Annotated in this window: 53 protein-coding genes and 2 tRNA genes (2 of these 55 only partly in view); 22 read left to right on the top strand and 33 right to left on the bottom strand. The window is 63.7% G+C overall.

Annotated features, from left to right (window positions below; translation table 11 throughout):
• The 5 genes from AC56LY_RS22930 to paoA form a co-directional block, all read right to left on the bottom strand.
• On the bottom strand, positions 1–374 hold the 5' end (the start) of the coding sequence (locus tag AC56LY_RS22930) for a sensor domain-containing protein (protein ID WP_499583393.1). The gene continues 985 nt to the left of window position 1, outside the view; the window shows 374 of its 1,359 coding nt (coding positions 1–374); the start codon lies at positions 372–374; the stop codon falls past the left edge of the window.
• A 139-nt stretch (positions 375–513) separates the two neighbouring features.
• On the bottom strand, positions 514–993 hold the full coding sequence (locus AC56LY_RS22935) for a (R)-mandelonitrile lyase (protein ID WP_499583394.1): 480 nt from the start codon (positions 991–993) through the stop codon (positions 514–516).
• A gap of 89 nt (positions 994–1,082) precedes the next feature.
• Positions 1,083–3,293: an aldehyde oxidoreductase molybdenum-binding subunit PaoC gene (gene paoC, locus AC56LY_RS22940; RefSeq protein ID WP_499583395.1), complete on the bottom strand. Its 2,211-nt coding sequence runs from the start codon at positions 3,291–3,293 to the stop codon at positions 1,083–1,085.
• Positions 3,290–4,249, bottom strand: coding sequence for an FAD binding domain-containing protein (locus AC56LY_RS22945; RefSeq protein WP_499583396.1), 960 nt, complete (start codon positions 4,247–4,249; stop codon positions 3,290–3,292). Before AC56LY_RS22945 ends, paoC begins: the two co-directional genes overlap by 4 nt.
• A complete protein-coding gene (gene paoA, locus AC56LY_RS22950) occupies positions 4,246–4,899 on the bottom strand; it encodes an aldehyde dehydrogenase iron-sulfur subunit PaoA (RefSeq protein ID WP_499583398.1) in 654 nt (217 codons plus the stop codon). The genes AC56LY_RS22945 and paoA overlap by 4 nt, the downstream gene beginning before the upstream one ends.
• A gap of 206 nt (positions 4,900–5,105) precedes the next feature.
• Here paoA and AC56LY_RS22955 point away from each other — a divergent pair, with 206 nt between their 5' ends.
• Positions 5,106–6,077 (top strand): AraC family transcriptional regulator, encoded by a 972-nt coding sequence (locus AC56LY_RS22955; RefSeq protein WP_499583399.1) that lies wholly within the window; start codon positions 5,106–5,108, stop codon positions 6,075–6,077.
• 338 nt (positions 6,078–6,415) lie between these two features.
• On the top strand, positions 6,416–7,246 hold the full coding sequence (locus tag AC56LY_RS22960; protein WP_499583400.1) for a lectin OAA family protein: 831 nt from the start codon (positions 6,416–6,418) through the stop codon (positions 7,244–7,246).
• A gap of 297 nt (positions 7,247–7,543) precedes the next feature.
• On the opposite strand, the gene AC56LY_RS22965 is transcribed toward AC56LY_RS22960, so the two are convergent.
• Genes AC56LY_RS22965 through AC56LY_RS22975 form a run of 3 tightly spaced genes read right to left on the bottom strand, consistent with a single transcriptional unit; the run spans position 7,544 to position 14,414 of the window.
• Entirely contained in the window at positions 7,544–8,473 is a 930-nt protein-coding gene (locus tag AC56LY_RS22965; protein WP_499583401.1) for a transglutaminase family protein, read from the bottom strand.
• The gene (locus AC56LY_RS22970; protein WP_499583402.1) at positions 8,470–11,043 is read right to left on the bottom strand and encodes a circularly permuted type 2 ATP-grasp protein; all 2,574 of its coding nucleotides are present in this window, start codon (positions 11,041–11,043) and stop codon (positions 8,470–8,472) included. The genes AC56LY_RS22965 and AC56LY_RS22970 overlap by 4 nt, the downstream gene beginning before the upstream one ends.
• Positions 11,044–11,078: 35 nt before the next feature.
• Positions 11,079–14,414 (bottom strand): transglutaminase family protein, encoded by a 3,336-nt coding sequence (locus AC56LY_RS22975; RefSeq protein ID WP_499583403.1) that lies wholly within the window; start codon positions 14,412–14,414, stop codon positions 11,079–11,081.
• 190 nt (positions 14,415–14,604) lie between these two features.
• Here AC56LY_RS22975 and AC56LY_RS22980 point away from each other — a divergent pair, with 190 nt between their 5' ends.
• From AC56LY_RS22980 to AC56LY_RS22990, 3 genes are all read left to right on the top strand, one after another.
• Positions 14,605–16,017, top strand: a complete 1,413-nt coding sequence (locus tag AC56LY_RS22980; RefSeq protein WP_499456628.1) for a circularly permuted type 2 ATP-grasp protein — start codon at positions 14,605–14,607, stop codon at positions 16,015–16,017.
• 1 nt (position 16,018) lies between these two features.
• Positions 16,019–17,071, top strand: a complete 1,053-nt coding sequence (locus tag AC56LY_RS22985; RefSeq protein WP_499583404.1) for an alpha-E domain-containing protein — start codon at positions 16,019–16,021, stop codon at positions 17,069–17,071.
• Between the two features lie 94 nt (positions 17,072–17,165).
• A complete protein-coding gene (locus AC56LY_RS22990) occupies positions 17,166–17,963 on the top strand; it encodes a transglutaminase domain-containing protein (RefSeq protein ID WP_499583405.1) in 798 nt (265 codons plus the stop codon).
• A 185-nt stretch (positions 17,964–18,148) separates the two neighbouring features.
• On the opposite strand, the gene AC56LY_RS22995 is transcribed toward AC56LY_RS22990, so the two are convergent.
• Positions 18,149–19,333: a zinc-binding metallopeptidase family protein gene (locus AC56LY_RS22995; protein ID WP_499583406.1), complete on the bottom strand. Its 1,185-nt coding sequence runs from the start codon at positions 19,331–19,333 to the stop codon at positions 18,149–18,151.
• Positions 19,334–19,573: 240 nt separating this feature from the next.
• Entirely contained in the window at positions 19,574–20,380 is an 807-nt protein-coding gene (gene aqpZ / locus AC56LY_RS23000; protein WP_499583407.1) for an aquaporin Z, read from the bottom strand.
• A 333-nt stretch (positions 20,381–20,713) separates the two neighbouring features.
• Here aqpZ and AC56LY_RS23005 point away from each other — a divergent pair, with 333 nt between their 5' ends.
• On the top strand, positions 20,714–22,282 hold the full coding sequence (locus AC56LY_RS23005; protein ID WP_499583408.1) for a hypothetical protein: 1,569 nt from the start codon (positions 20,714–20,716) through the stop codon (positions 22,280–22,282).
• Here the strand turns inward: AC56LY_RS23005 and AC56LY_RS23010 are convergent.
• Positions 22,215–22,382, bottom strand: a complete 168-nt coding sequence (locus AC56LY_RS23010) for a DUF2256 domain-containing protein (RefSeq protein ID WP_499583409.1) — start codon at positions 22,380–22,382, stop codon at positions 22,215–22,217. The genes AC56LY_RS23005 and AC56LY_RS23010 overlap by 68 nt on opposite strands.
• A gap of 150 nt (positions 22,383–22,532) precedes the next feature.
• On the opposite strand from AC56LY_RS23010, the gene AC56LY_RS23015 reads away from it, so the two are divergent.
• Genes AC56LY_RS23015 through AC56LY_RS23025 form a run of 3 tightly spaced genes read left to right on the top strand, consistent with a single transcriptional unit; the run spans position 22,533 to position 25,203 of the window.
• Positions 22,533–23,666, top strand: a complete 1,134-nt coding sequence (locus AC56LY_RS23015; RefSeq protein ID WP_499583410.1) for a toxic anion resistance protein — start codon at positions 22,533–22,535, stop codon at positions 23,664–23,666.
• A 37-nt stretch (positions 23,667–23,703) separates the two neighbouring features.
• Positions 23,704–24,291, top strand: a complete 588-nt coding sequence (locus tag AC56LY_RS23020; protein ID WP_183553850.1) for a TerD family protein — start codon at positions 23,704–23,706, stop codon at positions 24,289–24,291.
• 36 nt (positions 24,292–24,327) lie between these two features.
• Positions 24,328–25,203: a hypothetical protein gene (locus AC56LY_RS23025; RefSeq protein ID WP_499583411.1), complete on the top strand. Its 876-nt coding sequence runs from the start codon at positions 24,328–24,330 to the stop codon at positions 25,201–25,203.
• Between the two features lie 21 nt (positions 25,204–25,224).
• Here the strand turns inward: AC56LY_RS23025 and AC56LY_RS23030 are convergent, their stop codons facing one another.
• Complete coding sequence (locus tag AC56LY_RS23030; protein WP_499583412.1) at positions 25,225–27,006, bottom strand: DUF885 domain-containing protein; 1,782 nt, start codon at positions 27,004–27,006, stop codon at positions 25,225–25,227.
• Between the two features lie 175 nt (positions 27,007–27,181).
• Here AC56LY_RS23030 and AC56LY_RS23035 point away from each other — a divergent pair, with 175 nt between their 5' ends.
• The gene (locus AC56LY_RS23035) at positions 27,182–27,877 is read left to right on the top strand and encodes an SDR family NAD(P)-dependent oxidoreductase (RefSeq protein WP_499583476.1); all 696 of its coding nucleotides are present in this window, start codon (positions 27,182–27,184) and stop codon (positions 27,875–27,877) included.
• A 41-nt stretch (positions 27,878–27,918) separates the two neighbouring features.
• Here the strand turns inward: AC56LY_RS23035 and AC56LY_RS23040 are convergent, their stop codons facing one another.
• From AC56LY_RS23040 to AC56LY_RS23080, 9 genes are all read right to left on the bottom strand, one after another.
• The gene (locus AC56LY_RS23040; protein ID WP_499583413.1) at positions 27,919–28,491 is read right to left on the bottom strand and encodes a histidine phosphatase family protein; all 573 of its coding nucleotides are present in this window, start codon (positions 28,489–28,491) and stop codon (positions 27,919–27,921) included.
• Between the two features lie 46 nt (positions 28,492–28,537).
• Entirely contained in the window at positions 28,538–29,080 is a 543-nt protein-coding gene (locus AC56LY_RS23045) for a hypothetical protein (RefSeq protein WP_499583414.1), read from the bottom strand.
• A 121-nt stretch (positions 29,081–29,201) separates the two neighbouring features.
• The gene (locus tag AC56LY_RS23050; protein WP_499583416.1) at positions 29,202–29,645 is read right to left on the bottom strand and encodes an FxsA family protein; all 444 of its coding nucleotides are present in this window, start codon (positions 29,643–29,645) and stop codon (positions 29,202–29,204) included.
• A gap of 142 nt (positions 29,646–29,787) precedes the next feature.
• Positions 29,788–31,038 (bottom strand): DUF819 family protein, encoded by a 1,251-nt coding sequence (locus tag AC56LY_RS23055; protein WP_499583417.1) that lies wholly within the window; start codon positions 31,036–31,038, stop codon positions 29,788–29,790.
• A 289-nt stretch (positions 31,039–31,327) separates the two neighbouring features.
• Positions 31,328–32,284 (bottom strand): fasciclin domain-containing protein, encoded by a 957-nt coding sequence (locus tag AC56LY_RS23060; RefSeq protein WP_499583418.1) that lies wholly within the window; start codon positions 32,282–32,284, stop codon positions 31,328–31,330.
• A gap of 194 nt (positions 32,285–32,478) precedes the next feature.
• Positions 32,479–32,994 carry a peptide-methionine (S)-S-oxide reductase MsrA gene (gene msrA / locus AC56LY_RS23065; RefSeq protein WP_499456643.1) on the bottom strand — a complete coding sequence of 172 codons (516 nt, stop codon included), beginning with the start codon at positions 32,992–32,994 and terminating at the stop codon, positions 32,479–32,481.
• 153 nt (positions 32,995–33,147) lie between these two features.
• Positions 33,148–34,017, bottom strand: a complete 870-nt coding sequence (locus AC56LY_RS23070) for an alpha/beta fold hydrolase (protein WP_499583419.1) — start codon at positions 34,015–34,017, stop codon at positions 33,148–33,150.
• Positions 34,018–34,272: 255 nt separating this feature from the next.
• A complete protein-coding gene (locus AC56LY_RS23075) occupies positions 34,273–34,893 on the bottom strand; it encodes an SOUL family heme-binding protein (RefSeq protein ID WP_499583420.1) in 621 nt (206 codons plus the stop codon).
• Between the two features lie 254 nt (positions 34,894–35,147).
• Positions 35,148–35,912 carry an HDOD domain-containing protein gene (locus AC56LY_RS23080; protein WP_499583421.1) on the bottom strand — a complete coding sequence of 255 codons (765 nt, stop codon included), beginning with the start codon at positions 35,910–35,912 and terminating at the stop codon, positions 35,148–35,150.
• 677 nt (positions 35,913–36,589) lie between these two features.
• Between AC56LY_RS23080 and AC56LY_RS23085 the strand changes: the two genes are divergently transcribed.
• Genes AC56LY_RS23085 through AC56LY_RS23095 form a run of 3 tightly spaced genes read left to right on the top strand, consistent with a single transcriptional unit; the run spans position 36,590 to position 38,506 of the window.
• On the top strand, positions 36,590–37,045 hold the full coding sequence (locus AC56LY_RS23085; RefSeq protein WP_499583422.1) for a hypothetical protein: 456 nt from the start codon (positions 36,590–36,592) through the stop codon (positions 37,043–37,045).
• A 52-nt stretch (positions 37,046–37,097) separates the two neighbouring features.
• Positions 37,098–37,739: a hypothetical protein gene (locus AC56LY_RS23090; RefSeq protein WP_499583423.1), complete on the top strand. Its 642-nt coding sequence runs from the start codon at positions 37,098–37,100 to the stop codon at positions 37,737–37,739.
• Positions 37,736–38,506 (top strand): 8-oxoguanine DNA glycosylase OGG fold protein, encoded by a 771-nt coding sequence (locus AC56LY_RS23095; protein WP_499583424.1) that lies wholly within the window; start codon positions 37,736–37,738, stop codon positions 38,504–38,506. Before AC56LY_RS23090 ends, AC56LY_RS23095 begins: the two co-directional genes overlap by 4 nt.
• 196 nt (positions 38,507–38,702) lie before the next feature.
• Here AC56LY_RS23095 and AC56LY_RS23100 read toward each other — a convergent pair.
• Positions 38,703–38,778 (bottom strand) — tRNA-Phe (locus AC56LY_RS23100).
• A gap of 58 nt (positions 38,779–38,836) precedes the next feature.
• Positions 38,837–39,322, bottom strand: coding sequence for an acyl-CoA thioesterase (locus AC56LY_RS23105; RefSeq protein ID WP_499560560.1), 486 nt, complete (start codon positions 39,320–39,322; stop codon positions 38,837–38,839).
• A gap of 183 nt (positions 39,323–39,505) precedes the next feature.
• On the opposite strand from AC56LY_RS23105, the gene epsC reads away from it, so the two are divergent.
• Both epsC and AC56LY_RS23115 read left to right on the top strand, forming a co-directional pair.
• Positions 39,506–40,447 (top strand): serine O-acetyltransferase EpsC, encoded by a 942-nt coding sequence (gene epsC, locus AC56LY_RS23110; protein ID WP_499456663.1) that lies wholly within the window; start codon positions 39,506–39,508, stop codon positions 40,445–40,447.
• Between the two features lie 10 nt (positions 40,448–40,457).
• On the top strand, positions 40,458–41,162 hold the full coding sequence (locus AC56LY_RS23115; RefSeq protein WP_499583425.1) for an alpha/beta fold hydrolase: 705 nt from the start codon (positions 40,458–40,460) through the stop codon (positions 41,160–41,162).
• A 4-nt stretch (positions 41,163–41,166) separates the two neighbouring features.
• Here the strand turns inward: AC56LY_RS23115 and uvsE are convergent, their stop codons facing one another.
• The 5 genes from uvsE to AC56LY_RS23140 form a co-directional block, all read right to left on the bottom strand.
• A complete protein-coding gene (gene uvsE / locus AC56LY_RS23120; RefSeq protein ID WP_499583426.1) occupies positions 41,167–42,081 on the bottom strand; it encodes a UV DNA damage repair endonuclease UvsE in 915 nt (304 codons plus the stop codon).
• A gap of 83 nt (positions 42,082–42,164) precedes the next feature.
• Entirely contained in the window at positions 42,165–43,022 is an 858-nt protein-coding gene (locus AC56LY_RS23125) for a CAP domain-containing protein (protein WP_499583427.1), read from the bottom strand.
• A gap of 22 nt (positions 43,023–43,044) precedes the next feature.
• Entirely contained in the window at positions 43,045–43,629 is a 585-nt protein-coding gene (locus AC56LY_RS23130; RefSeq protein WP_499583428.1) for a lipocalin family protein, read from the bottom strand.
• Positions 43,630–43,709: 80 nt separating this feature from the next.
• Positions 43,710–44,051: a zinc ribbon domain-containing protein YjdM gene (locus tag AC56LY_RS23135; RefSeq protein WP_499574384.1), complete on the bottom strand. Its 342-nt coding sequence runs from the start codon at positions 44,049–44,051 to the stop codon at positions 43,710–43,712.
• A gap of 63 nt (positions 44,052–44,114) precedes the next feature.
• A tRNA-Phe gene (locus AC56LY_RS23140) sits at positions 44,115–44,190 on the bottom strand.
• A gap of 174 nt (positions 44,191–44,364) precedes the next feature.
• Here AC56LY_RS23140 and AC56LY_RS23145 point away from each other — a divergent pair.
• The 5 genes from AC56LY_RS23145 to AC56LY_RS23165 all read left to right on the top strand — a co-directional run bounded on the left by AC56LY_RS23145 (position 44,365) and on the right by AC56LY_RS23165 (position 50,239).
• On the top strand, positions 44,365–45,594 hold the full coding sequence (locus tag AC56LY_RS23145) for an FAD-dependent monooxygenase (RefSeq protein WP_499583429.1): 1,230 nt from the start codon (positions 44,365–44,367) through the stop codon (positions 45,592–45,594).
• Between the two features lie 11 nt (positions 45,595–45,605).
• On the top strand, positions 45,606–46,340 hold the full coding sequence (locus tag AC56LY_RS23150) for a DsbC family protein (RefSeq protein ID WP_258837381.1): 735 nt from the start codon (positions 45,606–45,608) through the stop codon (positions 46,338–46,340).
• A gap of 5 nt (positions 46,341–46,345) precedes the next feature.
• Positions 46,346–46,948 (top strand): nucleotidyltransferase family protein, encoded by a 603-nt coding sequence (locus AC56LY_RS23155; protein ID WP_499583430.1) that lies wholly within the window; start codon positions 46,346–46,348, stop codon positions 46,946–46,948.
• A 51-nt stretch (positions 46,949–46,999) separates the two neighbouring features.
• Positions 47,000–48,820 (top strand): M61 family metallopeptidase, encoded by a 1,821-nt coding sequence (locus AC56LY_RS23160; protein ID WP_499583432.1) that lies wholly within the window; start codon positions 47,000–47,002, stop codon positions 48,818–48,820.
• Positions 48,821–48,913: 93 nt separating this feature from the next.
• The gene (locus AC56LY_RS23165) at positions 48,914–50,239 is read left to right on the top strand and encodes an amidohydrolase (RefSeq protein ID WP_499583433.1); all 1,326 of its coding nucleotides are present in this window, start codon (positions 48,914–48,916) and stop codon (positions 50,237–50,239) included.
• A 36-nt stretch (positions 50,240–50,275) separates the two neighbouring features.
• On the opposite strand, the gene AC56LY_RS23170 is transcribed toward AC56LY_RS23165, so the two are convergent.
• Positions 50,276–50,662, bottom strand: coding sequence for a Fur family transcriptional regulator (locus AC56LY_RS23170; RefSeq protein WP_258837384.1), 387 nt, complete (start codon positions 50,660–50,662; stop codon positions 50,276–50,278).
• Between the two features lie 163 nt (positions 50,663–50,825).
• On the opposite strand from AC56LY_RS23170, the gene AC56LY_RS23175 reads away from it, so the two are divergent.
• Together AC56LY_RS23175 and AC56LY_RS23180 are read left to right on the top strand one after the other, a co-directional pair.
• Complete coding sequence (locus tag AC56LY_RS23175; RefSeq protein ID WP_499583434.1) at positions 50,826–52,925, top strand: TonB-dependent receptor domain-containing protein; 2,100 nt, start codon at positions 50,826–50,828, stop codon at positions 52,923–52,925.
• Between the two features lie 154 nt (positions 52,926–53,079).
• Positions 53,080–53,544 (top strand): MerC domain-containing protein, encoded by a 465-nt coding sequence (locus tag AC56LY_RS23180; RefSeq protein WP_499583435.1) that lies wholly within the window; start codon positions 53,080–53,082, stop codon positions 53,542–53,544.
• Positions 53,545–53,556: 12 nt separating this feature from the next.
• Here the strand turns inward: AC56LY_RS23180 and trpC are convergent, their stop codons facing one another.
• The 4 genes from trpC to trpE all read right to left on the bottom strand — a co-directional run.
• Positions 53,557–54,357 (bottom strand): indole-3-glycerol phosphate synthase TrpC, encoded by an 801-nt coding sequence (gene trpC / locus AC56LY_RS23185; protein ID WP_499583436.1) that lies wholly within the window; start codon positions 54,355–54,357, stop codon positions 53,557–53,559.
• Positions 54,358–54,373: 16 nt separating this feature from the next.
• The gene (gene trpD, locus AC56LY_RS23190; RefSeq protein ID WP_499500760.1) at positions 54,374–55,411 is read right to left on the bottom strand and encodes an anthranilate phosphoribosyltransferase; all 1,038 of its coding nucleotides are present in this window, start codon (positions 55,409–55,411) and stop codon (positions 54,374–54,376) included.
• A 68-nt stretch (positions 55,412–55,479) separates the two neighbouring features.
• Positions 55,480–56,043, bottom strand: coding sequence for an anthranilate synthase component II (locus tag AC56LY_RS23195; RefSeq protein WP_183553782.1), 564 nt, complete (start codon positions 56,041–56,043; stop codon positions 55,480–55,482).
• Position 56,044: 1 nt separating this feature from the next.
• On the bottom strand, positions 56,045–56,264 hold the 3' end of the coding sequence (trpE, locus tag AC56LY_RS23200; RefSeq protein ID WP_499583437.1) for an anthranilate synthase component I. The gene runs 1,277 nt beyond the window's last position; the window shows 220 of its 1,497 coding nt (coding positions 1,278–1,497); its start codon lies off the right edge, out of view; the stop codon is at positions 56,045–56,047.

Consider the following 56,264-nt stretch of genomic DNA (forward strand, 5'->3'; position numbering starts at 1 on the left):
GACTGCATCGCCTGGGCCTGTTTCAGGGCGGTGACGTCGCGCGCAACGGCCACGCGCAGCTGATCGGCCTCGGACCAGCGCGCCGACCACATGATATGGACGATGCTGCCGTCCTTGCGCAGGTAGCGGTTTTCAAAGTTGGTATGGGCCTGGCCATTCATGATGTCCTGCGCCGCGGCGAGCGTGCGTTCACGGTCGGCGGGGGCGACCAGGTCGATCACGCGCAGGCCAATCATTTCCTGCTGCGTATAGCCGAAGATGTTGACACCGGCCGCGCTGACGTACACGAACCGCCCGCCGGCGTCGACCATGCAGACGGCGTCGAGCAGCAGGTCGGTGAAGTTGGCAATCGGGGCGCGGACGGTGTATTCCATGTACATATTCTAAATGACATTTGATCTGAAATCCGGTCAGATCGTGGCGTCATGCGCATGGGGGTTCAACACAATTGCTGAGGCTCTTGTTGCGCACAACACGCCGCTGCCGCTCAATGCCGAAGATGAACGGCGCCGTTCATTGGCTGTACTGTTCGTCGCTGACTTTTTCCATCCATTCGACATTCTTGCCATCGCCGCTCTGCTGAATCGCCATGTGCGTGAGCGCCGTCGTTGGCGCGGCGCCGTGCCAGTGCTTGACACCAGGCGGGGTCCAGACCACGTCGCCGGGACGGATCTGCTCGACGTTGCCGCCCCACTGCTGGATGCGCCCCGTACCGGCAGTGACGATCAGTATTTGTCCCATCGGGTGCGTATGCCAGGCCGAACGCGCACCCGGTTCAAAGGTCACGACCCCGCCCGACACGGTGGATGGCGCGCGCGCATCGAACAGCGGATCTACGCGCACGCGGCCTGTGAAATTCTGCGCAGGACCGCTGATCGAGGCCTGGCTGCCCGCGCGCGCGATGACCATGGTGGCTGGCGTACCGTTCGTACTGCTGGCAAGGGCCGATGCGCCCAGGGTGAGCGACATGACTGTCGCAGTAATGATCTTCATCGTCATCCTTCCGGTTCTGTGGTCCGGTTATGTGCGCCAGACCGGTATGTCAATCAATGTTGGATTGCTGACTGTCGATTGCCCCTATATCAGGCGACGTCCGGCAGGCGGTCGAGGAACTTGTCCAAAGTGATGGGGTAGTCGCGCACGCGTACTCCCGTCGCGTGATAGACCGCGTTCGCGACGGCGGCTGCGACGCCGCTGATACCGAGTTCGCCCACGCCCTTGGCCTTGAGCGGTGACGCGGCCGGATCGACTTCGTCGAGGAAGATGACGTCCTGGTGTGGAATATCGGCGTGGACCGGCACTTCGTAGCCTGCCAGGTCGTGATTGACGAAGTAGCCAGCGCGCTTGTCGACGACGAGTTCTTCCATCAGTGCTGCGCCGACGCCCATCGTCATTCCGCCAATGACCTGGCTGCGTGCTGTCTTGGGATTGAGGATCCGGCCAGCTGCACACACGGCAAGCATGCGCCGCACACGGATCTCGCCAGTGGCGGCGTCGACCCCGACCTCGACAAAATGCGCGCCGAAGGTCTGGATCGCATACTGCTTGGCGAGTTCGCCGAATTCCATGACATCCTCGGCCTCGATGTCGCGCCACCTCGACGCATGCGTCAGCGGGACGGCGCGGCTGCCGGCGCGTACCATGCCGCCGACGAATTCGGCGCTTGCCGGGTCCATGTCGAGTTGGCGCGCCACGGCCTCGCGCAGTTTGACGCAGGCGGCATACACGCCTGCCGTCGAGGATGCCGCGCCCCATTGCCCGCCCGAACCGGCGGACTCGGGAAAGCGCGAGTCGCCGAGTCGTACGTTCACCCTGTCCACACCGATACCCATCATCTCTGCGGCGGTCTGGGCAAGGATGGTGTAGGTGCCGGTGCCGATATCGGTCATGTCGGTCTCGACAGTCACGATGCCGAGATGGTCGAGACGCACACGGGCCGCCGACTTCGCCACCGGCGCGCCGCGGATCGCCGCTGCCATTCCCATGCCGACCAGCCAGCGGCCATCCCGCCGGCTGCGCGGGCGCGCGGTGCGTTCGCTCCAGCCAAAGCGTGCCGCCCCTGTCTGCAGGCACTCGACCAGCTGGCGCTGCGAAAACGCGCGCGTCGGTTCTTCAGGATCGACCTGGGTGTCATTGAGCACACGGAATGCCACCGGATCCATGCCGAGCTTCTCGGCCATCTCGTCCATCGCAATTTCAAGCGCCATCATGCCTGGCGCCTCGCCCGGCGCACGCATTGCGCTGCCCTCCGGGAGATCGAGGTGCGCCAGCCGCAGGCGCGTCATGCGGTTCGGGCCGGCATACAGCAGGCGGGTTGCCGTGGTGGCTGCTTCGGGCCTGCCGCCGGCGATATTGCCTGACCAGCTTTCGTGCCCGATGGCCGTGATCCTGCCATCGCGGCTGGCGCCGATGCGAATCCGCTGGATCGTCGCGGGGCGGTGGGTGACGTTGTTGAACATGAGTGCGCGCTGCAGCGTCACCTTGACTGGCTGGCCCACCTTGCGGGCTGCGACTGCCGCCAGTACCGCATCGGACAGAATTGTGCCCTTGCCGCCGAAGCCCCCGCCGATGTACGGCGAGACAATGCGCACGTCATCCTCGGCAATGCCCAGTGTCTTCGCGATGTCGCGCACGCCCCAGTTGACCTGCTGGATGGAAGTCCATAGTGTGAGCTTGCCACCGTTCCACGCCGCGATGGTCGCGTGCGGCTCCATCATCGCATGCGACTGGTCAGGCGTCGTGACGCGCACGTCGAGTTTCACGGCTGCGCTGGCATAACCGCCTTCGAAGTCGCCGGCAGCCGTTTCGGGCGGCGGTGCGTACGGCGCCACCTTCGAGAGGGGCGCAGCGTCCTTTGCTGCCGCCAGGTCGAATGCGCCTTTGGCTTTGGCATACCGCACCCGCACCAGTTGCGCGGCAGCTCGGGCCTGCTCGAAGGTTTTCGCCACGACAATGGCGACCGCCTGGTGGTAGTGATCCACGTCCGGCCCGGCCAGCGCACGCGCCGCGTAGAACGCGCCCTTGTCGAGCTTGCCTGCATTCGCGGCGCTGATGACGGCGAGCACCCCCGGCGCCTGGCTGGCCGGCCGTGCATCGACCGCCTCGATGCGCCCTTTGGCAATGGCCGCGCCGACGATGTAGCCATACACTGCGCCCGGCGCTGCAGCATGCTGCTCATAGGCGTAGGTTGCGGTGCCGGTGGTCTTTAACGGCCCATCGATGCGGTCGGTCGGCTGGCCGACGACCTTGAGCTGGTCGATCGGGTTGGTGGTGGCTGGGGTATCGAATCTCATGATGCCGTGCTCCTTGCTTGTGCGATGACCGAACCGAGCGTGCGCTCGACCAGCGTCAGCTTGAATGCGTTCTCGTGCGTCGGCCTGGCGCCTGCGAGCAGGCGCGCGGTCACGGCTTTGGCGCCGCGCGGCAGCTCGCGTTCGGCTTCCTCGACCCGCCAGGGCATGGGCGCGACGCCACCGAGGGCGACGCGGCCACTGCCGTCCGCTTGCACAATGGCGCCGACGGACACCAGTGCGAAGGCATACGACGCACGGTCGCGCACCTTGTGATAAATGTGCACGCCGCCGACTGGTGCAGGCAAAGTGACTGCAGTGATCAGTTCGCCATGCTGCAGCGTGTTGTCGCGCTGAGGCGTAGCGCCCGGCAGCCGGTAAAATTCGGCGATCGGGATCCCACGCCGGGTGCCGTCGGCCTTGACCGTCTCGACGGTGGCGTCGAGTGCCCGCATGGCCACGGCCATGTCGCCAGGATACGTCGCAATGCACGTGTCACTGACGCCAATGACCGCATGCTGGCGGCTGAAACCGCCGATTGCGCTACAGCCGCTGCCGGCTTTGCGCTTGTTGCAGGACTGGTTCGTGTCGTAGAAGTAAGGGCAGCGTGTCCGCTGCAGCAGGTTGCCCGCCGTGGTTGCCTTGTTGCGCAGTTGTCCGGACGCGCCGGCAAGCAGGGCGCGCGACAGCAGGCTGTAATCGCGGCGCACCCGCATGTCCGTCGCCAGATCGGTGTTGCGCACCAGGGCGCCGATACGCAAACCGCCCTCGGGTGTTTGCTCGATCCTGTCCAGGCCCAGGGGATTCACGTCGACGAGATGGGTGGGCGTCTCGATTGCGAGTTTCATCAGGTCGAGCAGGTTGGTGCCGCCAGCAATGAATTTCGCGTGGGGATTGCGCCCGACCGCAGCCGCCGCCTGCGCCAGCGACTGCGCGCGTTCATAGGTAAATGCTTTCATGGCGTGCCTTTCGTGCCGTTCATGCCGGCGACTTCGGTGATGGCGTCGATGATGTTCGAATAGGCGCCGCAGCGGCAGATATTCCCGCTCATACGTTCGCGCAGTTCGCTGGCGCTGAACACCGGTTGGGCCGTGAGTTGTTCGCTGACGTGGCTCGGTATCCCCGCCTCGATCTCGCCGAGCGCGGCCACTGCCGAACAGATCTGGCCAGGCGTGCAATAACCGCACTGGTAGGCATCGTGCTTGACGAAGGCCGCCTGCATGGCGTGCATGTGCTCCGGCGTACCCAGGCCTTCGATCGTGGTGATGCTATCACCCTCGTGCATGACGGCCAGCGACAGGCAGGCGTTGATGCGGCGGCCGTTGACCAGGACCGTGCACGCACCGCACTGGCCCTGGTCGCAGCCCTTCTTGGTGCCGGTGACGTGCAGGTGCTCGCGCAAGGCGTCCAGCAGTGTGGTGCGCGTATCGATACGGAGTTCACGGGACTGGCCATTCAGACTGATCGTCAGCGTTGCTACTGCACCTTGCGCGGCAACCGGGGGCGGTGCGGCAACGGCGGTAAATGGCATGACGCCGACGGCCGTTGCGGCCGATCCGGTAAGCAGGAATTCCCGGCGCGACAATTCAAGACTATCTGGACTATTCATGCATGCATCTCCCATCAGTGACTGTGGTCGTACCGAACGGCAGTCGATACGCGTTTTCTTGCAGAGCCAACAAGCTTGCGGCCAGCACGATTGAAACGGTATCCTCATCCTGTCGATTCATTGCCCGATTCTCTGGAAGCGCGACAATTCCATAGTCATCCGTCATATCTCGACATATCCTTGCGGCGACAATGGAGACCCAGACCGTGCATCAGACTTCCCATGCTGCCTTGCCCTATCCGCTCGCGCCGCAGCGCCGCGACGCATTGCGAACCCACCTGGTCAAGCGCGTCAGCGCGCTGATGGGATCGGCAGCAAGCCTGGAGACGGCCATACCCGGGGTGACGCTGTATCGCTATTGCGCGCCGACCTTTCCGGATTCGGTGACCTATGAGCCAAGCATGGCGATCGTATTGCAAGGGAAGAAACGCGTCAGGTTGCGCGACACAAGTTTCGACTACGACTGCGCCAACTTCCTGCTGACGTCGCTAGACCTGCCGGTGACGAGCCAGGTCATCGAGGCCAGCAGGGATGCGCCTTACCTGTGCATGCGGCTCAAGCTCGACATCGCGATGGTCCGCGAACTGCTGGGGCAAGAGCCGGTCCGCGCAGCATCGGTGGACATCGACCGGCCGGCAATGACCACCGCAGAAACCACGGTCGAGTTCCTCGATGCGTTCTGCCGCCTGCTCGATCTTCAGTCTGCGCCGCAGGACATCGCATTCATGGGCGAGCTGATCAAACGCGAAATCATTTATCGCCTGCTTCAAAGCACCGAAGGAAAACGCCTGCACGCGATCGCGACGATCGGCGAAAACAGTCAGCGCACTGCCAAGGCGGTTGAGTGGATTCGGGATAACTACACGAAACGGTTGCGCATGGACGTGCTGGCCGAGATCGCCTGCATGGGTGTCTCGACATTGCATCATCAGTTCCGCGCCTTGACGTCCATGAGCCCGCTGCAGTACCAAAAGCAGTTGCGCCTGCACGAGGCGCGGCGCCGCATGCTCACGGACGGCCTGGACGCTGCGCACGCAGCGTTCGAAGTCGGCTACGAAAGCGCCAGCCAGTTCAACCGCGAATACAGCCGGTTCTTTGGCCAGTCGCCAATGCGCGACGTGCGTGCATTGCGCACCGTTGGCGATGAGCAGGACGGCCAGGCCACCCACATCGCCTGACCTGTGCAGGACAACCTGCCTGCGCCCTCCCACCCGCACCAACGCACGCGCCGCTCAGGCGCTGCCTGCGTTTTGCGCCCGTGCGTTAGTCCGGGCGGGGCGTCATGCGCATAGAGTGCGCTTTTGGGAAACAAGGAAGGACATCCGTAGGAGTATTCCGGTTTAAGAAAAATTGCTCGTTTGATAGCAATTCGGACAGCTGACTAGCGCAAAATAAAGTCCGCTCAGGATGTTTATCCACTTCAAAACTACACCATCGACGGGGTCGTCAGGCGCAGCCAGCCTGCGCATCATCGGGGCAGCGCCGTTCTGCTGCGCAAGTCAAGAAGGAGTCAGGCATGTCCAAAACAAGCAAGGCCACGAACAATCTGCATCATGTGCAGAACCAATGGGGCGGGAATTCCGCGCAGTGGCATGAAGGCGGCATGTGGATCATCGGCGCACGGCCCGGCCAGCACGTGGTGGCGCTCGACCTCACTTCCAGCGACAACGGGAAGACGCTCACCGGGCAAATGAAATACGCAGGCGAAGGCGCCATCGGCTTTCGCGCCACTCTGACCCAGAGCAACACGTACACCGTCGAGAATCAGTGGGGCGGCGCGTCGGCGCCGTGGCATCCGGGCGGGACCTGGGTCATCGGCTGCCGCCCTGGCCAGAGCGTAGTCGCCATCCATGTCGAATCGGGCGACAACGGTGCCACGCTGAAGGGGACGATGACCTACAGTGGCGAAGGCCCGATCGGTTTTCAAAGCCAGACGAGCGATGGCGCCGTGTACGCTGTCGAAAATCAGTGGGGCGGCGCGTTCGCGCCCTGGCACCAGGGCGGCATCTCCGTGCTCGGCTGCCGTGATCAGGCGGTGCTCGCGGTCGACCTGAGCTCGACCGATGGCGGCAAGACCCTGACCGGCACCATGACGTATGCGGGCGAAGGCCCCATCCGCGTGCGCGCCACGGCGGTCGCCGGCAACAACTACCAGGTCGAAAACCAGTGGGGCGACACGTCGTCGGCATGGCATCCGGGCGGTGTCTGGCTGATCGGCTGCCGTGTCGGCCAGCACAGCGTGGCACTCAATGTCACGTCCGGCAACCAGGGTAACAACCTGCATGGCGGCATGACCTACAACGGCGAAGGCGCGATCGGCTATCGCAGCACGGAATTGCCGATGTAATTGGTGTTGTACCGGCCGTGCTGCTGCAAGCGGCATGGCCCACAATCACAATCGGGGTCACACAATCAATCACAATCGGGGTCAGGTCTGACATTCGGACACGAGCTCGACAAAAACCTATCTATGAAATCCTTGGTGGAGAGGCCAAGGAAGAGTCTGTGTCCAAATGTCAGACCTGACCCCTGCTGTGAGGAAGAGTCCGTGTCCGAATGTCAGACCTGACCCCGGCTGTGATCTTGGCTGCCTCTCGGTCATTGCAATTCTCCGGCCTTTTTATTGATTGCCAGCGCTTGCGGCTCAACCCGTCAACGGCAGCGGCGTTACCGTCACCTGCACGTCGAGCTCCTGCTTGCCGCCACCCAGCACGATGCCGCGCATCGGCGTCACGTCGCTGAAGTCGCGGCCCCAGCCCAGCGTGATGTGCTCATGCTGCACGAGACAGCGGTTGGTCGGATCGAAATCCACCCAGCCCAGCGCCGGACAGAACACCGACACCCACGCGTGCGACGCATCGGCCCCGATCAGGCGCGGCTTGCCTTCCGGCGGGTGCGTCAGGATGTAGCCGCTGACATAGCGTGCCGGCAGGCCGACGCTGCGCAGGCAGCCGATCATCAACTGCGCGAAATCCTGGCATACGCCGCGCCGGCCGCGCAGCACCTGGTCGAGCGGCGTCGAGATGTCGGTGGCCTTGCTGTCAAATTCGAAGTCGTCGAAGATCCGGTGCGTCAGGTCGAGCGCCGCGTCGAGCTGCGCCCGGCCCGGGACGTAGCTCTCGCGCGCATACGCTTCCAGTTCGGGGAACAGCGCGACCTGGGGCGACGCGTACAGGTAGCGGCAAGCCTCCAGCGTGGCCGCGCTTTTTTCCTTGCCCATCATGTCGCGCACGCTTTCCCACGGCAGCGTGCCGGCGATCTGCGCCAGCGTGTAGCGCGCGCGCAGCGAGACCGTCGATTCGGCGTGCACCAGCAGGCTGTCATGCGGCACCGTCAGCGCCACGTGGCGCGTGATATTGCCGAAGTAATCGACGCCCTCGTTGCTGTCGTTGATCACCGGATCGAGCCAGATCAGGTGCGACTCGGTCTGCTGGCACGAAAACGAGCGCGGCGTCAGGTGCAGGTATTGCTGCGACAGCGTCACCATGCTGTTGTACTTGTAGCGCGTCTCGTGCACCACGCGATAACGCGCGACGACATCGGCGCCCACGGTGCCCGGCAGCAAATCGGTCATGAGGTACGGTTCCTTTGCCGGCCATTGGCGGTGTAGCTGAAAAACTGGACGCCGATCTGCTCGGACAAGGCCGCGCTGGCTTGCCCGATGCGGCTGAGAAGGTCGCTGAGCAGTGCGTTGCCGTGGTTCAGGTCGACGCCCGGATCGAGCGCCGTCAGTTCGGCCTTCAGTGGCGTCAACAGGTCCAGGCCACCAGCGCCCTGAGCCTGCGTGACCTTGCCCAGCGTGCCAATGATGCCGTTCAACTGGAACACGATCGAGCGCGGATTGGTTTCGTCCAGCAGCAGCAGGTCGAGGACGGGCAGCCACTCGGGCTGGGCACGGTAGCGGGCGCGGTAGGTGATGATGCTGTCGGACAGTTCGAGCACCCAGTCGAGATTGCCGTTTTCATCCATCGCCAGTGCGCGCTGCAGCACGACCGCCTGGAACTGCAGGCGCTCCAGGCGCCGGCCGATCGACATGAAGCGCCAGCCGAGGTCGCGCACCATGCCGTCGAGGGCGAAGCCGGCCAGCGTCATCAGCGCCGCGGCGGCATCGTCGAGAATCGTCATGACGCCCGACTGCGACGGCCGCTCACCGGGCGGCGCGACCGGCTGCACCATGCGGTTCAGGGCGCGCCAGTTGTCGACCGAGAAGCGCTCGTGCAGCTGGCCGGCGATCCGGTGCAATTGCTGCTGCTGGCGCGCCAGGCCCGGAACGGCAGGCGACACCACCGCCTGCAGCAGCGCCGATTCGATCTCGGCATCGGTGAAGATCGGGGCCGGCAGGGCGCTGGCCGTGCCCGGCAACTTGCGTGATCCCGTAACGGCGGGCGCGGCCGGCTTGCGCTGCGGATCCAGCAAACCGAACCAGATGCACAGCGCCTCCACGGTCGGCCACTCGGCGCCGCGCTGGTCGAAGCGCACATTGAACAGGATATTGAGCGCGACCCGCAGCAGGCGGCAGATATTGTCGCTGCGCTCGGCATGGCGGCCGAACCACAGCAGGTTTTCGGCCACGCGGCTCGACAGGTTGCTGTCTTCGCGTACCAGGTCTTCGCCCGTGATGCTGCTCTTTTGCAGGCGGTGCGTTTCGACGCGGGCGCGCGCCTGGACCCAGGTGTCCTTGCTGGCGCCGCCCATCTGCATCGTCAGCACGCGCGCATCGGGCCCGGTGGCCACGCGGGTCAGGCCGCCCGGCATCACGACATAGCCATTCGGCGTGGCGCAGGCAAACACGCGCAGGCCGACCGCGCGCGCCTGCAGGCCGGGCGCGCGGCCATCCTTCCATACCGGCGCCTGCGACAGGCGTACCAGTTCCTGGGCGATGTAATGGTTGGGATTGGCGCGCAGATTGGCAATGAACGCCGCGCGCGCCTCGCCGTCGAGATCCTGGCCAAACACGGCCGGCTGGAAGGGGATCGCGCCGCTTGGCTTGATGACCAGGCGGTCGAGCCGGGCGATGACGGTTTCCAGTGCGGCCGGTTCGCCGCACCACCAGGTCGCCACCGAGGGCATCTTGAGCGGCTCGCCCAGCAGGCGCTTGGACAGCGCCGGCAGGAAGCCGAGCAGCGCGCCCGACTCGAGCAGGCTCGAACCGAGGCTGTTGGCCACCACCACATTGCCGCGCATGGCGGCCTGGGTCAGGCCGGCCACGCCGAGCAGCGAATTTTGCAGCTCGAGCGGATCGCACGATTCGTCGTCGACCCGGCGCATGATCACGTGTACCCGGTGCAGCCCGGCCAGTGTCTTGATGAAGACGACACCGTCGCGCACCGTCAGGTCGCCGCCTTCAACGAGCGTCAGGCCCAGGTAGCGCGCCAGGTAGGCCTGCTCGTAATAGCTTTCGCTGCGCGGGCCCGGCGTGAGCAGCACGATCAGCGGCATTTCGCCCTCGCGCAGCGGCGCCGGCTTGTCGCCATGGGCCGCGCACAGCCGGCCCCAGTGCACCAGACTGTCGTGCATGGTGCGGAAGAACGGCGACACCGGCTGCACTTTCAGTTCGCGCAGCAGGTCGGGGAAGGTGGGGGCGATGATGGACCGGTTTTCGAGTGCATAGCCAGCGCCCGACGGCGCCTGCGTACGGTCGGCCATCACCCACCAGCGGCCATCGGGCGCGCGCGCCAGGTCGACCGCATAGAAATGCAGCGCCACGTCGTCGTGGTGGCGCATGCCGTGGCACGGGCGCAGAAAGCCCGCATGGCCATGGATCAATGCCGATGGCAGCAAGCCTTCGCGCAGCATCGCCTGCTCGCCATACACGTCGCCCAGAATCTTGTTGAGCAGCGTGGCGCGCTGGATCACGGCCGCTTCGATGCCGCTCCATTCCTCGTGCGGCAGGATCAGCGGCAGCACGTTCAGGTCCCACTGGCGCGGCCTGGTGCCGGCATCGGCCAGCACGTTGTAGCTGACGCCGTTTTCGCGCACCTGGCGCGCCACCATCTCGAAACGCTGGCGCATCATGTCCGGTGCTTCGTGCTCCAGGTTGGCAAGCATCGCACGCCAGTGCGCACGTGGCGCCTTGTCGGCGCCCAGCATTTCATCGAAACCATCCGGCGCGGCCAGATAGGGGGCAAGCAGTTGATTGGGCATTGGCGTGCAGCTTTACGGTTGAAACGAATGCCAGCTTACATCGGCTGCCAGCGCAAATCGAGGGTCATCGGGAAGCTCGGATTGAGGTCTTCCTTATACACCGTGAACGGGCCCGGCGTGTGACCATGCGGCCAGAAGCGGGCAAAGCGGCGCGCCTCGGCAGCATTCGCATTGACCGGCGAGCCGGTTTCGCTGCGCCCGCCCGGGTGCACGACGTGGTAGGTGCAGCCGCCGATCGAGCGCCCGCTCCAGGTGTCGACCAGGTCGAACACGAGCGGCGCCTGCACCCGGATGCTCGGATGCAGCGCCGACCACGGGCTCCACGCACGGAAGCGCACGCCGGCCACATATTCGCCCGGCACGCCGGTCGGATGCAGCGGCAGCATGCGGCCGTTGCAGGCCACCACGTGGCGCCCGTCGGTCAGGCCGCGCACCAGCAGCTGCATGCGTTCCACCGACGAATCGACGTAGCGCGCGGTGCCGCCGGCACTGACTTCTTCGCCCAGCACGTTCCACGGCTCGATCGCCTGGCGCAGTTCCATCTCGACGCCTTCGTAGACGACGGTGCCAAAGCGCGGGAAGCGGAACTCGATGAACGGCTCGAACCAGTGGTCCTCGAACGCATAGCCGGCCGCGCGCAGGTCTTTCGCCACGTCGCGGATATCCTGCGCGACGAAGTGCGGCAGCATCCAGCGGTCATGCAGCGCCGTGCCCCAGTGCACCAGCTTGGCCTGCAGCGGCTGGCGCCAGAAGCGCGCGACCAGTGCGCGCAGCAGCAGCATTTGCAAGAGGCTCATGCGCTCGTGCGGCGGCATTTCAAACGCGCGGAATTCCACCAGGCCCAGGCGGCCGGTCGGGCCGTCCGGCGAGTACAGCTTGTCGATCGAGAACTCCGAGCGGTGCGTGTTACCCGTCAGGTCGACCAGCATATTGCGCAGCAGGCGGTCGACCATCCACGGCTTGTCGCCGGGGTGCATGGTCGGCAGCACCTTGTCCATTTGCTGGAACGCGATCGCCAGCTCGTACAGGTTGTCGTCGCGCGCTTCATCGACGCGCGGCGCCTGGCTGGTCGGGCCGATGAAGGTGCCCGAGAACAGATACGACAGGGCAGGGTGGATCTGCCAGTACGTGATCAGGCTTTTCAGCAGGTCCGGCCGGCGCAGCATTGGGCTGTCTTCGACCGTGGCGCCGCCCAGCGTCGCGTGGTTGCCGCCGCCGGTGCCGGTGTGGCGGCCGTCGAGCATGAATTTTTCGGTGCCCAGGCGGGTCAGGCGCGCTTCCTGGTACAGCGTCGTCATGTTGTGGACCAGCTCATGCCAGCTTGCCGCCGGATGAATATTGACCTCGATGACGCCCGGATCGGGCGTGACGCTGAGCAGCTTGATACGCGGGTCGCGCGGCGGCGCATAACCCTCGATGCGCAGCTTCATCTTCAGCTTGGCGGCCGTGTTCTCGACCGCCGTGACGAGCGCCAGGTAATCCTCGATGCGCTTTTGCGGCGGTATGAAGATGTACAGGCGGCCGGCACGCACTTCGAGGCACAGCGCGGTATGAATGACTTCGCGCGCTTCCGGGTCAGCCGAGAGAGGCGCCGACTTGTGCGTCGATTTCCCGGGCGCCACGCTCAGGACCGGGCGCCGGTCCTTCTTGCCGACCGGGAGCGGGCCGCGCGGCGCGAACGGGTCGACATCGAAATCGGGATCGCGCTCTTCGGGCAGCACCCACGGCAGCGTGGCCAGCGGCAGCCGCAGGCCGATCGGCGAATCGCCCTCGATCAGGTACAGGTTTTCGCGCTTGAGCGGCCACGGCGACGTGCGCCAGCTGGTGCCGAGCATGACCGACGGATCGTGTTCGCGGGCTTTGAGTGGCAGCACGTAGCCGGCCACCTGGCCCAGGCCCCGTTCGAGCAGGCGCGCCAGGCGGCGGCGCTCTTCCGGCGCTTTCAGGTCGGCGTCCAGCGGATCGAGATTGCGCGGCAACGCCTGCTCGCGCTGGGCTTGCAGCAGCACGTCTTCGTAGGCGGGAATAGCGCTGCCGGCCGGCAGGCCGAGCGATTTGACCAGCTCCGCGGCAAAGCGGCCGGCATCTTCGCTGCCGTAGCCATCATCGATGTGCTCGTCCGAGAACAGCGACGGATCGAACCACATCGGCTGGCCATCGACGCGCCAGAAGATGTTCAGAGCCCAGCGCGGCAGCGGCTCGCCGGGATACCACTTGCCCTGGCCGTAATGGATCATGCCGCCCGGTGCAAAATGGTTCTTCAGGCGGTGCATCAGGTTGCCCGCCAGCTCGCGCTTCTTGTCGCCGTGCGCCAGCGTGTTCCATTCGGCGCCGTCCATGTCGTCGATCGACACAAAGGTCGGCTCGCCACCCTGTGTCAGGCGCACGTCCTGGTTCACCAGGTCGGCATCGACCTGCTGGCCCAGGCGATTGATCTTGTCCCAGTCGTGTTCCGTGTACGGCTTGGTCACGCGCGGGTCTTCGTGGATGCGCGTGATCGTCATTTCGTGGACGAACGTGACTTCGGCCTTGTCGGTAAAGCCGGTGACCGGCGCAGCCGACGACGGCATCGCCGTGCAGGCCAGCGGAATATGGCCTTCGCTGGCCAGCATGCCCGAGGTCGGGTCGAGGCCAATCCAGCCGGCGCCCGGCACATACACCTCCGTCCAGGCATGCAGATCGGTGAAGTCGACGGTGGTGCCGCTCGGGCCGTCGAGCGCTTCCTGGTCGGCGGTGAGCTGGATCAGGTAGCCGGACACGAAACGCGCCGCCAGGCCCATCTCGCGCAGGATCTGCACCAGCAGCCAGCCGGTATCGCGGCAGGAGCCGGAGCGTATCTGCAATGTGTCTTCCGGCTCCTGCACACCCGGCTCCATCCGCAGCAGGTACGCGATGTCGCGCTGCAGGCGCTGGTTGATGGCCACCAAAAAGTCGTTCGTGCCCATCGGCTGGGCCAGCAGGTCGCGCCGCGCGCTGGCGACCCACTCGGCCAGCAGCGGGCCAGGCTCTTGCGATTTGGTGTACGGGCTCAGTTCGGATTGCAGCAGGTCGGGGTAGGCGAACGGGAAGGTCTCGGCGTATTTTTCGACGAAGAAGTCGAACGGGTTAATCACCGTCATGTCAGCAACGAGGTCGACTGTGAACTCGAGCACGTCGGTTTGTTCGGGGAACACGAAACGGCCGATGTAATTGCCGTACGGGTCTTGCTGCCAATTGATGAAATGCTCTTTCGGCAGGACGGTCAATGAGTACGACAGGATCGGTGTACGCGCATGTGGCGCCGGACGCAGGCGCACTTCATGCGGTGACAGATTGACCAGGCGGTCGTAACGGTAGCTGGTCTTGTGATGAAGCGCAACGCGGATAGCCATGCGGTGGTGCCTTTCGATTGGGGCGCGATCGATGCCGGCGCTCTGAATTTGGTCGTATTGGTTTGCGCGCAACTAAGTAAGCGCAATATAGAAGCATTTAAGCATGATTCATACCTGCGTTCGTTTGACTTGCGAGTCGGACGGGGTGGCTGGCACGTTTCTTGTTAGTATTCTGGCACAGGAGGCAATGATGTCGAACTTTTACGATGAAATGTATTCCACGGCAGCAACCGTACGACCTCATTACCAGGCGTTCGCGGATTGGCTCGCCCAGCAGCCCCCACATCTGATCGATCAGAAGCGGGCAGAAGCCGAGCTGAACTTCCAACGCGTGGGGATCACGTTCGCTGTGTACGGCGACAACGCCGGCAAGGAACGGTTGATCCCATTCGACATCATTCCGCGTGTGATCAACGCCGCCGAGTGGGCCAAGCTGCAGGCCGGCCTGGTGCAGCGCGTGACCGCGCTGAACCGCTTCCTGCACGATGTGTACCACGACCAGAACATCTTGAAGGCAGGCGTCATTCCCGCCGAACAGATCCTGAATAATGCGCAGTACCGACCGGCCATGCAAGGCGTCAAGGTGCCCCTGGATATCTACGCGCACATTGCCGGCGTCGACATCGTGCGCGCCGGCGAGGGCGAGTTCTACGTCCTGGAAGACAATCTGCGCGTGCCGTCAGGCGTGTCGTACATGCTGGAAAACCGCAAGATGATGATGCGGCTGTTCCCGGCACTGTTCGCGCGCAACCGCGTGGCCCCGGTCGACCATTATCCCGACCTGCTGCTGGACAATCTGCGCACCGTGGCGCCGCATGGCGGCGACGATCCGACCGTGGTCGTGCTCACGCCCGGCATGCACAATTCGGCCTACTTCGAGCATGCGTTCCTGGCCCAGCAAATGGGCGTGGCGCTGGTGCAGGGGCAAGACCTGTATGTCAGCAATGACACCGTCTACATGCGCACGACGCGCGGCCCGAAGCAGGTCGATGTCATCTATCGCCGCATCGACGACGATTACCTCGATCCGCGCGCGTTCCGCCCCGAATCCACGCTGGGCGTGCCGGGCCTGCTCGACGCCGTGCGCGCTGGCCGCGTTGGCCTGGCCAATGCCATCGGCACTGGCGTGGCCGACGACAAGTCGATCTACCCGTTCGTGCCCGACATGATCGAGTTCTATCTCGGCGAAAAGCCGATCCTGAACAACGTGCCGACCTATCAATGCCGCAAAAAAGAGCACCTGGACTACACACTGGCGAACTTGCCGCAACTGGTGGTCAAGGAAGTGCACGGCGCCGGCGGCTACGGGATGCTGGTCGGACCGGCCTCGACGACGGCCGAGATCGAAGATTTCCGCCGCCGCCTGCTGGCCAATCCGGACGGCTACATTGCCCAGCCGACGCTGGCTTTGTCGGCCTGCCCGACCTATGTGGAATCGGGCATCGCGCCGCGCCACATCGATCTGCGCCCGTTCGTGTTGTCGGGCAAGACCGTGTCGATGGTGCCGGGCGGGCTGACCCGCGTGGCGTTGCAAGAAGGCTCCCTGGTGGTCAATTCGTCGCAGGGCGGCGGCACCAAGGACACCTGGATACTGGAGAACTAGCATGTTGAGCCGCACCGCAGATCATTTGTTCTGGATGGCCCGCTACACCGAGCGGGCCGAAAACACGGCGCGCATGCTTGACGTGCGTGTTCAGTATTCGCTGATGCCGCAATCGGCCCAGGCCGAGCAGCAGGGCTGGCGCACGATGTTGAGCGTGTCCGAACTCGAAGCGCAGTTCGACGCCAAGTACGACGCGCTGACGCAGAAGAACGTCATCGACTTCATGGTGCGCGACCCGGACAATCCGTCGTCGATCGCGAGCTGCCTGCGCGCCGCGCGCGAAAACGCCCGCGCCGTGCGCGGCACCTTGACCACCGAAGTCTGGGAAACCGAGAACACCACCTGGCTCGTGCTGCAAAAGCACCTGAGCGAGCGCATGTTCGAACGCGATCCCGGCCAGTTCCTCGAATGGGTCAAGTACCGCTCGCACCTGTCGCGCGGCGTCACACTGGGCACGATGTTCCAGGATGAAGCGTTCAACTTCATCCGCCTGGGTACCTTTTTGGAACGGGCCGACAACACGGCGCGGATCCTCGACGTGAAGTTCCGGTTCCTGGCGTCCGACACGATCCAGGAAGGCGCGCAGGGCGAATACTATTACCTGGCCGCGCTGCTGCGCTCGGTCTCCGCGTTCGAGACGTATCGCAAGGTGTACCGCCACGCGATTACGCCGACCCGCGTGGCCGAACTGTTGATTTTGCAGGGCAAGATGCCGCGCTCGCTGGTGGCGTGCATGGCCGCTGTCGTCGCCGTGCTGCAGGACGTACGCAACGAGCTGTCGCACGACACCGAGCGGCTGGCGGAAAAACTGCATGCGTCGCTCAAGTCGGCCGAGATCAACGAGATCCTCGAGGAAGGCCTGCACGAGTTTTTGACCAAGTTCCTGGCTTGTATTGGCGAGCTGGGCAACGGCATTGGACGCGACTTCCTGCTGCCGGTGGCGCCGGAGTTGCCGGAGGTTGCGCCAGCGCCGGCACCGACCCAGTCGCAGACGCAGTCGCAAACTTCGTCGCAGACCTCGTCACAGACGCAGACCCAGTCGCAGACGCGTTGATCAATCCGCGCACCAAACAGTGGCGTCGCGCACCGTCATGGCCAGAGTGCGTCATGACGGTGCGCACGTTTTAAAGAAGGAAGGCGGGCTTGGAATGTGGCTGCGAACCGGTTGCAAGCTCAGTTTTAGCGTTGATCAGCCAACGGCATTCATCCTGATGCTGCGTCCCCGCAGCGGTGCGCAGCAGTGGGTGGCGCGCGAATCCTATACGCTCACCCCGAGCGTGCAGGTACTTGAATACACGGATGCTTACGGCAACCTGTGCCAGCGCCTGACGGCGCCACCTGGCGACTTTTCAATCCAGACGTCGGCCGATGTGCTGACCGATCAGGTTATCAACGTCGCGCCTGGTGCGCCGTTCGACGAGGTGCAGACTTTGCCGGTGGACGTGCTGCTCTATCTGTTACCGAGCCGCTATTGTGAATCGGACCGGTTTGCCGAGATGGCCAGTGCGATCGTGGCCGGTGTCGCGCCAGGGTATGACCAGGTCGCCTGCATCAGCGACTGGATCCGGCGCGAGGTGCGCTTCAATCCGGCGTCGAACCAGAACCAGATGGCCGCGACCGAGGTCAATGAATACCGCGAAGGCGTGTGCCGCGACCTGGCGCACCTGGGCATTGCGTTGTGCCGCGCGCTGAGCATTCCGGCGCGCATCGTGGCCGGTTATCTGCATGGGCTGGTGCCGATGGACTTGCATGCGTGGTTCGAAGCGTATGTGGGCGGGCGCTGGTATACGTTCGATGCGAGCCAGGATGGACCGCGCGGTGGACGCGTGACGGTGGGTTATGGGCGCGATGCGGCTGACGTGGCGATCTTTACCCAGTTCGGGCCGGCTCTGGCGCTGCATGAGATGCAGGTGACGGTGGAGTTGCTGGAAGGGGCGCCGGGTTGACGTCTGCTTGAATGGTCGGTCCCTCCACGCGTTCGCCGATTCTTCATGCGCTGCAAAATTACCCGTAGGGTGGATGGGTTCCCCATCCACGCGTTCAACAATCCTTGGCGCGCCATAAAATCACGTTAATTTGAACGCGTGGACGGCACAGCCGGCTCGGCGCCCCCGTCCACCCTACATTATGGTCAAGCAGCGGTTGGTGCAGCCGGCGCGGTTGGCGCTGGTGCTGCAGGTGCTACCGGTGCTGCCGGTGCTGCCGGTGCTGGTGCCAAAGCCGGTGCCTGTGCTGCCTGCGCAGCCAGCGATGGCTTGCCCATCTGGTCACGCACAACCTTGTGCACGAATTCCAGCTTTTCCAGCACAGGCGTGCTGAGCTTGAACGGGTACGAATCCGGCATGCCGATGCTGCGGTTCAGGCTATTGAGCACGTAGGTCAGCGCGAACCAGTCGCTCAGTGTTTCTTCGAAAGCGCCAGATTTCGTCGGCAGTGTGATCTTGTCCAGTTCCGGCTCGTCGGCCTTGGCCGGCTTGAGCGACAGCCCGCATGAGTGAGCCGTTTCCAGCGTATCGATCATGTGCAGGTAGTGGGCCCAGGTTTCAGCCCAGTCTTCCCATGGATGCGATGCGGCGTAGCTGCTCACGAAGCGCTCTTCCCAGTCGGCGACCGGACCGTTTTCGTAATGCCGCTTGAGTGCGTCGCCATAATCCTGGCGCTCGTCGCCGAACAGCGCGCGGTAGCTGTCGATCCATGGTGTATCGGCAACCAGGCGGTCGAAATAATAGTGGCCGCTCTCGTGGCGGAAGTGACCCAGCAGCGTGCGGTAACGTTCGTGCATCTGTTCGCGCGTGCGCTCGCGCTCGGCCGGATCGGCTTCGGCGATGTTCAGCGTGATCAGGCCATTGTCGTGGCCGGTCATCACGCACTGGTCGGTCACGCCATCTTCGAGGAACTGGAATGCCAGGCCAGTGTCGGGCTGGGTTTCTTTCGAGGCCGGGGTCAGGTTCAGCTGCGCGAGCGAGAACAGCAGGCGGCGCTTGGCGGTTTCAAGGCGCGACCACAGGACACGGTTCTTCTCCGACGTCAGCGCCGGGATCACCACCGTCAGCTGGCATGCTTCGCACAACTCATGCGGGTCGTCGGCCGGCAGCATCCAGTTGCACACATTGTGCTGCACATAATTGCTGCACTGCTTGTAGAGCTTGCCTTCATCCTTGCGGTTCAGGCTACGCCACAGGCCGTCTTCAGCCTGTTCGAAGCTGTTGATGGAGCGCTGGGACGGCTGGTAGCCCAGGGTGCTTTCGCAATTGAAGCAGAGGGTGTTCTCGAAGAAGATCTGATGCGAACATTTGTCGCAGTGAAAGGTTTTCATAGCAGTACTGATAGAGAGGTTGGAAGTGAAGGTGTATTAACAATCTAACAGTAAATGCATTGCGGGTTTAATCATGTAAGACAATGCCTCATATCGTGTGCGCCCCCCTGATACGCTTGGTAGGCGCCTGTTGCACGCGTTGCAGGTATCAAAAAATGTGCATAAAAAACAACAGACCACACCAAAAAAAGTGGTGTGGTCTGTTGGTCGAGTTGCCCGGTGGCTCGCCCTCTTGGCCGGTCAGGTGCCAGGACGTAAATGCTGACCTTGCTCGCGGCCGCCTCCGCCTGCGCTACCGCGCACTTGCCGCTGACGGCGCTCCACATGGCCGTAGGCGGGCGCGTCGACCGGTTCCGACACCGGTGCCTGCGCGCCAATGACGCGGTAGAGCGCAGCGCCCAGTAAGGCGCCGACGATGGGCGCCATCCAGAACAGCCACAACTGCCCCACGGCCCAGTCGCCGGCAAACACGGCAACGGCCGTGCTGCGCGCAGGATTGACGGACGTGTTAGTGACAGGGATGCTGATCAGGTGAATCAGGGTCAGCGCGAAACCGATTGCCACTGGCGCAAACCCTTTGGGCGCACGCTGGTCGGTCACCCCCAGGATAATCAGCAGGAAGAACGTGGTCATGACCACTTCGCTCAGCAGCCCTGCCAGCAGCGAATAACCACCTGGCGAATGATCGCCGTAGCCATTGGCAGCAAAGCCATTGGCGCTGTCAAAGCCAGGGGCGCCGCTGGCAATCACATACAGCACGCCGCCGGCGAGGATGCCGCCGGCGACCTGCGCCACGATATAAGGAAATAGCTCGCGCGCGGGAAAGCGGCCCCCGGCCCACAGGCCGATCGAGACCGCCGGATTCAGGTGGCAACCCGAGATGTGGCCGATCGCGTATGCCATTGTGAGCACGGACAAACCAAAGGCTAGGGCGACGCCGTGCAGGCCGATACCCAGTTCGGGAAATGCGGCAGCCAGCACCGCGCTGCCGCACCCGCCCATCACCAGCCAGAATGTGCCGAGAAACTCGGCGCCGTAGATTTTCATCGTGGTCTCCTTCGGATCACTATTGCAATGTGAAACAGCAGCGGACAGCAGCGGACACCAGCGGATACCGGTGGAGAACGTGGTGGCAGTGTCGAAGGCCGCAGGTGTTGATAGGACACCCTGCGCCGCGGGAGGTTCCACGGACTGTGCATCTCGTGTCTGGAGAAAATTGACCGCCGCTGCGCGCATTGGCGCCGCACAAACCAGCGCGAAATTTCGGTGCGCGCCGTACCGTGCGTGCGCGGCGCCGTGCATGATTGCCGCGCTGCCCGACATCGCCGATGGTGCCGGGTCTCGACCGATTGGCGCTGCTTAACACTGACTGGAGAAATCATGCATGGGATTTGGGGGAAGGTGGTGTCGGTTGCCAGCGCCATGCGGTGGCTGGCGTGCATGGGCTTGCGGTTAGGGCCGCTGGTACTCGCGGCAACCAGTCCCGCGCTGGCGCAATCGGCGCCAGCGTTCATCCATGCCGGTGGCGGCGCGGGCGCATCGCCGGTCGCCTATCGCGTGATCAATCTGGGCACGGGCGCGATCGCGGCCTATCCACGCATCAATGCGTCCGGGCAGGTCGCGTTCTCGCTGATCCATGGCGATCGTACGGACGGCTACTTTTACGATGGCAATATCGTACGAGAGATGGGTTCGCTTGGCGGCCGCACCGTGTATGTGAACGACCTGAACGATGCCGGGCAGGTCGCCGGTACCTCGCTCAATGACGCTGGCGTCGAGAATGCGTTCGTCTGGAGCGTGCGCGGCGGCATGCTCGACCTGCGCGCTGCGCCATCCCGTGGTCGTTCGTATGGCTGGGCCATCAACAGCCACGGCGTCGTCACCGGCGCGATGGGCGATGCGGCGCATCCGTTTCGCTGGAGCGTCGCCAGCGGTGTCGAAGACCTGGGCGTCACGCCCGGCATCCCGGCACCTGCGGCCGGCCGTGTGCTGGGCGACGCCGGCCTGGTTGCCGGCGTGACGACGATCGACGACGAATTCACGCGCACCTTCGTCTGGACACGTTCGGAAGGGCTCATCGACATCGACACGCTGGGCAGCGTTGAATCGTCACCGGTGGCCGTGGGGGCCGGGGGCGAGGTGGCCGGTAACCGGCTGGCGTCGTTCGACGATGGCGGTGAGCGCCCGTTCCTGTGGACACGCGCCACCGGTATGGTGGACCTTGGCACCGGTCGCGGTTCCACCGCATCGGTCATTGCGATGACGCCTGGCCTGCACATTGCCGGGAGCATCGGGTATCCGGATGGGCGTCAACGAGCGATGTCGTGGACGCGCCAGGGCGGCATGCGCGAGCTCGGCACGCTGGGCGGGCGGACATCCGCCGCGCGCGACGTCAACACCCGGGGCCAGATCGTCGGTTTTGCCGAGGACAGGCTTGGTGCCACGCGCGCCTTCGTCTGGAGCGCCGCAGGCGGCATGCTCGACCTGAACCGCGCACTGCGCCATGCGCCGCCGGGCCTCGTGCTGGACCAGGCGCTGGCGATCGGTGACAGCGGCGCGATCGTGGCAGGTTCGAATGCGGGGCTGGTGCTGCTGAGGCCAGAGCGTGGATGCAAGTGCGGTCACACGCTGGGGCCGCTTGTCCTGCCTGCGCAGGCCCAAGCCGGCATGCCGCTGCAGGCATCGGTCAGCTTCGTCGATGGCGACCGGACCGGCACGCGCAGCGTCGAGTGGGCGTGGGGTGACGGCAGTAGCGGGGCGGCGCGCAAGATTGTGGAGGAGGGTGGCGTCGGCAGCGCGAGCGCCAGTCACAGCTTTTTAATGGCCGGCGTGTATGCGGTCACGGCGACGGTGGTGGGGCGCGACGGGCGCAGGACGACCGTCAGCCGGACTGTGTTGGTGACCGGTCCGGCGCCGCCGCACGGCGGCACCGTTCCGAGCAATATTTGACCTGTTCCCAGTCGCGCGCCCACTTCTTGCGCCAGGTGAACGGCAGCGCGCAGTGGGCGCAGATCTTGGTGGGCAGCTCCGATTTCTTGCGCATCTTCATGGAGGGATTGTAGCGGTTGCGGGGGCGCGCCGACACACGGCATCCGTATCGTGACGACGACGTCAGGCGCAGCCGTCAGGTGACACTCGCTCAGCCGGTTTGACCGGTGGTAAGCTATCAATATTGTCACCTCACACCTGAAGGAATGCCATGAAGCCGCTGTTCTCCGCCGAAGAAGAAGCGAACGCAGCATCCGCAGTTCCATCCACCCCGGCCCCGGCGCTGCCGCCCTTGTTCAGTCCTGCCGGCACCGACACGCTGCCGGCATTGCGGGCCGAGGCGAGCGCGGCGCCGCTGGTGCGCGTCGATATCTCGGGCATTGACGACAAGGCCATCGAGTCCCTCGGCGGCGCCACCGGTGCGAGCGTGGCCAAGGTGTCGGCCAAGCTGCTGGGCACCGTGCGCGCATCCGACGCTGACGTCTTCGGCGCGCAACTGAACGAACTGATCGCCACCGCCAAGGGGCTCGACCCGGCCAAGCTGCGCTCGGGTGGCCTGATGGCACGCGTGACGGGCATGTTCGGCTCGGTCAAGGAAAAGATGCTGTCGCAGTACCAGGTGGTCGAATCGCGCATGGACACCTTGGTCGCCGAAATGACGCGCCATGCCAACGTGCACCGCGGCCGCATCAGCGATTTCGACGAGATGTACAAGGGCCTGGAAATCTATTACCAGGGCCTGGACGCCGACGTCAAAAAGGGTGAAGCGTGGGCCGCCAAATTGCAGCAGGCTGTCGCGCAGCAGGCGGCGCCCGCCAATGCGTTCGAAGCGCAGCAGGCGACCGAGCTCCGGCGCCGCCTCGAGCGGCTCGAAAAGCGCATCGATGACCTGCGCCGAGCCATGCTGATGGCCACGCAGATGGTGCCGCAAATCCGGCTGTCGCAAGACAATGCGCGCGCGCTGACCGATACCTTCACCGATATCGTCAATGTGTCGATCCCGGCCTGGCGCAACGTGTTCTCGCTGTACCTGCTGCAGCTCGAAGCCAAGCAGAGCGCGGCTGTGGCCAATGCCGCCTACGACGCGACCGATGCGGCCTTCCGCACCCAGGCCGACATGCTGCTGGAAAATACCGAGACCGTGGCCCGCGTCAAGCAGCGTTCGATCGTCAGCCTGGAAACCGCCCAGCACGTGCAGACGCAGCTGATGACCGCATTCGACAAGCTCGAGCAAATCTCGAACGAAGGCCAGCAGCGCCGCAAGGACGAGCTGCCGAAGCTGCAGGAACTTGAGCGCGAACTGATCACGCGCTTCTCGTCGGCGTCAACGCCCGGCGCGCAGTAATCACGACCTGACCCATCACATTCATAAAGGAATATCCATGTCGACCACGCTCGAAACCGGCCACCGCATCAACCTCGAAAAGACGGCACCGGGCCTGAAGCGCGTTCGTATCGGCCTGGGCTGGAAGGTCAATGCGGCCGAAGGCCAGGCGTTCGACCTCGATTCATCCGTCTTCCTGTGCAGGAAGGATGCGGACGACCACCCGGTCATGATCAGCAACGCCCACTTCGTCTATTACAACCACACCACGTCGCCCGATGGCGCGGTGGTGCACTCGGGCGACAACCGCACGGGCGACAAGGATGGTGACGACGAAGTCATCATCGTCGACCTGGCCAAGGTCGAAGCGGCCGTGGTGGAAATGCCGATTGTCGTCACGATTCACGACGCCGAGGTGCGCAAGCAGAATTTCGGCCGCGTCAGTGGCGCGTACGTGAAGGTGTACAACGACGACACGGGCGAGACGATCGCGCAATACGACCTGAACGAGGATTACTCGGACAAAACTGCGCTGCAATTCGGCTCGCTGTACCGCCGGGATGGCGAATGGCGCTTCCAGGCGGTCGGCGCCGGCTTCAAGCTGAATCTGGCGACGTTCATCCGCAAGCTGGGCGGTACGGTCTGAGGCCGATCCCACGCGCTGGTTGCCCACCGTTCGCTGATGCCCAAGCCATTTGATTTCGGTGAGGCGGCCGAGGCGCCCTCCGATCCGGTGAAGGCGCCGGCCACGCCGCGCGCGCTCGACTTCGGCGACACGCATGCCGAATCAGCGCCACCGGTGCGCCACAGCCCACCCAGGCCGCTGTCATTCGACGACCTGCCAGCTGTGCCGGCGGTGTCGGGCGCTACCGCGAAGGCTGCGCCCAGGCCGCTGTTCGACAGTGAAGATCACCCGGCGGTGCGTGACGCGCTAGCCATTGCCAGGCTTGATTATCCAGTCTTGTTTGCGCACGCCGAACAACGCTTTACCGCCTTGTTCCGCCGCGTCCTGCCGGTCAGGCTGTCTCTGGTGACGGAATGGGGCGAGGCCCCGCTGATGGAGCAGGCCGCGCTGCTGCGGCCCGTGACCGAGCTGGTGCTGTCGTTCACGCAGATGGCGGTGCCGGCGCTACTCGACGCGGCGCTCGAAACCACCCGCGCGCCAGCGGGCATGTTCGGCAAGCTGTTTCGGCGCGCGACGTCGCCGGTCGAATTCAAGCCGGCCTTGACGTCTGCCCGCACGCAACTGGTGCAGCTCATCGCCGACAGTGATGTCGCCACGCGCAATCTGGAAGCGTCGGCGCAGAACCTGAGCCTGCATTCAGCCACGCTGGCGGTGGTGTCGACACTGGCCGGCGATTCGGCCGATGTCGCCTTGCTCGACGCGCTCGTGCAGCGCCGCACGCTGCTCCAGCAGGCAGTACGCCAGGCCGAGCTGTCGATCCTGCAGATGGGCCAAGTCCGGCAGCAAGCTGCCGAACTCATCGGGCAGGTGTCGTCATTCCTGACGGTCACCTTGCCCGCGATCGAAATGGCGCAGGCGCAGGGCGGCAACTAAAGCCAGTTCACTAAAGCCAGCTCAGCTCTTCTTCTGCGCCGCGATCCAGCGATCGGTCGCCGCTTCCAGCACGTCGAGCGGCACCGCGCCGTGCGACAGCACCTCGTTGTGGAAGGCGCGCAGGTCGAAGTCCTTGCCCAGCGTCTTTTCAGCGCGTGCGCGCAGTTCGCGCAGCTTGAGTTCACCGATCTTGTAGCTGAGCGCCTGGCCCGGCACCGCGATATAGCGCTCGACTTCCTGCACCGCCGTCACTTCGTTCTGCGGCACGTTGTCCATGAAGTAGGCGATGGCCTGCTCGCGCGTCCAGCCCTTCTCGTGGATGCCGGTATCGACCACCAGGCGCACGCCGCGCCAGATCTCGGCCGTCAGGCGGCCGATCCACTGCCACGGGTCGTCGTACATGCCGATTTCCTGGCCCAGCATTTCGCTGTACAGGCCCCAGCCTTCCGAAAATGCGGTACTGCCACCAAAGCGGCGGAAGGCCGGCAGGCCCGTCGTTTCCTGCGCCAGGCTGCGCTCGAAGTGGTGACCGGGAATCGCCTCGTGCAGGAAGAACGCATTGGTGGTGAAGCGCGTGCGCGTTTCGGGCTTGTAGGCGTTGTAATAGAAGATGCCGGGGCGTTTGCCGTCGACCGAGCCGCGCTGGTACGACGCAGGCGCCGCGCTCACTTCGCGGAACGCTTCGACCGGGCGGATTTCAAACGGCGCCTTCGGCACATTCGCGAACAGCTGGCCCACCTTGGCTTCGACCTGCGGCCGCACGCCTTCATACGCCGCCTGGATTTCTTCGCGCGACTTGAAGCGCAGCTCGGGCGCATTGTTCAGGTGGTCGAAAAATTGCCTGAGCGTGCCCTTGAAGCCCACACGCACCTTGGCTTCTTCGAACTGGGCGCGGATGCGCGCTACTTCGGACAGGCCAATGTCGTGAATCTGCGCCGGTGTCAGGTCGGTCGTGGTCGACTGGCGCGCGCGGAAGGCATACCACTCTTTGCCACCGGGCAGGGCGCCGATGCCGGCCGTGGTGCGACCGGCTGGCAGGTAGGTGTCGCGCATGAACGCGAGCAGCTTGCGGTTGGCAGGCGCGAGCTGTTCGCGTACCAGCTTGCCGTAGGCGTCGGTCAGGCGCGCCTTGTCGGCGGCGCTGAACGAGGCCGGGAACTTCTTCACTGGGCCCATATAGGTGCTGGTCGCCAGATCGTCGCTGCCGACACTTTCGAGCTGCGGCAAGACGCGGCTGATCAGGGCCTTCGGCATCACGATGCCCTGTTTGATACCGAGGCGCATGTCGGCAATCACGTTGTCGACCGCCGGGGCGTAGCCGGCGGCGCGCGCCAGCCAGTTATCGTAATCCTGGACGGTCTGGAACGGCTGCGTCGAGGCGCCGGAACCCAGCTGGGCCATCATCAGGTGCAGGCCCGAGAACTGGTCCACCGGCACCAGATCGGACGGGAAACGCAGGCCGTCGAGGACTTGCTGCAGGCGATAGCGCAGCAGGTCATAGCTGATGCGGTCTTCGGCCGGCAGCGGCGCTGGATCGAATTTGGCGCTGGCCGCGAGATATTTTTCCGACAGCGCGCGGCTTTGCTTGCGCTCCTCGGCCGACGAAACGGGGCCGAAACGGTCGTTGTAGCGCGCATCGCCGTTGAAGGTCGCGGCGATTGGATTTTCGCGCAGGTAGTCTTCCCAGTAGGCGGCGTACAACTGGTTCATTTTTTCCGGGGTGGCCGGCGTCTTGACCTGGGCAATGGCGGGGAGGGCGGCGCACAGCAGGGTGCACAGGAGCAGGGGAAGCGAGCGGGTCATGGGGTCTCGTGGTGGTCGGGGCGATGCAAGAATAGCATGGGGCTGCCAGGGAATGATCGCGTAGCAGCGCGGGTCAGCCCGCGTATTGACCCGGCGTTGTCGTCGCATGACGGTGATGGCACGACCTGCCTTCGGTACACTCGATGCATGTACAACGTCGGAGCACGACATCATGATGAACAGTTTGCCGGATCAATTTCATGCGCTGGTCATCGGCGCCTCGGGGACGATCGGCGCGGCCTTTGTCGATCTGCTGGAACAGTCGCCACGCTGCGCCTCGGTGCGGGGGCTGCATCGCCAGTCGGTGCCCGCGATCGATTTCGCGGACGAGGCCAGTGTTGCCGCGGCAGCGCAGGCCCTCGCCAGCGGGCCGCGCTACCACCTGATCGTGAATGCGACCGGCGTGCTGCACGACGGCGCAACGATGCCCGAGAAGCGCCTGGCCGACCTGAACTATCCGCAGATGCAGGCGACCTTCATGGCGAACACGTTTGGTCCTGCGCTGGTCATGCGCCATTTCGCGCCATTGCTGGCAGGCGAGCGCGCCATCATGGCCATGTTGTCGGCCAAGGTGGGCAGCATCGGCAACAATCGCCTGGGTGGCTGGTACAGCTATCGCGCTTCGAAGACGGCCCTGAACATGCTGGTGAAAACCGCGGCGATCGAAGTTGCGCGCACGCAGAAGAATAGCGTGCTGGTCGCGCTGCATCCGGGTACTGTGAATTCACGGCTGTCGAAACCGTTTCGGGGCGAGATCATCGGACGACCGGCCCAGGCCGCTGCCGCCGACATGCTGCAGGTACTCGATGCGCTGATGCCGGCCGATAGCGGTTCGTTCAGATCGTATAACGGCGCCGAACTGCCCTGGTAGGGCGGTCGGCCCGTTCGCGCTGTGGTGGCGCCTGCCCGTCGTCAGCTGGTCAGTTGCGCTACCGGGATTGTCGCTTCGATGCGCAAGGCGCCATCGGGTCTGCGCGCGGCGATGACGATGTCGCCCTGTTCCACGTATTTGCCGACCAGTGCGCGGATGTTCACGTCATGGGTCACCAGCACCAGGTTGCCGGGATCCTCGTATCCCGCCAGATAGACGCGCAGCTGCGCCAGCTTGCGCTCGCGGGCCGCGTCGTCGTCCTGGAACATCGAATCGACCATCTCGCTGGGTTCGACCCGGCCGAACGCGAGCCGGGCGGTGTCGATGCAGCGGCACCAGCGGCTCGACAGTACCGGGCCGAGCGGCACACCATGCTTGCGCATGGCTGCCCCGATCCTGGTGGCATCCGCGCGACCCGCCTGTGACAGGTTGCGCTGGGTGCTGCACACGCCGAGCTTGAAACCGGGCGGATCGCCGATGCCCGGTACCGTCGCGGCATGGCGCATCAGGATGACGTAGCCACCGCGCTGGAGCAGCGGCCATGGCGATGGAGCGGCCCCGGCAACAGGCGCTGCGCATGCCGCCAGTGCGGCCAGAAAGTGGCGTCGGTCCATGGAGGTTCTTGGTGGCGGGGCCGGTTAAATGATCAGATGGTACGCGTTACTTCCCTGGAGCATCCAGGAAGAAAATGGCGTAGACCTTGGCGCCGGATTTCTCGGTCGGCTTGTCGATCTGGATCTGCGCGCAATCCTGCGCCACCAGGCTGCGCCAGTTGACGACACCTGCATTGGCAAACACCGAATTGACCTTGCACGCCAGGCTCATGTCGAGCGCCAGGCGCGCGTTGCGCTGCTCCGCTTTTGCATAGTTGACGCCACGGATCTCGATGCCGAAGGCGCTCATCCATGGCTCCCACAAGCCCAGTTCCACACCTTGCACCATGCGGCCCAACATGGTCTCCAGCGACAAGCCCTTCTTGACGACGGCGCGTAGCAATTGCAGTGACGGCGCTTCGCGAATGTCGGTGCTGTGCTTGCCTGCGCCGCTGTCGCCAATGGCCTTCAGCTCCTTCGAAAAGGCGGCGTCACGCTCGGTGTAGTCGCGCATGCGCTGGTAGAACTCGACGTCAAGGAAGGGATTTTCGACCCGGCCGGCGGGTGTCTCGGCTGGCTGGCGGGTGGAAGGCTGTTTTTTATTGGTCATGGCATTGGCTTCGGAGTTTAAGGGCGCAGCATACCACTGTGGGCCGTACGGGTTGCATGCAAGCGGGATGCGCTTGCGCCTTCTGAACGCGTCGCCGGGTGTTGTCGCGGACGCTCAGCCCTTACTCTTTGCGTTCCTTGAATTCACCCTCGATCACCATATCGTCGCTGCGTTCAGGCGGGCGTCGGCCCGGCATGAACTTGAAGAACGACGAGGACACCCGATCGAACAGGGTTTTGCGCAACCAGGGGAAGGCAACAAGAAAGGTCGTCACAAACCCGGTGAACGCTGCAGGCACGTAGTCGCCTTGCCACACGAAGTGCAGCAGGCACAGTGCGACCAGGGTCACGATGAGCGGGCGACGGACAGGCTTGGGCAGCAGGCCGACAAGGCGCAGCTTGCCCTGGCTAACCGAAGGAAACCTGGCGAACAGAATACCAAGCAGCAGGCCGGCCACGAACCGGCCCGTGCCGAGGTATTCGGCCACGACCCCGATCACGAGATAGCCGGTATAGGTGATCGTGCCAGCCAACACTGCCAGCAGCGCCACCACGAGGGCAAGCACCAGTTTGGGCTTGCCGATTGCCAGTTTGACGAGAAAGCCGAGGATTTGAATACTCCTGCAAATAAATAGGAAAAGATTGTCGCAAATTCTAACAGCCCGCTGGGGATGTCATCCTTAAGCCGCGCGCGCCAGCAGCCAGTGTTTACCCGCCAGCAATCGCGCGCAGGGAAATCCCCGTGATGTAGGCACCGTAGGTGCCCAGTGCATAGCCCAGCACGGCGAGCAACACGCCGACCGGCGCGAGCGCCGGGTGGAAGGCACTGGCCACCACCGGCGCCGATGCTGCCGCGCCGATATTGGCTTGCGAACCCACCGCCATCATGAAGAGCGGTGCACGGATCAGTTTGGCCATCAGGATCATCAAGCCGCCGTGGAAGGCGATCCAGATCAGGCCCAGCAGGAACAACCAGGGGCGATCGACCAGGGCGCTCAGGTCCATCTGCATGCCGATCGTGGCGACCAGCACGTACAGCATCACTGAGCCGATGCGCGAAGCGCCAGCGCCTTCGAACGTGCGGGCCTTGGTAAAGCTGAGCAGCAAGCCAATCGTCGTGGCGATCACGACGATCCAGAAAAAGCCGGACGTCAGGCTGTAATCCTGCAGGCGCCACTCGGCGGGCAGGGACGTGATCCACCCGACCAGCAGCTGCGACAGGAAATGGGACAGGCCTGTTGCGCCCAGACCAATGGCAAGAATCACCATGATGTCAGCCAGGGTCGGGATCCGCGCATGCTGCGCCTGGTATTGCTCGATGCTGTCACGCAAGCGGTTCAGCGCCGTGAGGTCAGCGCCTGTCCAGCGATCGAATACCTGGGCCCGGCTGGCAAGGAACAGCAACACAGCGGTCCACAAATTACCGACCAATACATCGACCGCGACGAACTGGCCGAACATCGTGGCATCGACGTTGAAGACCTCGCGCATCGCGGCTTGGTTGGCACCGCCGCCAATCCAGGAGCCGGCCACCGTGGTCATGCCACGCCATGTGTCGCCGGCCACCGTCTCGGGATGGATTACCCGCATGGCCTCGAACGACACGAGCGCACCGAGCATGACACCAACGGTGCCTGTCAGGAACATGATGATCGCCTTCGGGCCGAGCCGTACGATCGCCTTGAAGTCGATTGCCACGCACAGCAGCACGAGAGAGCTGGGCAGCAGGTAATCGCGCGCCATCGGGTAAAGGCTTGAGGCCGCACCGTCAATAACGCCAAGCGTGTTCAGCAGCGACGGCAGCAGGTAGCACAGCAGCAGGGCGGGTACGTAGCTGTAGAACTTTTTCCAGAAACCATCCGGGCGCGCTGCGGTCCACAGTACGGTGCCGAGTATGGTGGCAAGCATGCCGAAGACGACGGCATCGTTGGTAATCATGGCAGCAGAAACAGGGGGCATGCGCGCTCCAGGTTATTCGCGTCAGGGACCGATGACGAGCATGCAGCGTGCATCGTATTGGTCGAAGAGCAACGAGTATCGCCGGGAGCAAGGGTGTCGTCAACGTCATGGACGCTGGCAGCCGGGAGCGTCAGTACAGGCACGCGGCCTGGTGCATATTGCCTGGTTGGTCTGCGCCCCGGTCTGGACTAGCCGCCGGGGCGCTGCCATGGAAGTGTTTGTCATACCTGTTTCACAGTGCCTTTCTTGCCGCGAGAGGAGGCCTGCATTGCCATGGCCGGACGTTTACCTATCTGGGAATCAATACCTTTCCGATGACGTGAATGACGCCGTTGCTGGCGCGGACGTCAGTTGCCAGGATGGTTGCCGGCGCTGCCGTGGTGTCGGTGATCGTCAGATTGCGGTTGATGGTGATGGTCTGGGCCGGAACCGTCGACCCGTCGAGGGCTGTCGTCGCCAGAGTGGCCACCGGCGTGCCAAACGGTATGGCAGTAGACAGAACCTGTGCCGGTAGCACGTGATAGGTCAGGACCGACGTGAGCTGTGGTCTTGTCAGGCCCGTGGGCGCCGAGGCGAATGCGGCATTGTTGGGTGCAAAGACGGTAAAGGGGCCGCTTGCACTGAGCGCAGGCGCCAGGCCGGTTGCCACGACTGCGGCGACGAGCGAGCTGAAAGATGCGGGATTGGTCTGGGCCATCTGCACGACATTAAGCACGCCGGGTGGTATCAGGACCTTGTCGATGGCGTGGATGATGCCGTTGTCGGCGTATACATTGGCCGTTGTCACGCTGGCCCTGGCCAGGACGGCGTCGGTGAACGCGACGCCAGAAGAGGTGTTCAATGCGAGTCTGGCAGCTGCGCCGTCGAAGACGTAAGCTGTCGTCACGGTTGCGCCGGCAGTGCTCAGCGCTGCCGAGGACCTGGCGCCGGGGATCACATGGTAGCGCAGTATCTTGCCCAGGTCTGCCGCTGGCAGTGCTGCCACCATCGCGCTGGCATTGGTAAAACCAAGTTGTGTCGCCAGTGCACCGAAGGCCGCGTCGGTGGGCGCCAGAACCGTCAGGTCGGCATTTGCGGCGGTCAATGTACTGGCAATGCCTGCCTTGTCGACTGCCGCCAGCAACGCGGTGAAACCATTTTTTTGAGCCACCTCGGCCACATTGCCGAGATCATCGTCACTGCTTCCACAGGACGACAGAAGAACAGCCAAACTCAACGCACCAAGCCATTTCAAAACAGATCTCATGGTTGCACCTCCGGAATGAACGTCCTTTTTGGACTGAAGTTCATCCGTCGGAGTTCCGCTTCAGCGTGCAACCAATGGTCGGGATCAACCGGATAGGGTTTAACTTGAGTCACCACATCAGCTTTTCCATCGAGCCACCGAGCCGAGGATATTGCATCCTCGGCCGGCAACCCAACAATCCGGCCGTGCCGGGCTTACGTCGATTCCTGGCGCGAGGGCAGCTTCCAGTCCGGGCGGATGAAGTGGCAGGTGTATCCGTTCGGAATGCGTTCCAGATAATCCTGGTGTTCCGGTTCTGCTTCCCAGAAAGGCCCCGCTGCAGCGATCTCGGTGACAGCCTTGCCCGGCCAGAGGCCGGATGCGTCGACGTCGGCAATGGTCTGCTCGGCCATCTGCTTTTGCGCGTCGTCGAGATAATAGATGGCGGAGCGATAGCTCATGCCCCGGTCATTGCCCTGGCGGTTCGGGGTAGTCGGATCGTGGATCTGGAAGAAAAATTCGAGAATCCGGCGATAGCTGATCTGGCTTGGATCGAACACCAGTTCGAGTGCTTCTGCGTGCGTGCCATGGTTGCGGTAGGTAGCGTTGGGCACATCGCCGCCGGTGTAGCCGACGCGTGTGGACAGCACGCCAGGCATGCGGCGCAGCAGATCTTCCATGCCCCAGAAGCAACCTCCGGCCAGGATCGCAGTTTCAGTTTGTTGTGTCATTGAGTTCCTTTGCTTGGACAAGTCGTGAGTCGATAACGTCTATCTTCCCACGTTGACGCATTCGTCGTCGCACCTGCCCTATTTTTGCCGGATGACAGCCTCGCAGCCGACCGGCATCGTTGCTTGACACACCGACGTACCGGGCCGTGAAGATCAGCGGGCGGGCAATTGCAGACTCAGGGATTGTTCAAGATGGGGCTCATCACGCGCGCAGGCAAGTCCGGCAGCAGCAGTGGCATGCGCGCCAGACAGTGCGCTCAGAATCAGCTGGGCGGCTTCCGCCGGCGCGTCCCAATGCGGGAAATGGCCGCATCGCCCGAACCAGTGCAATTGAGCATCCGGAAACAAGGCCAGTGCCCGCTTGGCCTGCCATGGGAAGCAAACCCGGTCACGTCGTCCCCAGCCAATGACAAGCGGATGCGTGATGCTGTTGCGGGGCGCACCTTGCTGCTCCTCTCCATAAGCGAGCTGAGCGAGCATTTCGTCAAACACCGGCGAGGCCACGTAACTGCACAATTCATCGGTCACGATGTCCGGCGCAAGCTTCGTTGGTCGGGAAGAGAATTGCGCCAGCAACAGAGCGCGGCCAATCGGGTTGGCGCAGATTTCGGGCAATACGGGGCGTAGCAGTCGCAGCAGCCGGATCGACAAATAAATCGAGCTGAAGAATGCGTGACGCTCCCATCCCTGCCAGAACCCGCCCGGATTGAGCGCCACCACGCCGCCAACGACGCCACCGCGCCGCGCCAGTTCCAGCACCAGCCGCGCCCCCATCGAGCTGCCGACTGCATCGATGCCGGTCAAGCCCTGGGCGTGGAGAAAGGCGGCCGTTTCATCTGCCAGCGTGCGGATCGAGGTTTCGCCAGCCAGCTTTGGTGTCTGGCCAAAGCCGGGCAGGTCCACCGCGATGACTTCGCGCCTGGTCGCGAGATCGGCCAGAATGGGATTCCAGCTCTGCCAATGGCCACCAAGGCCATGGATCAGGAGCAAAGGCTTGCCGGTGCCGCAGCGAATGTGATGCATGATCGATCCTTTCACCGCACGGGTGTGCGTATGCGGTAAGCGTACCGCAGCGGGTGTAACGACTGCGTCCGTTAGGATTCTTGCGGGGTGGGGAGGGAGGGCGGGCACGCTACAACTGGCGCTTGCCGACCACGTTCCGTTCAGCAGTCAGGATTCGATCGCCGCCCTGTTCGGCGAACGCAAACCGAGGCTGTCGGGCTGGTCAAATGGCGGCGCATGCCCGCGCGTCGGTAACAGGCGCCGACGCGGCGCCGTTCAATCGAGTTTGAGCCAGATCTCATTGCGCCGCATGAACCATGGCGTCATCGGGCTGTTGTAGCGTGACAGCACCGGTTCGCCGGTCCAGCGGATATCGGCTGCACGCAGCGCCGCTTGGAGTTCCCCCAGGTGCTTGTCGTAATTGGCTTGCGACCAGAAGCCGGAATACCTGATCACCGCCACCTGTGTGGGCGGCACTTCGCACAGCCTGATGCGCGGATCAAGCGGGAGCGGTGCATTGTCCATATTGATCTCCTTGGGCAGGACGAACTGCACCAGGATGCCGTCAGGACCCGTGCTCTGGGTCACGGGCGCCGTCATGTCCAGCTTGGCCGGGACCTGCGCCTGGGTCACCGGGGCGGTCATGGCAAGCTTGCGTTCGCCCTTGTTCTTGCCAAAGATGTAGCCGGCCAAAATGGAAAAGGCGCGGTTCCCCGCGTCATCGGCGGGCGGTGGCATCACCACCTCGGCGACGGTGTAGGCCGCGTACTGGCGAATCTCGAATGTGGGGTAGGACCGAACAATGGTGTAGGCGGGTTCTTCGACCGCGTGGCTGGCTGCGGGCAGCAGTGCCAGCGCCAGAACGCAGGCAAGGCCGATCAGCTGTCGTGCGCGCATGGCCGGGCAGCGCGGCGGGATGGTCGGGTGGGGGCGGTCATGGCGCGCTTTCCTGAGACAGTGGGCATGGCAAGAGCATACACTTTCACCCACGCGGCGCCGGGCCTGCAGGACACCAGGAGGCGTGGCGTTTCAGTCGGGCGTAGCCGATGACCTGAATAACGCCGATCGCAAGCAGGCTTGCGAGTCGACTGCCCAGGCTGCCGGTCGCGCGCATCGCCAGACGACTTTGACGTTGAGCGCGACCAGGCGAGTCATGGTGCGGGCGAGAAAAAAGCGTGGGATGGAAACTTTTTGTGCATCCACTCGCGGTTCAGCTGCAGAGCCGTGACGACGTCTTGCGGCAAGCTCTCGAGAATGGCCGGATCGTCGCTCGGTGTGTCGGCCAGCAGGCTGGCCAGGTGGATGATGGCACCGAGTTTGCTGAACGGGTGGGCGGCCATTGGATCGGATGCACTTTCTAATGCGGTCACGATGACGACTGGGAAATTCCAGCGACGACAAAGTTCGGCGGTAATGTGCCCCTCCGAAAAGCCCAGCAGTCGCGTTTCGCGTTCCCACCGGCCGCCCGGCAGGTGGGGTTGCGCCTCGATCTCGGCAAACGTTGTCGGCGCCGCCTGGTAGATCAGCAGTTCGCCAAGCCGCATCATCATGCCTGCGAGCCAGGCATCCTTGCCATCGTCGCCCAGGCAGACGGCCAGCCACTTGGCGTAGCCGGCGCAGGCCATGCTGCTTTTCCAGAACTCGTCGCTGTCGAGGCCCGGCAGGTCGGGAAAGGTTTCGGCGAAGCAGGCAGCCAGGGCCAGGGTGCGTACGTGCCCAAGGCCCGCCATCGCGATGGCATCGTCGAGTGACGTTACACCACGCGCAGCGCCGAAGCGGGCGCTATTGGCCAGGCGCATCAGTTTGGCGGTGAGGGCGGGGTCGCGCGCGATGATCGCGCTGATTTGAGTGGCCGACGCATCCTCATCATCGAGGGTTTTGATCAATGCATGGGCGACTTCTGAAATGACGGGCAACTTTACTGCTTGAAAAAAAGACGATAACTCGCTCATGACGACTCTCCAACGGAACATCGCCGCTGCGACAGGTTGACGGTCGCGCGATGGGGTGAAATTGAAATTTCACGATATCATATTTGTTTCTCTTGGGAACTAGATCAGGAAATTATTTCCTGGGCCGGATACAGGATAGCGGATGCCAGAAAGCCCGCTTGGTCTAGTCTATGCGGTAAGGACCTTTGCGGCCAGCGTCGCCTCAAGGGCGACGTGCAGACAGGCCGTTGGCTCATCTAGCCGAAATGGAATCTCCTTACCGCAAAGGTTAGGATCTTCATGGATTTTCTGTTGGAAAAGATTGGCAGGATGCCAGATTGGACCGGGTCCTGAACATCAAGTCGCCTCCAACAAGACGCGGTCAACCGGAAATAGACCGCCACGAAGACATCGACAGTAAGAAACAAAAACGCCCACTCGCGCGAGTGGGCGTTGCGTGAACGATGTTCTTGGTGGCCCGGGGTGGAATCGAACCACCGCACAAGGATTTTCAACAATGTGCTCCACGTAAAGCCCACTTCTTAGTCGGGTGTTTGTACTATAAGATATATGTAGATATATAGTTTACAGTAGTTATGTATTAGATATATGATACATACTATGAACCGTAGCGTTTATCTCTCAACCGCGAAAGGAAATCTATGCCTAGCACTGAATCATTCAACAAACTGGAAAACGCGCTGAAGAATCTGAAGTCCGATGGAGTGCTTGTCCGTGGAACAGAACTGCTGGTGGAAGCTGTTAAAGATCACCTCAATTGGTCGTATGCACAAGTGGCGAAAAAAGCGGAAGTGAGCGTTCCTGGTCTAACCCGTTGGCGAACGCGTGATGCGGGTGAAGCTGCACGCGTAGAACCATTGATTGTTCTGGCCAAGCATCTGAAAGGAGAGAGTCCGGACGCGCGGAACGACTCTGGAGAGGAGCCAGTGGACGAATTGAGCACGATTGAAGCGATTAAGGCACTCTCACTTCGCCAGATAGAAGAACACTTATCCCGAAGCCTTGAAATGCTTTTGCCTGGTCATCTTCTCGATTGCTCAATTCTTGGGCTTAAATTTGATGAGAAGTCGGCGACGCTTGAAATTCAGCTGTCATAACAAAAGCGCGATCAGGTCACGTTTGGCATGAACTCATTTAGTGAGGACGACTATGTTTAATGAAATGGTTCAGCTGCCGCGCACGGCTGTCGACTTGCTGGAGAGCGGGGACTTGTCGGACATTGACTGGCGAGGCTGGTACCGCCTGTACCTCGACCTTGAGAAGTTTATCGGCGCCGCAGCGTCGCTCCTGCAGTTTTTGGAAAATGGCCCCGAAGGGCTATTGACGAGCGATCCAGAACGGCGTTACGTCGATAGCTGCAACGACGCCTTCGCCGAGCTCAACGGCAAATTTTCTGCTCTTTTGCAAAGCGTGTTTGGGTTGATGCGGCGAGCGAGCCGCTCGCCAAGTTGCATCGGTTCACAAGCGCAGCTGATCAGCCATCATTGCCATCCGAAGAGCTATTGGAAGATGTGCTGGGATCATGTTTGTTTTACTGGACGCGTCAGCGCAGACGCCTCGCGTCTTGACCGCCAAGTGCTGCGTATGCATCCTGCGCCATCCCGTCGAATGATGGAACGGGATATTGAGCCACAGTTGTATCAGTCTGCCAGCATAGATATTTCAAATTCTGTTTTGCGGAAGGAGGCGGCTACGGTGGCCCACGCCTCTCTGGAAGGGTGGACTGCCACACATCAAGTGCTGCGGCAGATTTTGCGCGAGCGGTGCACTATAGGGGACTTGGTACCATGACGATCACTTTCCACGAAGAGCGTTTGAAGCAATTCCTCGCCATTCCGTTTGAGCATCAAACATTCGCCTATGCGAAAGCGCCTCAGGATTGGGTACGTTCTATGGGTTTGGAAGGTGTTGATTTTGCTGACACCTTACCCACGGCAGCACAAACCCGCGAGGACGTGCGGCAGCTATGCCGGAACGAAGACTTCACCCTCATGTACCGCTACATTTGTGTCATGGCGTGGGGAAACCAGGGTGCGGGAAAATCACGTAAGCATGCCCAGTGTGCATGGGGCGAGCGCGAGCGACTGACGCCAATTCTTGCGGCAATTACAGCCGGGGCCTCCAGCCGCGCGGACGCTTACGCTTTATTTTGTGGCGCAGGAGCTGTTGCGGGTCTCGGTCCGTCCTATTTCACGAAGCTGATTTATTTTTTCTGGCCAGACGAATGCTGTTACATCATGGACCAGTGGACCGCGAAGTCGATTAACTACTTGTACGGAGAGAAGTTCGTGCCAATGACTGGCAGCTATGTCGCTACCTCCGCAGATGGAAAGCATTACGAGCGCTACTGCCAAGCTGTTGAATGTCTTGCTGGCTTAACGGACGCTCGTGAGCGCTTGAGTGGGTCTCAGACAGAAATGCGTTTGTTTTGCCATGGCGGTAGGTCGCCGGGCCCTTGGCGAAAAATCATTCGTGAACACGATCGCTTCAAGCAACAAACAATAATAACCAAGACCATCCCTAACGAAATGCTAAAGCTGACGGGAAATGGCTCTTGAGATTCGCTGTGGTATCCGGCGCCTCACTAGAATGCAAAACCGCTGGGCTGCACGGCCTATTTGCGTGGCCACTTCATTCCTGAATGCTTGGCAATGCGAGTCTTGCTAGTACGAAAATGTACCGGACACGAGGACTGTGGACACTGGAAACAACAACGCCAACCACTGATGGTTGGCGTTGCGTAATCGATATTCTTGGTGGCCCGGGGCGGAATCGAACCACCGACACAAGGATTTTCAATCCTCTGCTCTACCAACTGAGCTACCAGGCCAAGAGCGCGCAATTATAGCAGCGTTTTTGGCAAGCAGACAATCCTCCCGCGCCGATACTCAACCCTTGCTGCTGATCCGCCGCGCATGATCGCGCTCGAGCGCCAGGCGCAGGTCGCGGCGCCCCTTGGCTTCCTCGAAGCGGCGCACTTCATCCGGCGTTGACGGCACCAGCGGCGGAATCGAGGCCGGCTTTTTGTCGTCGCCCACCGCCACCATCGTGAAGAAGCAGCTGTTCACGTGCCGCACGGCCTTGCTGCGGATGTCTTCGGCGATCACCTTGATCCCGATTTCCATCGAGCTGCGGCCGGTAAAGTTCACTGCGGCCAGAAAAGTCACCAGTTCACCAACGTGGATCGGCTGGCGGAAGGTCACCTGGTCGACGCTCATCGTCACCACGTAGCGCCCGGCATAGCGGCTGGCGCAGGCATAGGCTGCCTGGTCGAGCAGTTTCAGGATGGTGCCGCCGTGCACATTGCCGGAGAAATTGGCCGTGTCGGGCGTCATCAGCACTGTCATGCTGAGCTGGTGGGAGGGCAGGTTCATGGTTGCAATCAATACAAGTGGCTAGGCGAGTGCTGATGTTGCCTCAGAAACTGCTGCGCGGCAAGGTCAGCCGTGGCCGTCGTGATCTGTTGACCCGGCGACAAAAAGATAGCCCGACAAACGCGCTGACCGAAATACCCATAAAATCGTGGCATCACCATGCAAACCCGCTAGGCTCGGCAAATGAACAGCGAACTCCCATACCAAGGTGGATCGGTGCAGTGGCACCTTGGTCCCGTTATCGATGCATTGCGCACCTCGCGCGAGTCGACCCACAATATCCGGCACCAGGGCCGCGTGCGCGAGCTCCCGTCGCGCGATGTGCTGCGCCAGATCGTCGATGGCCTGTCGGCCGCGCTGTTTCCCACGCATTACGGGCGCCCCGACCTGAACGACGAGAGCATCGACTACTACGTTGCCGATACGCTCAACGTGGCGCTTGACCGCCTGGTCGAGCAGGTACGGCGTGCGCTGCGCTTTTCGCCGGCGGCGCCGTCCGAACTGACCGGTGCGGACGCCCAGCGTGAAGACCTCGTGCTGGCCGAGCGCGCCCGCGCGATCACGCGCGAGTTCGCGGCCCGCCTGCCTGACTTGCGCGCATTGCTGGTGTCGGACGTGCAGGCCGCGCTCGCAGGCGACCCGGCCGCTACGTCGGTGGCCGAGATCATGCTGTGCTATCCCGGCACCATCGCCATCCTGTACCACCGCATCGCGCATTGCCTGACGCGCCTGGGCGTGCCGTTCCTGGCGCGCGTGGTGGCCGATATCGGCCATTCGCTTACCGGCATCGACATCCACCCCGGCGCGCAGATCGGTGGCAGCTTCTTCATCGACCACGGCACCGGCGTCGTGATCGGCGAAACCGCGATCCTCGGCGAGCGCGTGCGGCTGTACCAGGCGGTCACGCTGGGCGCCAAGCGCTTCCCGGTCGATGACAGCGGGGCCCTCGTCAAAGGCATTCCACGGCATCCGATCGTCGAGGACGACGTCGTCATCTATGCCGGCGCCACCATCCTGGGCCGAATCACCATCGGCGCCGGGTCGACCATCGGCGGTAATGTCTGGCTCACGCAGAGCGTCCCGCCGGGCAGCAATGTGTCGCAGGCGCAGATGCGCAATACCTGATCGTCAAGCGATGACGATTCTGCTGGTACCCGGCTACATGGCCGATGACACGCTATGGGACGACCTGCGCGCGCCGCTCGCGCCATTCGGTCCGCTCGTGCATGCCGACCTGCGCCACGACGCATCGCTCGAAGCAATGGCCGCGCGCGTGCTGCGCGATGCGCCGCCGTCGTTCATCCTTGTCGGCTTTTCGATGGGCGGCTACGTCGCGCGCGAGATCGTGCGTAAGGCGCCCGAACGGGTGCAAGCGCTGGCACTGATCGCCACCTCGACCCGGCCCGATACCGATGCGGTCAAACAAGGCAAGCGCGCGGTGGCACGCTCGGCGCCGTCGGTGTCGTTCGCGGGCCTGAGCCGCACGGCGATCGCCACGTCGCTGCATCGTAAAAATGCGGGCGATGACGCGTTGATCGAGCGTGTACGCCAGATGGGCGTGCGGCTGGGGGCGGAGGCATTTCGCAACCAGTCGATGGTCGAGCGGCCCGGCGACCTGCATCTGCTGGACCAGATCCACTGTCCGACGCTGATCGTCTCGGCCGGGCAGGATCGTCTGCGCAGCCTGGAAGAATCGCAGGAGCTGCATGCGGGGATTGCCGGGTCAACGTTGGCCGTCATCGAAGACAGCGGTCACATGATCCCGATCGAAGCGCCACAGGCGCTGGCGGATGTGCTGACGCCGTGGCTGGAAAGCGTGTCAGCCTTGCACGGCGGCTGAACGACTACACCGCGGCGGGCGTGACTTTCTCACACCAGCCGTGCAGGCCGCGGATCGCGTCTTCCTTGTGCTTGGCCTCGATCTCGATCCATGGCGCCTGCAGGTAGGAAGACGGCATCACCGAAATCAGGTCGGAATGCTGGCGGTCGTTGAAGCCTTCGCGGCCGTTCGAGATGTGCACCAGCTGGTGCGCGGGATCGGGCCAGGTCGCGCGAGCCTTGGCCAGAGTTTCGGCCACGCTCGGGTGGTCGTAGCTGTCGAGCTTTTCATGAACGATGTGGTGGTGGGCGTCGAACACCATCGGCACGCCCGCGCGCACGCACACGGCGTGGATCTCGTCGGCGCTGTACGCGTATTCGTCGTTCTCCAGGCACAGGCGGCTGCGGATCGCTTCAGGCAGTTCGGCGATGCGGGCCACCAGCTGATCTTCGCGGTCGGATTTGCCGCCGTGGATTTCCAGCAGCGCCCAGGGTGAGCGCGGTTGCTCCAGCAAATCCATGATGTCGGCGTGCATCTGCAGGATCTTGACGCTGTTGGCGACGACGTTCTCCGAGTCCGAGCTCAGTACCACGAACTGGTCGGGATGCATCACCAGCCGGATCCCGCGTTCGGTCGCGCGCCGGCCCGAGCGGCCCAGGGTGTCCTTGAATTTTTCCAGAATCGCCAGGCCGAACGGCTCGTCGGCGAAGGGGAAGATCGACGACGGCATCCGGTACAGCTTGATGCCTTCGCGCTCGCAGTAGCGCAGGGCGTTGTCGAGCGTCTGGATATTGTCGCGGTAGATGTCTTCCAGCGCGCGCTGCTGGCCGTCTTCGGACAGGTCGAGCAGGCGCTTGCGGGTAATCGTGCGATACCGCACCTCTTTCGAGACGGTGATGCAGACAAGGCCGAGGTGTGGTTGCGTGGCGATCAGGGTCATGGTGCAGGCAAGTCTAGCCGAAGCAGCGTTGACGAAGAGCGCGCCTGGGTTCGGAACCAGGGTCGAAAGCGGGGCAGGGAACGTTACCGCGGCGTGCCGAACACCTGGGTCCAGTAGATGATGCCCGCCTGCCGGTCGGCCGTCACTCCGTAGGCCGCGCCCATTTCGGTAAAGTCGGCTTGCATGATGTTGGCGCAATGCCCCGGGCTGTCGATCCAGCCGTCGACCGCTTCCTGTGGCGAGTGCTGGCCGAAGGCGATGTTTTCGCCCAAGCGGTGCCAGCGGTACCCGGCGCGCGTGGCACGATCGGCCGGGTCGCTGCCGTCCTGTGCATAGTGGTTGAAGTAGCGGCGCGTGGCCATGTCGTGGCTGTGTGCCAGCGCGGCCTCGCCCAGCACCGCGTTCCATCGCAAGGGCGGCGCCGGCGCAAATGCGCGGTCGCCGCACATGCGTGCGCTGGCGCGTGCAACATTGACCGCCTCGAGGATCGCGCGGCCGGCGTCGCGCCAGTCCGGGTACGTGGTCGATGGCAGGGGCGGCGCCGGGCGGGCCAGCACGACGGTCCAGGTTGCGCCTTCGCGGTAGCTGCCCACGGCCGAGAATTGTTCGCTGCGCAGCACCTTGCAGTACTTCTGCTGCAGCACCTTCATGGCGGCCACGGCATCTTCCGGACCGGTGACGTCGACGGAATCCGCGTTATCGGCGGCGTAGCCGGCCTGCGCCAGGGCCGATTCGATGAAGGTCCCGAAGCCGATCCGGATCTGCGCCAGGGCCGGCTCGGCGATCAGCGGCGTCACCGGCGCGACGGGTGCGCCGTCGCAGTCGGCCGGCTTGGCGCGGTAGGCATTGATCAGTGCTGCCAGCGGATCGGCAGCAAGCGGCTGGGCCCAGGCTGGCGCGATCGATGTCAACAGGCCAAGCCCGAAGAGGGCAGCGCGCATGACCGATCGCTTCACCGGCCGGTCACTGCCCGGATTGCGGCGCCACCGTATGCGGGGTGAGCACGAGTTTCGAGGTGTCGAGGCCCTGGGCCTTCAGGCGTGCCAGCAAGGCGTTGTATTCGGCCGGGGCGACCTGGGGCGTGCGCGACAGGATCCACAGGTACTCGCGCTTGGGCTCACTAACTGCAGAGAGCTGGTACTTGTTGTCCAGATCGATCACCCAGTAATCGCCCCACACCATCGGGATGAACGACAGGATCGCCGGTGCGAAGCGCACCTCGAGCTTGGGCGACGTGGCCGCGCCCGGCTGGCGCGCGACGCCTTCGGCGGTATCGATCTTGCCGTCGGCAGTGCGGCAGCGGTTGATGACCTTGACCCGGCCGTCCTTGTCGAGGTTATAGGTCGCGCTGGTGTCGCCCACGCATTTCTTCTGGAATTCGTTGGGGAACTTGGCGATTTCGTACCAGACGCCCATATAGCGGGGCACCGCGAGCGATTCGATCGGCTGCAATGGCTTGGCGGCGTCAGCAGCCAATGCCGACCCGGCGCAGAGGCCAGACAGGGCGAGCGTGGCGCACGCGGCAAGGAACGATGGCTTGGCAAACATGGGAACCTCTTGTGATCTTCAAGGCTCCCAGAATAATGACAAAGCCGCCATGGTGTCGCATGGTTTACAGCGCCACGCCATCACACCTTGCGCACGAACTCCGTCTTCAGACTCATGGCGCCGAAGCCATCGATCTTGCAATCGATGTCGTGATCGGCGTCAACCAGGCGGATGTTCTTGACCTTGGTACCCTGCTTGATCACGCCGCCCGAGCCTTTTGGCTTGAGATCCTTGATCACGGTAACGGTGTCGCCATCCTGGAGGATGTTGCCCGACGCATCTTTGTAGACGCGCGCGGTCTCGGTGCTAGCTGCGCCCGCGATCGGCCACTCGTGCGCGCATTCCGGGCAGACGTACTGGCCGGCGCCGTCGTCATAGGTGTAGGCCGATTGGCAGAGGGGGCAGGGCGGAAGGGTATGCATGAGTGGCCTTGGAATGCAAAAACGCCACTCGGTGGTGGCGTTTTTTGCGTGTTGCTGAATTCTTGGTGGCCCGGGGCGGAATCGAACCACCGACACAAGGATTTTCAATCCTCTGCTCTACCAACTGAGCTACCAGGCCAAGAGAGGCACGATTATAGCCAGCGTTTTTCAGTTGCGCAAGTCCTCTTGCGCGCGCGGCAGCGCAAACGTGGCGTGTGCGTCGCTGTCGGGCTGAACGGCCTGTCCCGCTCACCTGCGCGGGTGCGGTCCCGCCGCCCGGCCCCCGGCACCGGCATATCGCTATAATGCCTCCATGACCACGCCCACGACCTCTACCATCCGGACCGACGTCTGCATCGTCGGCAATGGCGCTATCGCCAAGACGGCTGCCCTCGGCTTCGCCCAGGCCGGCCATAGCGTGACGCTGCTGGCGCCGCCGGCCCGGCAGGCGCCCGCTGCGGCTACTGCGCCGGCAGCCGAGCGACCGTGGGACGTGCGCGTGTATGCGCTCAATCACACGGCGCATGACCTGCTGTCGTCACTGAAGGTATGGGACGCCCTCGACATGGCGCGCATCGCCCCGGTCGACGCGATGGACGTGCATGGCGACGGCGCCGATGGCGGCAGCCTGGGCTTCGATGCCTTCGGGGCCCGGGTCGGCACGCTCGCATGGATCGTCGAAGACCAGAACCTGAACGGCGCGCTCGATGCCGCGCTCCGCTTCGCGCACAATGTGCAGCGCGTCGAAGGCCGCGCCTGCGAGCTCACTTGCAGCGACAGCGGCGCCGCCGTTCGGCTCGAAGACGGGCGCCGTGTCGAGTGCGCGCTGCTGGTCGGCGCGGACGGACGCGAATCGTGGGTGCGCGGGCAGTGCGATATCGGCGTCGACTACCGCATGTACCACCAGAGCGCCATCGTCACCAACTTCGCCTGCGACAAGCCGCACCATGGCGTCGCGCACCAGTGGTTTACCGGCTCGGACGGCATCATCGCGCTGCTGCCGCTGCCGGGCAACCGCGTCTCGCTCGTGTGGTCGGCGCCGGAAACCCTGGCCGCCACGCTGATGGAAGAGTCGCTGGGCGAACTGGCGATCCGGCTTGGCGAGTACGCCGACGACAAACTGGGCACGCTGCGCCCGTTGCAGCCCGACGCCGTGGCCGCCGTGCCGCTGGCGCTGATCAAGCCGCACGCGATGGTGGCGCCGCACGTGGCGCTGGTAGGCGATGCGGCGCACGCCGTGCATCCGCTGGCCGGCCATGGCATGAACCTGGGGTTTGGCGACATCGTCGACCTGCTGGCCATCGTGCGTGACCGCGAAGAGCGGCGCGCCATTGGCGACGAGCGGGTGCTGGCGCGCTATGCCCGCAAGCGCAAGGAAGAGGTGCTGCTGATGCAACTGGCCACCGACGGACTCGAACGCCTGTTCGGCGCGAACCTGGAACCGCTGCGCGTGGTCCGGAATATAGGTCTGAACCTGCTCAATAACATGCCGGCACTGAAGCGGCGCCTGATGGCTCATGCCATGGGCAAGTCATCAATTTGAGGAATACAAGCATGCTTAAAATGAAGATCGCCGTCCTGCTGGCGACTGGCCTTCTCGCATCGTGCGTCGATGCGCAGACCAATGTCGAATCGACCATCAAGAAGGCGCTCGAGCCGCGTCTGAGCGGCGCGAAGATCGAGTCGGTCAAGGAAACCCCGTATTCGGGCCTGTACGAAGTGCGCGTCGCGGGCGACATCCTGTACACCGACAAGAAGGGCGAGTACCTCGTCATCGGCCAGGTGTACGACGTGAAAAGCTCGCGCAACCTGACGCGCGAACGCATCGATGAAGTCAACAAGATCAAGTTCTCCGACCTGCCGCTCGAGATGGCGCTCAAGCAGGTCAAGGGCAACGGCAAGCGCGTGATCGCGGTGTTCGAAGATCCGAACTGCGGCTACTGCAAGCGCCTGCGCCAGACCACGCTCAAGGAGATCGACAACGTCACGATCTACACCTTCATGTACAACATCCTGTCCGAGGATTCGTCGGTGAAGTCGAAGAACATCTGGTGCGCGTCCGACCGCAACAAGGCGTGGGACGACTGGATGATCGCCGGTAAGGTGCCGCCAACCACGCCGGCTGCGTGCGAATCGCCGAACGAAAAGGTCCTCGCCCTGGGCCAGAAGCTGCGCATCACCGGCACGCCGGCGATCTTCTTCGCCGACGGCTCGCGCATCCCGGGCGCGATCGACCTCAAGGCGCTCGAAGGCAAGTTCGATTCGCTTGAAGGCAAGGCCGGGAAGTAACCGGCGTGGCGCCGCGCGAGGGCATCACGTTCACCGGCATCCTGCTGGCCGCAGGGCGCGGCCGGCGTTTCGATCCGGCCGGTGTACGCAACAAGCTGCTCCAGCGTTTGCCGGGTGGCGACTTTGTCGTGGTGGCCAGCGCGCGCACATTGCTGTCGGTGCTGCCGCGCGTGGTGGCGGTGGTGCCGCCGGGCGATGGCGGCGTGGCCGATGCGCTGCGCGCGCTCGGTTGCACCGTCACCGTGTGCCCGGACGCCGACAGTGGCATGGGGCTGTCGCTGGCGCATGCGATCCGTCATGCGCCGCTCCCTGCACACGGCGCTGGCGGCTGGCTGGTGGCGCTGGGCGACATGCCGTTCGTGACTGAAGCCACGCTGCAGGCGCTGGTCCACGCGATTGGCGAGGGCGCCGGGATTACGGCGCCGCTGTTCGATGGCCGCCGTGGCAATCCGGTCGCGTTTGGCGCCATCCACCACGGCGCCTTGCTGGCGCTGGACGGGGACCAGGGCGCGCGGCGCCTGCTGGCGAGCAGCCCGGTGACCACGATCGCCGTGCCCGACCCCGGCATCCTGCGCGACATCGATACCCAAGGCGATCTGCCAGCCTGAATCCGCTTACACTATTGTCCATACGGCGCGACCCGAGACCAACCCCAGATCATGAAAAAGCCATCACAAAAAAAACAGAGCGCAATTCACTACACCATCGTCCCGCGGGACCTGGCCGGTCACCTGTTCAACGTCACGCTGACGGTGGCCAATCCCGATCCTGACGGGCAGACCTTCGCGCTGCCAGCCTGGATCCCGGGCAGCTACATGATCCGCGAGTTCGCGCGCAATATCGTGCGTATCCGCGCCGAGCGGGCCGGTGCCGCCGTGGCACTGACAAAGCTCGACAAGCACACGTGGCGCGCAGCGCCTGGCCTGGGCGCGCTGACGCTGCACTACGAGGTGTATGCGTGGGACCTGTCGGTGCGCGCCGCGCATCTCGACCAGACCCACGGCTTCTTCAACGGCACCAGCGTGTTCCTCCGCGTGGTGGGGCAGGAAGCGACGGCGCACCAGGTCGACATCCAGCGGCCGGGCGATGCGGCTGCCCGCACCTGGCGCGTGGCGACCTCGATGAAAGAAGCGGGCGCCAAGCGCTACGGCTTTGGCACCTATGGCGCGGCCAACTACGATGAGCTGATCGACCATCCGGTCGAGATGGGCAACTTCGAACTGGCGACATTCGAAGCGCACGGCATCCCGCACGACATCGTCATCACGGGCCGCGTGCCCAATCTGGACATGGCGCGCCTGCAGGCCGACCTGAAAGCTATCTGCGAAACCCAGATCGCCTTCTTCGAGCCGCTGACCAAGCGCGCCCCGCTCGAACGTTACGTGTTCATGACGATGGCCGTGGGCGACGGCTACGGCGGCCTGGAACACCGCGCCTCGACCGCGCTGATCTGCGCGCGTGCCGACCTGCCCACCACGGCAAACCAGAAACCCGGCGAGCCGGGCGAAGGCTATCTGCAGTTCCTGGGCCTGTGCAGCCACGAATACTTCCATACCTGGAACGTCAAGCGCATCAAGCCGGCCGTGTTCGCGCCGTACGACCTGCAGGTCGAGAACTACACGCCGCTCCTGTGGCTGTTCGAGGGCTTCACCAGCTACTACGACGACCTGATGCTGGTACGCGCCGGGATCATCGGCGAAACGACGTATTTCAAATTGCAGGCCAAGTCCATGTGCGGCGTGCTGCGCGGCAGCGGGCGCCTGAAGCAGAGCGTGGCCGAGTCGAGCTTTGACGCCTGGAGCAAGTACTACCGCCAGGACGAAAACTCGCCCAATGCGATCATCAGCTACTACACCAAGGGTTCGCTGATCGCGCTGGCATTCGACCTGACGATCCGTGCCAAGACGGGCGGGGCAAAGTCGCTCGACGACGTGATGCTGGCGCTGTGGGACCGTTACGGGCGCGACTTTTATCCGAGCGTCGGGCGCGGCGTGACCGAGCACGAAGTCGAAGCGCTGTTCGATGAAGTCAGCGGCCTGAAACTGAGGAACCTGTTCGAGCGCTATGTGCGCGGCGTCGAAGACCTGCCGCTGGCCAAGCTGTACGCGCCGTTCGGCGTCAAGCTGGTCGACGAGCGCAAGACCGGCAAGGCCTCGCTCGACGCCGGCATCGGGCGCGATCCGCTGGGCGCCAAACTCACGCAGGTGCACGAAGGCGGCGCCGCGCACCTGGCCGGCCTGTCGGCCCTCGACGTGGTCATTGCGATCGACGGGCTGCGCGTGAACGGCAATCCATCGAATGTCGATGCGCTGCTGGCGCGCTACCGCGTCGGCGACCGCATACCCGTCCACGCGTTCCGGCGCGACGAACTGATGGCGTTCGACGTCACGCTGCAGGGTGACCGGGTGCCGGTGATCACGCTGTCGCAGGCAGTGGCAGGGCGCAAGCCGGCAGCGCTCAAGCGGCCGAGCGCCGTCTAGCCGCACCGGGCGGCGGGCAGGACCCGCCGCCCGTACCATATAGCAATGCAGCATGCTATCGTTGTGGCCTGTTCAACACGACCGCAAGAGCCCATGCCGATCCTGACCCGCATCGCCGCCGCAGCCTGTGCGCCGCTCCTGGCACTGTCCGCAACCTCCGCCCTGGCCCAACCGGCCGCCCCGCTCAAGAACGATGTCGTCACGCGCGTGGACGCCATGTATCCGTGGCTCGACACGATCTACAAGGACCTGCACGCGCATCCCGAGATCGCCTTCCAGGAAGTGCGCACTGCCGGCAAGCTGGCCGCCGAGATGCGCAAACTCGGCTTCACCGTCACCGAGAAGGTCGGCAAGACCGGCATCGTCGCGGTGCTCAAGAACGGCGCCGGCCCCACCGTCCTGGTGCGCACCGACATGGATGGCTTGCCGATGGAAGAGAAAACCGGCTTGCCGTACGCCAGCCGCGCGCGCGCCACCAGTGAAGGCCGCGACAGCTTCGTGACCCACAGCTGCGGCCACGACATCCACATGACCAGCTGGCTCGCCACCGCGCGTACGCTGGTCGAACTGAAAGGGCAGTGGAAGGGCACGCTCGTGTTCATCGGCCAGCCGGCCGAAGAAATCGTCTCCGGCGCCAGGGCGATGCTGGACGACGGCCTGTTCAAGCGCTTCCCGAAACCCGACTACGCGTTCGCGCTGCATTCGTGGCCGCTGGCGCATGGCACGATCGGCTACAACGACGGCCCGGTATCGTCCAACTCCGACTCGCTCGAGATCACCTTCAAGGGCCGTGGCGGCCATGGTTCGGCACCCGACAAGACCGTCGATCCGATTGCCATCGCGGCGCGCTTCGTCGTCGACGTGCAGACGGTTGTCAGCCGCGAGAAGGACCCGAAGGAATTCGGCGTCGTCACCATTGGTTCGATCCAGGGCGGCACAGTGGGCAACATCATCCCCGACAGCGTGCAGGTGCGCGGCACCATTCGCTCCTACAGCCCGCAGGTACGGGCCAGGCTGCTCGAGGGCGTGCGCCGCGTGGCGGAAGGGTCGGCCGCAATGGCCGGTGCACCGAAACCCGAGATGCAGATCGGCGGTGGCGGTCAGGCCATCGTCAATAGCACGGAGCTGGTCAACAAGACCGAGGTGGTGTTCAAGGAAGCGTTTGGCGCCGACAAGGCCCATCGCATGCCGGCCATGACGGCCAGCGAAGACTTTTCGCTGTACGCGAACGAAGGCGTACCGTCGATGTTCTTCTTTACCGGTGTGTATGACCCGAAGGATGTCGCCGCGGCCGAACAGGCCGGCGGCAAACCGATCGCGTTCAACCACTCGCCGTTCTACGCGCCGGTGCCGGAGCCGTCGATCAAGACGAGCGCCCAGGCGATGACGCTGGCGGTGCTGAACGTGCTGGGTAAGTAAGATGCATGACGCGGCCCTTCACGGGCCGCGCTGCCGTTACGGCGCGGCCTTGATGCAATCGGCGCAGCGGCCGTACAGCGTGAGTTCATGGCGCTCGACGCTGAAGCCTTTCGGGGCCATGTGGTCGATGTCGCCCGGGCAGGCGTGCACGTCGAACACGCGCTGGCAGTTGGTGCACTGGAAGTGGTGGTGATGGTGCTCGGCCACGCTGGTCGATTCGTAGCGGGCGCCGTCGCCCGGCAGCGTGACGACCTTCAGCGCGCCGTCGTCCACCAGCGACTTGAGGTTGCGGTAGATCGTGGCCATGCCGATCTGGCTGACGGCCTGGCTGGCTTCCGCCAGGATCTCTTGTGGCGACAGTGGGCGGCGTGCATGCTCGATCGCGTGCAGGATGGCTGATTTTTGGCGTGTATTGCGTTGCATAGCCGAAGAATACCTGAAAGCGCGACCCTTCGGCCAGAAGGGGGTTGAATCCTTATTGATAATGGCCTATCATCTCGACGTTAATGATAATGGCTTATCACTAGACGCGTCCGCGCCCGGTGACCTGCCGCCTGCCGTTCATCTCATCATCAAGGATTTCACCATGTCGCATTTCACCTGCAAGCGCACGCCACTGACCCTGGCGCTGATGCTGGCCTTCGGCGCGCCGCTGGCCGTCCATGCCCAGACGACGGGCCGCATGGCGGCGGACCCGGACAGCGTGCCAACCGTGGTGGTGTCGGCCAGCGCCCTGGGCGTGGTACACGACGACATGATCACGCCGGTGACGTCGCTCGGCGGCGCCGAACTGGTGCGCGCACGCGAATCGACGCTGGGCGAAACGCTGGCGCATCAGCCGGGCATCACGTCGAGCCACTTCGGCACCGGCGCCAGCCGCCCGGTGATCCGTGGCATGGATGGCCCGCGCGTGAAAATCCTGTCGGACGGCGCCGAGATCCAGGATGCCTCGACCATCAGCCCCGATCACGCCGTTGCATTTGAACCCGTGCTGGCCGAGCGTATCGAAGTATTGCGCGGCCCGTCGGCGCTGGCTTACGGCGGCGGTGCGGTGGGTGGCGTCGTCAACATCATCGACCGCAAGATCCCGACGGCGATGCCGGAAAACGGCCTGGAAGGCAGCGCCGAAATCCGCGCCAATTCGGCCGCGCGCGAAAAGACCGGCGCTTTTGAATTCACCACGGCCGCCGGCAGCAACGTCGCGCTGCACCTGGAAGGCGTCAAGCGCGATGCGGGCGACTACCGAGTCGGCAAGGACTGGGTCGATGGCCGCCGCGTGCTGGGCAGCTACAAGGAAGGCGAGACCGGCACGGTCGGCCTGTCGTGGATCGGCAAGAACGGCTACCTTGGCGCGGCCTTCACGAAAGAGCGCACCGAATACGGCATCCCGGGCCACAACCACGAATTCGAAGGCTGCCATCCGCATGGTGTCCAGCTGCACTGCGGTGGCCACGAAGAAGAAGAGGGCCACGACCACGAGGAAGAAGAACACGACCACGACCATGAACACGAGCACAGCGACGTCCCGGTCGTGAAACTCGACAGCGAGCGCTGGGACGTGCGCGGCGAGTACCGCAATCCGGTGGCCGGCATCGAGCGCGTGCGCATGCGTGCCTCGTTCACCGAGTACGTTCATGATGAGCTGGAAGAGAACGTGGTCTCGACGTCATTCCGCAACAAGGGCATTGACGCCCGCCTCGAGGCGGTGCACGCGCCGATTGCCGGCGTGCGCGGCGTGTTCGGCCTGCAGACCACGCGCCGCGATTTCTCGGCGCTGGGCGAAGAGGCGTACGTGCCACCGACCCTCACCAAGAAGCATGCGGCGTTCCTGACCGAGGAATACAGGCTGCAGGACTGGCGCTTCGAGGCCGGGCTGCGCCACGAGTGGCAGGACATTGAGGTCGATGCGCCGGGTCTGCTTGACACCGATGCGCGCGGCACGTCGGCGTCGGTCGGCGCGGTCTGGAAGCTCACGCCGGGCTATTCGCTGGGCACGTCGCTCTCGCGCAGCCATCGTTTGCCGACCGCCGAAGAACTGTATGCGGACGGCGCCCACCTGGCCACGTCCACCTACGAGATCGGCAACCAGGACCTGGCCAAGGAAACCTCGAACAACGTCGACCTCACGCTGCGCAAGTTTGATGGCGACACGACGTTCTCGGTGAGCGCGTTCCGCAACAAGGTCGACAACTACATCTATGCGCGCACGCTGGACAGCGAGGATGGCTTCCAGCTGGTGCAGTACACGCAGCGTGACGCGTTGTTTACCGGCGTGGAAGGCGAACTTCGCCAGAAGCTGTCGTCCAGCCTGAGTGCAACGGTATTCGGAGATTACGTGCGCGCCCGCTTCGATGGTGGCGACGGCAGCCGCAACCTGCCGCGCATCCCGGCCAGCCGCATCGGCGTGAAGTTCGATGGTGACTGGAACGGCTGGCACGGCATGGTGGAGTTGTACCGCGTCGGCAAGCAGGACAAGCTGGCCGAATACGAGACCGAAACGGGTGGCTACAACATGCTCAATGTCGGCACCCATTACTCGACCCGCATCGGCGGCGTGCCGACGCAGTTCTATGCGCGCCTGAACAACCTGACCGACGAGCTGGCGTTCAGCCACACGTCGTTCATCAAGAATGCGGCGCCCCTGACCGGCCGCAATATCACGGCAGGTATTCGCGTGATGTTCTGACGTTGATTGCAACGCTCGCGGCGGCGCACGGCAGATTTTGCCGTGCGCCGTTTGTCGTTTGGGCTCTCGTATCGCACGCACGATTCGTCATGCAGATTGAATCGCTAACGATAATGGGTTATCATTAGATTCTAATGATGATTGGAACAGGGCTATGAATCACCCAGGCAAGAACGCTCTGACCAAAACCGCACTGATCAAATTCGGCGATATCGCCGGCATGACGGCATCCGTCCTGTGCCTGCTGCATTGCCTGGCGATGCCGCTCGTGATCCTGGCATTTCCCATGCTGGGGCTCGCCCACGCGCACGACACGTTCCACGACACGCTGATCGCAGCGATCACGCTGCCGGTGCTGCTGGCGCTGGTGCCTGGCTATCTGCGGCACCGTGACAAGACAACGCTGCTGATTGGCTGCGCCGGTCTGGCGCTGTTCCTGGCGGCCGTGTTCATTGTCAGCCCGCTGCTGGGCGAGCACGCCGAAGCGGCTGTCGCTGTCCTCAGTGGTTTCATGCTGCTGTACGCGCACCTGCGCAACCGCCGGTTCTGCAAGCGTTGCACGACGCGTACGCGGCATGACGGTAGTCACGCGGCGCCTGCGCCGTGCAATGTGCGTTAAGCGTTCGATTTTTTAGGCGAACAGGCGCGCCAGTTCCTGACCCGGATTTTCGGCGCGCATGAATGCTTCGCCAACGAGGAAGGCGTGCACGTTTGCGTCGCGCATACGCTGCACGTCCTGCGGGCCGAGGATGCCCGATTCGGTAACCACCAGGCGCTCTGGCGGAATCGCTGCCAGCAGGCCGAGCGTGGTGTCGAGCGTGACATCGAACGTGCGCAGGTTACGGTTGTTGATGCCCACCAGCGGCGTACGCAGTTGCAGGGCCGCGTCGAGTTCTGCGCCGTCATGTACTTCGACCAGCACGTCCATCCCCAGCTCCAGCGCGCACGCTTCCAGTTCGGCCATCAGGCCGTGGTCCAGTGCTGCCACGATCAGCAGGATTGCATCGGCGCCCATCGCACGCGCTTCATAGACCTGGTACAGGTCGACCATGAAATCCTTGCGCAGGATCGGCAGGTCGCAGGCGGCGCGCGCCTGGCGCAAGTACTCGCTCGAGCCCTGGAAGAAATTCACGTCCGTCAGCACCGACAGGCATGCAGCGCCATGTTCGGCGTAGCTCTGCGCGATCGCGGCCGGCTGGAAGTCGGCGCGCAGCACGCCCTTTGATGGCGAGGCTTTCTTGACTTCGGCGATCACGCCGGCCTGGCCCGCGGCGATTTTCGCGCGCAACGCCTGCTCGAAGCCGCGCAGGCTGCGGCGCGCGTCGCCATCGCTTTCCACTTCGTGGCGCAGGCTATATAAATCGCGGTGCTTGCGCGCGGCGGCCACTTCGTCGGCCTTCACGGCCAGGATCTTGTCGAGGATGTCGGACATGCTGGTGCTTTCGGTATCAGTTGGCCGCGCCGAGCTGGCGCGTGACCTGGACGAACTGTTCGAGCTTGGCGACCGCCGCGCCCGAGGCGATGGCGGCGCGCGCCTGCTCCAGGCCTGCGCCGATCGAGTCGGCCACGCCGGCGGCGTACAGCGCGGTGCCGGCGTTGAGCGCGACGATGTCGTGCGCCGGACCGGGCTCGCCGCGCAGGGCTTCGAGCACGCGCGCCTTGGATTCTTCGGCGTTGGCCACCTTCAGGTTGCGGCTCGAGACCATTTGCAGGCCGAAGTCTTCCGGGTGGATTTCGTATTCGCGGATCTCGCCGTTGACCAGTTCACCGACGATGGTGCCGGCGCCAAGTGAGACTTCGTCCATATTGTCGCGGCCCCAGACCACGACCGCATGCTGGGCGCCGAGGCGCTGCAGCACGCGCACCTGGATGCCGACCAGGTCGGGGTGGAACACGCCCATCAGGATGTTCGGTGCGCCGGCCGGATTGGTCAGCGGGCCCAGGATGTTGAAGATGCTGCGCACGCCCAGCTCGCGCCGCACTGGCGCCACGTGCTTCATCGCCGCGTGGTGGTTCGGTGCGAACATGAAGCCGATGCCGGTCTGCGCGATCGATTGCGCGATCTGTTCGGGCGTCAGGTCGATGTGGGCGCCGAAGGCCTCGATCAGGTCGGCGCTGCCGGACGACGACGAGACGCTGCGGCCGCCGTGCTTGGCCACGCGTGCGCCGGCGGCGGCGGCAACGAACATCGCCGCGCTCGAGATATTGAAGGTGTTGGCGCCGTCGCCGCCGGTGCCGACGATGTCGAGCAGGCCCGTGGTGTCGGCCATCGGCACCTTGGTCGAGAACTCGCGCATCACTTGCGCGGCGGCGGTGATTTCGCCGATGGTTTCTTTTTTCACGCGCAGGCCGACGGTCAGCGCCGCGACCATGGTCGGCGACATCTCGCCCGACATGATCTGGCGGAACAGCGACAGCATCTCGTCGTGGAAGATTTCGCGGTGTTCGATACAGCGCAACAGCGCTTCTTGTGGGGTGATCGCCATGATGGGTCCAGTGTGCAAACGTGGTTTGGGCATGGCGCCGCCGGATGCGGCGCGCATGCATGGGCGCATCAGCGCGTCAGGAAGTTCTTCAGCAGCGCGTGGCCGTGCTCGGACAGGATCGACTCGGGGTGGAACTGCACGCCCTCGATGTCGAACGTCTTGTGGCGCACGCCCATAATCTCGCCGTCGTCGGTCCATGCGGTCACTTCGAGGCAGGCCGGCAGTGACGCGCGCTCGATCGCCAGCGAGTGGTAGCGGATCACCGTGTAAGGGCTCGGCAGGTCCTGGAACACGCCTTCGCCGATGTGCGCGATGGTCGACGTTTTACCGTGCATGACCTGCTTGGCGCGAATGACCTTGCCGCCGAACGCTTCGCCGATGGCCTGGTGGCCGAGGCACACGCCCAGGATCGGCAGCTTGCCGCCGAATTCGCGCAGCACGTCGAGCGAAATGCCGGCATCCTTCGGCGCCTTCGGGCCCGGCGAGATGCAGATACGGTCGGGCTTCATGGCCGCGATCTCTTCGAGCGTGATCTCATCGTTGCGCACGGTGCGCACGTCTTCACCCAGTTCGCCGAAGTACTGCACGATGTTGTAGGTGAACGAGTCGTAGTTGTCGATCATGAGCAGCATGTCAGAACTCTCCATCCAGGCCATCTTGCACTTGCTCGGCCGCGCGCAGCACGGCGCGCGCCTTGTGTTCGGTCTCTTGCCATTCCATCTCGGGAATCGAATCGGCGACGATGCCGGCGGCGGCCTGCACGTACAGGTTGCCGTCCTTGATCACGCCCGTGCGGATCGCGATCGCCACGTCCATCTCGCCGCCGAAGCTCAGGTAGCCGCAGGCGCCGCCG

Source organism: Telluria sp. ZT3P25, from assembly GCF_059685895.1.

What these genes read in the sequence shown, in the direction of transcription:
- AC56LY_RS23035 (WP_499583476.1), top strand. Translation starts at nt 27,182, where the DNA reads ATGAACAGTTTGCCGGATCAATTTCATGCGCTGGTCATCGGCGCCTCG.
- AC56LY_RS23070 (WP_499583419.1), bottom strand. Translation starts at nt 34,017, where the DNA reads ATGCATCACATTCGCTGCGGCACCGGCAAGCCTTTGCTCCTGATCCAT.
- AC56LY_RS23160 (WP_499583432.1), top strand. Translation starts at nt 47,000, where the DNA reads ATGAAAAAGCCATCACAAAAAAAACAGAGCGCAATTCACTACACCATC.
- AC56LY_RS23005 (WP_499583408.1), top strand. Translation starts at nt 20,714, where the DNA reads ATGCATGGGATTTGGGGGAAGGTGGTGTCGGTTGCCAGCGCCATGCGG.
- AC56LY_RS23090 (WP_499583423.1), top strand. Translation starts at nt 37,098, where the DNA reads ATGTTTAATGAAATGGTTCAGCTGCCGCGCACGGCTGTCGACTTGCTG.
- AC56LY_RS23180 (WP_499583435.1), top strand. Translation starts at nt 53,080, where the DNA reads ATGAATCACCCAGGCAAGAACGCTCTGACCAAAACCGCACTGATCAAA.
- AC56LY_RS22965 (WP_499583401.1), bottom strand. Translation starts at nt 8,473, where the DNA reads ATGACCGATTTGCTGCCGGGCACCGTGGGCGCCGATGTCGTCGCGCGT.
- AC56LY_RS23025 (WP_499583411.1), top strand. Translation starts at nt 24,328, where the DNA reads ATGCCCAAGCCATTTGATTTCGGTGAGGCGGCCGAGGCGCCCTCCGAT.
- AC56LY_RS23125 (WP_499583427.1), bottom strand. Translation starts at nt 43,022, where the DNA reads ATGCGCGCTGCCCTCTTCGGGCTTGGCCTGTTGACATCGATCGCGCCA.
- msrA (WP_499456643.1), bottom strand. Translation starts at nt 32,994, where the DNA reads ATGACACAACAAACTGAAACTGCGATCCTGGCCGGAGGTTGCTTCTGG.
- paoC (WP_499583395.1), bottom strand. Translation starts at nt 3,293, where the DNA reads ATGAGATTCGATACCCCAGCCACCACCAACCCGATCGACCAGCTCAAG.
- trpD (WP_499500760.1), bottom strand. Translation starts at nt 55,411, where the DNA reads ATGGCGATCACCCCACAAGAAGCGCTGTTGCGCTGTATCGAACACCGC.
- AC56LY_RS22960 (WP_499583400.1), top strand. Translation starts at nt 6,416, where the DNA reads ATGTCCAAAACAAGCAAGGCCACGAACAATCTGCATCATGTGCAGAAC.
- AC56LY_RS23015 (WP_499583410.1), top strand. Translation starts at nt 22,533, where the DNA reads ATGAAGCCGCTGTTCTCCGCCGAAGAAGAAGCGAACGCAGCATCCGCA.
- AC56LY_RS23045 (WP_499583414.1), bottom strand. Translation starts at nt 29,080, where the DNA reads ATGACCAATAAAAAACAGCCTTCCACCCGCCAGCCAGCCGAGACACCC.
- AC56LY_RS22975 (WP_499583403.1), bottom strand. Translation starts at nt 14,414, where the DNA reads ATGGCTATCCGCGTTGCGCTTCATCACAAGACCAGCTACCGTTACGAC.
- AC56LY_RS23165 (WP_499583433.1), top strand. Translation starts at nt 48,914, where the DNA reads ATGCCGATCCTGACCCGCATCGCCGCCGCAGCCTGTGCGCCGCTCCTG.
- AC56LY_RS22985 (WP_499583404.1), top strand. Translation starts at nt 16,019, where the DNA reads ATGTTGAGCCGCACCGCAGATCATTTGTTCTGGATGGCCCGCTACACC.
- AC56LY_RS23085 (WP_499583422.1), top strand. Translation starts at nt 36,590, where the DNA reads ATGCCTAGCACTGAATCATTCAACAAACTGGAAAACGCGCTGAAGAAT.
- AC56LY_RS23060 (WP_499583418.1), bottom strand. Translation starts at nt 32,284, where the DNA reads ATGAGATCTGTTTTGAAATGGCTTGGTGCGTTGAGTTTGGCTGTTCTT.
- epsC (WP_499456663.1), top strand. Translation starts at nt 39,506, where the DNA reads ATGAACAGCGAACTCCCATACCAAGGTGGATCGGTGCAGTGGCACCTT.
- AC56LY_RS23145 (WP_499583429.1), top strand. Translation starts at nt 44,365, where the DNA reads ATGACCACGCCCACGACCTCTACCATCCGGACCGACGTCTGCATCGTC.
- AC56LY_RS22970 (WP_499583402.1), bottom strand. Translation starts at nt 11,043, where the DNA reads ATGCCCAATCAACTGCTTGCCCCCTATCTGGCCGCGCCGGATGGTTTC.
- AC56LY_RS23170 (WP_258837384.1), bottom strand. Translation starts at nt 50,662, where the DNA reads ATGCAACGCAATACACGCCAAAAATCAGCCATCCTGCACGCGATCGAG.
- AC56LY_RS23010 (WP_499583409.1), bottom strand. Translation starts at nt 22,382, where the DNA reads ATGAAGATGCGCAAGAAATCGGAGCTGCCCACCAAGATCTGCGCCCAC.
- AC56LY_RS23030 (WP_499583412.1), bottom strand. Translation starts at nt 27,006, where the DNA reads ATGACCCGCTCGCTTCCCCTGCTCCTGTGCACCCTGCTGTGCGCCGCC.
- AC56LY_RS23135 (WP_499574384.1), bottom strand. Translation starts at nt 44,051, where the DNA reads ATGCATACCCTTCCGCCCTGCCCCCTCTGCCAATCGGCCTACACCTAT.
- trpC (WP_499583436.1), bottom strand. Translation starts at nt 54,357, where the DNA reads ATGTCCGACATCCTCGACAAGATCCTGGCCGTGAAGGCCGACGAAGTG.
- AC56LY_RS23175 (WP_499583434.1), top strand. Translation starts at nt 50,826, where the DNA reads ATGTCGCATTTCACCTGCAAGCGCACGCCACTGACCCTGGCGCTGATG.
- AC56LY_RS22945 (WP_499583396.1), bottom strand. Translation starts at nt 4,249, where the DNA reads ATGAAAGCATTTACCTATGAACGCGCGCAGTCGCTGGCGCAGGCGGCG.
- AC56LY_RS22935 (WP_499583394.1), bottom strand. Translation starts at nt 993, where the DNA reads ATGAAGATCATTACTGCGACAGTCATGTCGCTCACCCTGGGCGCATCG.
- AC56LY_RS23195 (WP_183553782.1), bottom strand. Translation starts at nt 56,043, where the DNA reads ATGCTGCTCATGATCGACAACTACGACTCGTTCACCTACAACATCGTG.
- AC56LY_RS22990 (WP_499583405.1), top strand. Translation starts at nt 17,166, where the DNA reads ATGTGGCTGCGAACCGGTTGCAAGCTCAGTTTTAGCGTTGATCAGCCA.
- AC56LY_RS22980 (WP_499456628.1), top strand. Translation starts at nt 14,605, where the DNA reads ATGTCGAACTTTTACGATGAAATGTATTCCACGGCAGCAACCGTACGA.
- aqpZ (WP_499583407.1), bottom strand. Translation starts at nt 20,380, where the DNA reads ATGAAAATCTACGGCGCCGAGTTTCTCGGCACATTCTGGCTGGTGATG.
- AC56LY_RS23115 (WP_499583425.1), top strand. Translation starts at nt 40,458, where the DNA reads ATGACGATTCTGCTGGTACCCGGCTACATGGCCGATGACACGCTATGG.
- uvsE (WP_499583426.1), bottom strand. Translation starts at nt 42,081, where the DNA reads ATGACCCTGATCGCCACGCAACCACACCTCGGCCTTGTCTGCATCACC.
- AC56LY_RS23095 (WP_499583424.1), top strand. Translation starts at nt 37,736, where the DNA reads ATGACGATCACTTTCCACGAAGAGCGTTTGAAGCAATTCCTCGCCATT.
- AC56LY_RS22995 (WP_499583406.1), bottom strand. Translation starts at nt 19,333, where the DNA reads ATGAAAACCTTTCACTGCGACAAATGTTCGCATCAGATCTTCTTCGAG.
- AC56LY_RS23040 (WP_499583413.1), bottom strand. Translation starts at nt 28,491, where the DNA reads ATGGACCGACGCCACTTTCTGGCCGCACTGGCGGCATGCGCAGCGCCT.
- AC56LY_RS23105 (WP_499560560.1), bottom strand. Translation starts at nt 39,322, where the DNA reads ATGAACCTGCCCTCCCACCAGCTCAGCATGACAGTGCTGATGACGCCC.
- AC56LY_RS23020 (WP_183553850.1), top strand. Translation starts at nt 23,704, where the DNA reads ATGTCGACCACGCTCGAAACCGGCCACCGCATCAACCTCGAAAAGACG.
- AC56LY_RS23075 (WP_499583420.1), bottom strand. Translation starts at nt 34,893, where the DNA reads ATGCGCGCACGACAGCTGATCGGCCTTGCCTGCGTTCTGGCGCTGGCA.
- paoA (WP_499583398.1), bottom strand. Translation starts at nt 4,899, where the DNA reads ATGAATAGTCCAGATAGTCTTGAATTGTCGCGCCGGGAATTCCTGCTT.
- AC56LY_RS23130 (WP_499583428.1), bottom strand. Translation starts at nt 43,629, where the DNA reads ATGTTTGCCAAGCCATCGTTCCTTGCCGCGTGCGCCACGCTCGCCCTG.
- AC56LY_RS23150 (WP_258837381.1), top strand. Translation starts at nt 45,606, where the DNA reads ATGCTTAAAATGAAGATCGCCGTCCTGCTGGCGACTGGCCTTCTCGCA.
- AC56LY_RS23055 (WP_499583417.1), bottom strand. Translation starts at nt 31,038, where the DNA reads ATGCCCCCTGTTTCTGCTGCCATGATTACCAACGATGCCGTCGTCTTC.